This is a genomic window from Streptomyces oryzae (genome assembly GCF_017676365.1).
Classification (GTDB): Bacteria; Actinomycetota; Actinomycetes; order Streptomycetales; family Streptomycetaceae; genus Streptomyces; species Streptomyces oryzae.
Genome location: NZ_JADKMA010000013.1, coordinates 1 through 57,671, shown reverse-complemented (window position 1 = coordinate 57,671; position 57,671 = coordinate 1). Strand labels below are relative to the sequence as shown.

Genomic DNA, 57,671 nt, shown 5'->3' with positions numbered 1-57,671 from the left:
CAGGTCCTCCTCGGAGGTGTACGGCACGGCTGTCGGGCAGCTGGCGGGGGTGCCGGTGGCCTCGGCGCTCGGTGACCAGCAGGCGGCCGTCTTCGGGCAGACCTGCTACGGCGTCGGCGAGGCCAAGAACACCTACGGCACCGGCTCCTTCCTGCTGCTGAACACCGGCGGCCGTCCGGTGCCCAGCAAGCACGGGCTGGTCACGACGGTGGGCTACCGGCTGGGCGACGAGGCGCCCGTCTACTGCCTGGAGGGGTCCATCGCCATCACCGGGGCGCTGGTGCAGTGGTTCCGCGACCAGCTGGGCATCATCAACGACGCCTCGGAGATCGAAGCGCTGGCCGCCAGCGTCGAGGACAACGGCGGCGCCTATATCGTGCCCGCGTTCTCCGGCCTGTTCGCTCCGTACTGGCGCTCGGACGCGCGGGGGGTCATCGCCGGGCTGACCCGGTATGTGACCAAGGCGCATCTGGCGCGGGCCGTGCTGGAGGCGACGAGCTGGCAGACCCGCGAGGTCGTCGACGCGATGTACCAGGACAGCGGGGTGGAGATCACCACGCTGAAGGTGGACGGCGGGATGACGGCGAACAGCCTGCTGATGCAGCACCAGGCCGATGTGCTCGGCGTACCGGTGATCCGGCCCGTGGTGGCCGAGACGACCTGCCTGGGCGCCGCCTACGCCGCAGGTCTGGCGACCGGCGTCTGGTCGGGGCTGGACGAGCTGCGCGCCCACTGGAAGCGGGACGCGGAGTGGACGCCGTCGATGAGCGCGGAGGAGCGCGACCGCGAGTTCGCCAACTGGCACAAGGCCGTGGAGCGCAGCTTCGGCTGGGAGAAGTCGGAGTAGCGGCGTAGCCGGGAGCACCGCGAGAGTCCGGCGGAGCGCGGCGCAGGGCCCCCTCACATGTCGGCGGGTGCCCGCGCAGCGCTCCGCATGGCGTGCTCGACCACCGATATGAGCACATCCCGCGCGGACTCCCGCTGCCGCGCGTCGCACAGCAGCACAGGCACGGCCCCGTCGAGATCGAGGGCTTCGCGCACGGTCTCGGCGGGGTACCGCTCGGCGTCGTCGAAGCAGTTGACGGCCACCGTGAAGGGGATGCTGCGGCGCTCGAAGTAGTCGATCGCCGCGAAGCTGTTCTCCAGCCGCCGGGTGTCGGCCAGCACCACGGCGCCGAGCGCGCCGGTGGCCAGCTCGTCCCACAGGAACCAGAACCGGTCCTGGCCCGGCGTGCCGAACAGATACAGCACGAGTGCTTCGTTGATGGTGATGCGGCCGAAGTCCATGGCGACCGTCGTGGTGGCCTTCGCCTCCACCCCTCTGGTGCTGTCCACGGGGCGGCTGGCCTCGGTCAGCAGCTCCTCGGTGCGCAGCGGTTTGATCTCGCTGACCGCGCCCACCAGTGTGGTCTTGCCGACGCCGAAGCCCCCGGCCACCAGGATCTTCAGCGTGACCGGTTCGGCCGGGGCCGTCCTGCCGCCCCGCTCAGAGCGCCCGAAGCCCATTGATCACCTCTCTGAGGATGCTCTCGTCCGGCAGCTCCGCCGGAGGGACGGGGCGGGTGACGCGTACCAGTCCGGCCTCCACCAGGTCGCCGATCAGGACGCGTACCACCCCCACGGGAAGGTCGAGTTCCGCCGCCAGCTCCGCCACCGAGAGGGGGGAGCGGCGGCAGAGCGCGAGAATGTCGAAGTGTTCGGGCACGAAGGAGTGGTCGGCGAGGAGCTTGTCCTCCTCCTCCGGAAGAAGGTCGCCCGCCGCGGCGGATCCGTCGTCCGGCTCCGCCGCGTCCGGGCTGTCGGCGATGACGAGGGCGATGAGGTCGAGCTGCGCGTCCTTCGCGCTGCTGCGGGTACGGCCCCGGGTCATCGCGTACGGGCGCACCACGGGTCCTGCGTCGTCGAACCAGCGGTTCGTCATGGCCGGCCCCGTCCTCTCGCTGCCTCGTCCCGTCGCCCTGTGGTCACTGGTCGTACGGTCAGTTGGCTCCAGCGGGGTCGCCGTCGGCGGGCGTGCTGCGCGGCGCGGTGCCCAGATGCGCGCCGACCCGCTTGACCAGGAGCGTCATCTCGTAGGCAACCTGGCCGACATCGGCGTCGGCGTCGGCCAGTACGGCCAGGCAACTGCCGTCACCTGCTGCCGTGACGAAGAGGAACGCCTCCTCCAGCTCGATCACGGTCTGCCGTACGCCGCCGGCCGCGAAGTGCCGGCCGACTCCCTTGGCGAGGCTGTGGAACCCGGAGGCAACGGCTGCCAGATGCTCGCTGTCCTCCCGGGTGAGTCCCTCCGAGGCGCCCTTGGCGAGGCCGTCCCCGGAGAGCACGAGCGCCTTGCGTATGCTGCCGACGCGCTGGACCAGCTCGTCGAGGAGCCAGTTGAGCTCACCACTTCCAGCGTTGTGCGAAGCGGCGTTCGGTGCGGTCATCGACCGTCCCCTCCCGGTGTTGTTCCTGGTGCTGACTCCCCCGCGTCCTGCGGCGGTTCGCTCTCGCGTCTGCCGCGTTCCCAGCCGCGCTGGAGGGAGGCCATTCTGCTGCGCACTTCGTCGGCGTCGCGATCGTCGACCTCCGACGAGCTGGATCCTTGGGTGCCCGTACGCGCCTGCTGCATCGGGGTGTCGGCGGTCGGCGTGTCCGCCTTGAGCTGCGGCGCGAGGCTGGCCTGGCGGACGCGGCGCGGCAGGCCGCCGACCCGGCCACCGGCCGCCTCGGACTGCGCCGACGGCTGCTCGGCCTCCCCGGCGGTCCCGGAGGAGCCCCCGGTACGCGCTGAGCCCTCGGCCTCGGTCCGGGCCTCGGCGGTGGGCCGGTCCTCGGCTGCTCCCTCGTCGGGTGCGGTGCCGGACCCGGGCCGGGAGGCGGCGTCCTGCCGGGAACCCGGTCCGGTGCGGCCGTTCGTGCCGGGCTTGCGGCGGGGCAGTGGCGCGCGGCCGCTCTCGCTCGCACCCTCGTCGGTCGGACGGCGGTCCGGGTCGACAGTGCGCCCGTTGTCGGAGACCAGCACCGGTGCGCCGGGACGGCGGCGGGGCAGCGGCGCCGGTCCCCCGGTGCCGGACCCGCCGCTGTCACCCGGCCCGGTGCCCGCGCCCGATGGGGCTCCGGAAGCGGTGCCGGGTTCGGTTCCGGGCCCGGCGGCGGTCTCGGCGCGGGCGTTCGCGCGGGCGGCGGGCGGGGCCTCGTCCCGCGTCTGCTGGTGCTGCTCCCCGGCAGCCGAGGCAGGTGCCGTGTCGGGCCGGCGCCTGCGGGGTCCGCCACGGCTCTCCCGGGGGGCGCCGGTCTTACGGGAGGCGCTGGTCTTTCGGGAGGCGCGAGGCTCCTCCTCCAAGGGGGCCTCCAGCTCGACGGGGCCGTTCAGCGGGTGGGTGGACTTCCCGGCTTCGATGGCGGTAGCGCCCGGTCCGCGCTGGTCCTCGTCGCGGCCGGAGGTCTCGGTCAGTACGGTGCCGGGGATGAGGACGACAGCGGTGGTGCCGCCGTAGGGCGAGGGCTGGAGCGAGACCCGTACGCCCTGGCGCTGGGCGAGCCGGGAGACCACGAACAGGCCGAGCCGGTCGGTGTCGGACAGCTCGAACTCGGGCGTCTCGGCCAGCCGCAGGTTGGCATCCAGCATCGCGTCGGCCGTCATACCGAGGCCGCGGTCGTGGATCTCCAGGGTGAAGCCGTTGGCCACCCGCTCCCCCAGCACCTGCACGGCGGTGTGCGGCGGGGAGAACACCGTGGCGTTCTCAAGCAGTTCGGCGATCAGATGGGTCAGGTCGGCGACCGCGCTGCCGTCCACCGCGAGCCGGGGCAGTCTGCGCACCTCGATCCGCTCGTAGTCCTCCACCTCGGCGACGGCGGCCCGGACGACGTCCATCAGCTGGACGGGCTTGCGCCACTGCCGGGAGGGCGCAGCCCCGGAGAGGATGACCAGGCCCTCGGCGTGGCGGCGCATGCGGGTGGTGAGGTGGTCGAGTTTGAAGAGGTCGGCGAGTTCGTCCGCGTCCTCGGTGCGGCGCTCCATGGCGTCGAGGAGGGTGAGCTGGCGGTGCAGCAGCACCTGGTTGCGGCGGGCGAGGTTGACGAAGACCTCGGAGACGCCGCGCCGCATGTCGGCCTGTTTGACGGCGGCTTCGACCGCGGCCCGCTGCAAGGTGTTGAGGGCCTGTCCGACCTGGCCCATCTCGTCGGCGGGGTACTCCAGGCTGGGGGACTCGGTCTCGACGTCCACCTTGTCACCCGCCGCGAGACGGCGCATCACGCTGGGCAGCCGTTGGCCCGCCGCCTCGTTGGCCTCCTTGCGGAGGGTGTTCAGATCCCGGACCAGGCTGCGGGCGACGCGGATGGAGATGACGAGAGAGGCCAGTACGGCGAGGAAGCCGAGCACACCGGCGGCCGCCGCCTGGACGAGGACCCGGGTGGCGACGGGGTCGACGCGCTTCTGGAACCGCTTCCGTGCCTGCTCGCCCATCCGCTGGAGGTCGTCGAGCACCGTGGTGTTGCCCAGGTGCCAGCGCTCCTCGTCGATCGGCCCCTCACTGGTGCGCGGCCCGGCGGCGATGACGGCGTCCTCGTAACTGCGCAGGGTGCGGCCGTCGCTGCCGTTCCAGTAGTTCTCGAACAGCTGCCGGTCCTCGGCGGGCAGCGAGGGGAGGTTGCTCTCGTAGGCGATGTTGCGCTCGGCGACGCGGTCGGAGAGGGCGCGCTGGTCGCCCCGGGTGAACTGGCCCGCCGCATAGGCGGCCGCCATCAGCGCGTCCTCGCGGGAGAGGTACTCGCGGGCGCGGGAGAGGCCGACCAGGGCGCGGCCCTGCTTCTCCAGATCGACGTCGTCGACGGCGCTGAGCGAGTCGACCAGCGCGTAGGCGGGGTCGATGAGTTCGTTGTACGCCTGGAAGACGCCGCCGCGAGTGACGGTGTTGTGCTCGACGCGGGACCGCAGGCTCTTCAGCCCGTCCAGCGCCTCCAGGAAGTCGCCCAGCCGGGCCTTGGATTCGGGGCCCAGATCGGAACGGAGGCCGCTGTCGGACGCGTTGCGGCGGACGACGGAGATCTTCCGGTCCGTCGTGCCCTGAACCTGCTGCAGGAGCCTCTTCTCCTGGCTGTTGCCGGGGTCGGCGACGTGGACCATGATCTGGCGGCGTTCGCGCTGGATGGCCCGTACGGCGTCCTCGGTCGGGTTGCCGATCTTGTGGGTGATCTCGTCCAGCCGCAGCAGACTGTTCGCCTCGGCAGCCGTGATGTAGGTCGCGAAGCCCCAGATGGACAGCAGGGAGACCAGCGGCACCAGCAGCAGTACCACGATCTTCCGGCGGATGGACTTCCCGCGAAAGCGCATGGCCTCCCCTACGTCTTCCCCAGCGCACAGGGGCGTTGTACCGACAGCAAACGGCGTGAGCTTACTACTGACGCGCCGGCAACTCGTAGGTCCGTATGAGCGTCCGAACAGGCAGTCCAGGGTGCCTCATCCTGAGTTGTCCGTCGATGCCCTGCCGCAGGTTCGAAGTCTGTGGCACAGCGCACGCTTACGGAACCGTGGGAGGATCGGGGGTAGTGAAGGGGGAGTGAAAAAGATGTATGCGAAGCCCCGGCTGCCGGACCCGGTGCGGGCTGCGGCAGTACGGGCGGTGATCATCGCGGCACTGACGCTGGTGCAGCTCATGGTCGCGTTCTTCTGCTCGCTGGCCGCCGTCTGGCTGGCGTTCCCGATGGTGCTGGCCACCATCGGGAGCACGGTCGTGGCGACGTGGGCGGTGCTGGACGTATGGATCACCCGGCAGGTGTGGGTGCAGCGGCACGGCGTCGTCTCGGAACCCAGCAGCGTGGCCAGACGGCGCGCTGCGGCCGGGCGGCGCCGGCAGGCGGGCGCCGGTGCGGAGCAGGGTGCCCCGGCACCGGGCGGCGCGGCACCGGGCACCCCCGCACCGGGCGCCGCGCACGACGTCAGGAGCGCGGCGAGTGTGCCGCGTCCGGCGCGTCACCCGGCGGATGAGGGGCGGGAACGTCCGGCCGGGCATCCGGCTCCGGCTGCTGCGCCCCCGGCTCGCCGTGCGTCCCGGGCGGATTCTGCTCGGGGCGGCGGAACATCCGTGTCGCGGTGATCTCCCCGTGCACGGCGGCCTCGCCGTCCCCGTCCTCCGGCTGGGGCAGGCCGGGCCGCAGATGCTCCTCCACGCTGATGTACTTCAGCCCGGCCCGCAGGTCCGCGTCGTTGCGCAGCCGGATCACCAGCGGGAACTCCGCCAGGGCCGTGGTGTCGAACAGGCCGGTGGTGTAGAGGAGCTGGACGCCCAGTGCGTCGGCCACGGCCCGCTGGAGCTCCAGCAGATAGGTGGCGTTGGCCCGGCCGATGGGGTTGTCCAGGAAGAGGGTGCCGGCGTGCCGGTGCTTGTCGTGGCCCCGGTCGTTGCTGCGCAGCGCCGCCATCGTGCAGTACAGGGCGATGGCCGCGGTCAGCAGCTGGCCGCCGGAGAAGACGTCGCCCATCTGTCCGACCGGCACCCGCTCGGCACGCAGCACGGCGTCCGGCTTGAGGATCTCCACGGAGACGCCGCGCGGCTGGAGCGCGGCGTGCACCCCGCGCAGCAGCAGCGTCATTCCGTCGCGGCGCAGATCGGAGTTCTTGCGGACGGCCGCGCGGGTGGCCTCGTCGATGACCTCCCCCAACCGCTCGGTGAGGGTGGCCTGGTCGGGATCGTCGAAGCGGATACGCAGGAACTCCTGACCCGACCACTCCCCCAGCCCCTCCGGCAGCCGGGAGAGCCGCTGCGCCGAACGCAGCGTCGTCAGCGAGGACTCCACCAGCCCGCGCAGCCGGTCCACGATGCTGTCCCGGTTGCGCTCCAACTGGGCCAGCTCGTCCGTCAGCACGCGCAGCCGGGGCGCGAACGCCGCCGCCCAGGCAGCCGCGTGGTCGGGCAGCGCGGAGGCCGGCAGCTCGCGCACCTGCTGCCGTGCGGGGGTGCGGACCTGCTCGTAGCGGCTGGAGTTGGCGTGCCGTACGAGGACGTCGCACGCCTCACGCACGGACTGCTCGGCGGCGCTCAGATCGGCGGCGCAGCCGCGCAGTGAGCGCCGTGCCTCGGCCGCCGCCTGCCGGGCCTCGGCCGGGCTGCCCGCGTACGGCTCGGGGGACTCCTCGCCGTCCTGCTCCCCCGGCACGTGCGCCGCGGGGTCGCGGAGCAGGTCGCGGAGCGTGGCCGCGGTCTCGTCGAAGCCGCTCGCGGCTTCCTCGGCGGCGGCGTGTGAGCGCTGGAGCGCGGTGTGCGCCGCACGTGCCGCTTCCAGTTCGTCGCCGCGTGCCGCCAGTTCGGCGTTGGCGGTCCGCAGCAGGGTCTGGGCCTGCGCGGCGTCGGCGGGGACCAGTTCGTCCGGGAGTTCGGTGTGGTGGTCGCCGTCGCCGGGTGCCAGCCGCTCGGCCTCGCCGCGGAGCCTGCCGAGCTGTTCGCTGGCGTCGGAGTTGCGGGCCTCCAGCCGCTGGACCAGGGCTTCGGCGCGGGCTGCCGCGGCCTGCCTGGAGGGGCCGTCGGCGCCGTCTGGGCCTTCCAGCAGCTGGGCAGCGCGGGTGCGCACCTTGTTGCTGAGCCGGTCGAGCGCCGCCTTGGCCGCCGACTCGTCGCCCTCGGCGCGGGCCTGTTCGGCGCGCAGGTCGGCACCGACGCCGACCTTCTCGTACAGCTGGGACGCCGAACGGTACGCCTCGCGCAGGTCGGGCAGCGAGGCGGTGCGCTCGGGCTGCGTGTCGCGCCTGTCGCCAGGGGTCGGGGCCGCCGGATCGCCGTTGGCCGCCTCCGCCGCCTCCGCCGGGTCTTCGGGGTCGTCCTGTACGCCCGCGATCTCGGCGCGTTCGGCGCGCAGGGTGCGGGCCGTGCGGTGTGCGTCGTCGGCCGCGCGCTGGGCCGCGCGCCGGTCCTCGTCGGCCGAACGTGCCCGCTCCAGGCACTGTTCGGCCCGCTCCTGCGCTGTGGCGACGTCGTCGGCCAGCTCGCGCAGCCGCCCCTGCCATGTGGCGCGCTGCCGCAGCCGGAAGGCGAGCCCAGCGAGCGCGTCGGCGCTGCGGCGGGCGCGCTGGGCCGCTTCCTGACGCTCGTCCCTGACCCTGGCGGTCTCGGCGGCCTGTTCATCGGCCTCGGCGCGCGCCTCGCGGACCTCGGCGAGCTGCTGCTGTGCCGCCTGGGCGGCCTCGCGGGCCTGCGCCGCCGCCTCGGCGAGCTCGTCCAGCCGGCCTTCGGGGCAGCCGCTGCGCCACGAGGCGAGGCGCGCCGCCAGCGCCCGGTCGGCGGAAAGCCGGGCCGCCAGCGCCCGGATCTCCTCGTCGCGGGCCGCTGCGCGCTCGCGCAGTTGGCGGCGCTCGTCGTCGGCCGCGTGTTCGTCGTGCATCGCTGGGTTCGGCGGTACGAGGAAGACCTCGGAGCCGGCGGAACCGCCGCCGCTGTCCGGCGCGGGCGCCGGGGCCAGCAGCGCGGCTGACGTACCGACGGCGACGGCCGAACGGGGCAGCAGCGCCGCGCCCGCCAGCACCTCGCGGGCGCGCGCGTGGCTGTCGGGGTCGGTGATGATGACGCCGTCGACCAGCTCGGGCCGCGCCGCGAGGACGGCAGCGTGGTCGGCCGGGTCCACGGCCTGGGCGAGGTAGCGCCAGCCGGGCAGCGCGGGCACACCGTGCTCGCCCAGATACTCCACGGTGGCGGTCACATCGGGGCCCGGCGGGAGCAGCCCCCCGTCGCCGAGCGCGCCCAGCATCCGGGAGTCGTCCGCTGCGGCCGTACGCAGCTCGAACAGCTGCCGCTCTGCGGCGGCCACGCCCTCGTCCAGCAGTTCCTGGAGCGCCTCGGCGTTGCGGTCCAACTCCTCGGCGGTGAGCGGGCCTTGTGGCAAGGCGGCTGCCCGGTCGGGGCGCGTACGGTCGCCTGCTGGACGGTCGGCGGCCGTACCGCCCGAGTCCGTACGGGGAGCGGAGCCCGCGCCGGACCCGGCCCCGGCCTCCGGGGCGCCGCCCTGGCCCGGTACGGCACCGGTGCGCCGGCCCGGATCGGCGGTGGCCTCCGCGCCGGAGTCCCGTGCATCGGAAGGGCCGCCCGCGTTGCGCTGGCCGGGGAGCGTCGCCCGTGCCTGTGCAGCCTGGCCCGCGTCGGCGCTCCGGGGAGCGGGGCCGGCGGGCAGCCCGAGCAGTTCGGCCAGGCGTTCCTCGGCGCCGAGCGCTTCCGCAGTGGCGCGCTCGCCTGTGTACGCGCCCTCCGCGGCCTCGGCGGCGTCCGCGGCGCGCGCTGCGGCGAGCTCCGCGCTCGCGTGGCGGCCGGCCAGCTCGCGGGCCCGCTCGGCGCTGCGGGCTGCCGCGTCGCGGGCGGACTCGAAGGCGGCGACAGCGCTCTTCTCGGCGTCGCTTGCGGCCAGCGCGGCGCGGGCCGGGTCGGCGTCCGGGCCGCTGTCGTCCAGCCAGCCCGCGCGTACGGCCTGCTCCATCTCCTGCTCCACCTCGGTGAGGCGCTGGCGCAGGTGCTCGGTCTCGCTGCGGGCGCGCTGTGCCTCGGTGGCGGCTGCCGTGGCGTCCCGGTGGGCGCTCTCGCTCTCGGTCTGGAGGGCGGCGGAGCGCTCTTCCTGTTCACCGGCGATACGTTCGCTGTCCTCGGCTGCGACGTTGAGGGCGCGTACCAGCGCGGTTGCCGCCTGGGCGCGCGCGGCCAGCGCGGGGGCCGCGTCGCGCTCGGCCTCGCGGATGGCGGCGGCGACGCGGGCCGAGCGGTCGGCGGCCGTACGGTGCGCGAGCACGGTCTCGGCGGCCTGCCAGGCGGAGTGCAGCGTGCGGGCCTCGCTCAGTTCGCGCTTCTGCGCCGCAGCGGATTTCTCTGCTGCGGCCAGCGCCAGCGAGGCGTGCCGGTAGGCCAGTTCTGCGGCGATGCGGGAGGCGCGGGTGCGGGCCTCCTCGGCCGCGGTGACCGACTCCCGTGCCTGCTCCAGCTGTTCGGCCAGCTCGGCGGCGCGTCCGCGCTCCTGGGTGCCCCGCGCGGTCAGCCGGTGGGCGAGGTGGCGGGTGCGGCGCTCGGCTCCGGCGTGGATCTCCCGGGCCCGGGCGCGCGCCTCGGCGGCCTCGGTGATGCGGTGCAGATGGTCGAGGGAGCCCGCGGTGAAGTCGCGCTCGGCGGTCAGCTCGGCGCGGCGGCCGAGCTTGTGCGCGAAGCCGTGCACGAGGTCGGCGAGGCCGTCGGTGTCCCGGGTGTCGGTGACGGCGCGCAGCAGCAGGTCGGTGAAGTCCGAGTCGTTCTTGACCGCGAACAGGCCCGCCGCCTCGCCTTCGTCGGCGTTCATCTCCCGCTGGTAGCGGAAGAGTTCGGGGTCCAGGCCGAGCGTGGTCAGATGTTCGTTCCAGCGCTCGTGGATCTCCTCCCAGGCGACGTCCAGGTTGGGATACGCCTTGCCCGTCTCGGTCAGTACGTCACGGAAGCCCTTCATGGTGCGCCGTCGGCCGCGCGCCGAGGACGTGCCCTCGGCCCTGGGCCGCAGCGCCGCCGACTCGGCGACGGGGAGGGAGTCCAGGGACAGGCCGGGGCCCGGCCGGAAGGAATACCACGCCTCGGCGAACTTGCGCGGGTCGCCGGAGACCTGGCGGCCCCGCCACTCGCTGACCTTGCCGACGACGATCGTCTCGCCCGTCCTGGTGTGCTGCCATTCCAGGGCGACATGGCCGCAGTCGTCCGCGAGCAGGAACTTGCGGAGCACACCCGAGCTGGCGCCGCCCAGGGTGTTGCGGTGCCCTGGCAGCATCACGGAGAAGATCAGCTTGAGCAGTACCGACTTGCCGCCGCCGTTCTCCAGGAAGAGCACGCCGGCGGGCGCCGGGCGGCGGGGCGGGCCCTGCGGCTCCTCCTCGAAGAAGTCCGCCTGCGCGGGCGCCGGGCTGGGCACGGGCTCGCCGACTCCGCGCAGGTCCAGCACGGTGTCGGCATAGCGCGCACCGGCGGGCCCGATGGAGTAGAGGCGGATCCGGGACAGCTCGTACATGGCGGCGGGGCTCTCGTTGAAGATCGGCGGAGATCGGTGGTGGAAGCCGGCGGGTGCCGGCGGTGCGGATCGGCGGGATCGGGACGGGGTCGGTCAGGAGTGGAAGGGCAGTCCGGCGTCCGGCGCCGGCTCCAGGTCGTCGCCGTCCGGCGGCGGCAGCAGGCTGGCCGTGCCGTCCGAAACCGGGACGACGCCCAGCTCCAGCAGCTCGGCCATGGCGGCGCTGCCCGCCATGTCGCGGACCTGCAACTGATAGCGGGCTGTGGTGCGGTAGGTGCCGCCCGCTTCGTCCCCGGTGCGCTGGAGGAATCCGGAGTCGGCGAGGAAGGCGACGGCCTTGGCGATGATGCCGGTGGTGGAGCCGGCGAGCCTGCGGGCGTCCTTGGTGGCGCCGGTGGAGCTGCGCCGTGCGTAGACCCGCCAGGCGGCCTCCAGGCCCGGCGCTTCGGTGGCCGGGTCGGTGTTCTCGCCCGCGGCCTCGGCCCGCTCCTCCAGCTTGCGGCACGCCTGGCGGACGAAGGAGTCCACGCCGTTGACGGTGATACGGCCGATGTAGCCGTCGTCGGCCAGGTCCTCGGGGCGGGGGAAGGCCATGGCTGCGCAGGCCAGATGGGCCAGGCCGTGCAGAAAGCGGTCCGTGGAGTCGGCGCCGGCCCGCCTTGCGTAGTCGCCCATGCGGACCGCGAAGACGGAGTCCTCGGCGGCGGCCAGTGCCATGCCCGTACGGGTGGAGACCTCGAGCACGACGAGGCCGAGGCCGGTGGCCACCGCGTCGGCCAGCCGCGCGAAGGCGGGCTCCTCGCGGTAGCGGCGCAGCAGTTCGGTGTACTCGGCGTCCCTGGCGGGCGCCAGCTTCGGGTGCAGTCCGAACGAGACGAGACGGGCAGCGTCGGCCGCGTCCGCTGGGGTCACCTGTGGTGCGGAGGGTGCGGAGCTCTCGTTGCCGAACCCGTCGTCCGGGTCGGGCTCCGGTGCGAAGTCAGTCATGGTCGCTCGTCCGGTTCATGCGGCCTCCGTTCGGTCCGCGGCCATCCCGGCCGCGTCCAGCAGTGCCGTGCCCACGATCAGGTCGGCACCGCCGAACTCCTCGTCGTCCAAGGGGGTGCCGTCGTCCACGGCGAACAACAGCCGCTCCTCTCCCTGGCGATACGCCGTGCCGACCGGTGGACTGGCGGCGTGCACGGCCAGCAGGGCGATGAGGTACGGCAGGTCCGGGTCGCGGCGCCGGGCTTCGGCCAGCAGGCCTGAGAGGCGGCGCGGCGCGTCGGGCGGCAGCTCCAGCAGCTCCATGGCGACGGCGAGCTGCTCCTCGCTGAAGCGGCTGTCGTCCGGCGTGGCGACCAGATCGGGCTCGGGCATCTCGGCGCCCAGGTGCTCCCGGGGCGCGGGTGGTGTCAGCAGCATGTCCGTGAGGTCGCCCAGCCGTAGGGCGCCCGGCGTCCGCAGCCCGGTGCCCCGCGCGAAGAAGGCGTCGGTCACCCGCGCGGCCTGCTCGAGCGGCAGTGGCAGTACCGGCGCGAGGAGCTGGCCGTACAGGTCGAGCCCGGCGCGGGCCGCGGGCGGTGCGAAGGACTGCCGGTCCTGTTCAGCGCGGAAGAGCGGTCCGGCCTCCAGCAGCCGGGACTGGAGCTGGGTGTGGCGGCGGATGCAGTCCTTGACGATGTCGACCAGCTCGGCGGCGCGCCGCTTGTGGTCGGGGCCCCGTTCGGAAGCAGCCTCGTCGCGCGCCTTGCGGATGTTGGTGAGGATGGCGTTCTCGTGGCGGTAGCGGTCGGCGACGTGGTCGAGCGCTTCGTTGATCATGTCCGGGACGGCGCTGAGCCAGTCGACGGCACGGACGTCCCGCCGGGTGGCCTCCAGGGTGCGGCGCAGCGTCTCCGCGTACTGGACCGTGCGGTAGCGGGCCTGTTCGGCGGCGAGCTGCGCGTCGGCGAGCCGGCCGCGGCTGATGAGGACCTCCAGCTTGACCTCGGCGGCGATCTGGGCGCTGGTGACGTCCGTGTCGAGCGCGCCGACCAGGACGTTGACCGCCTCGTCCGTGGTGCGCAGATAGACGCTGCCGCCGGGGCCCGGCACCTCCTCGATGAGCTTGAAGTCGTAGTCCCGCCGTACGTAGCTGCCGTCGGGCCCGAAGGTGCCGTAGACGGCGCGGAAGCCGCGGTCCACGCTGCCCACGTTGATCATGTTCTCCAGGACCCAGCGGGCCACCCGTTCGTGCTCGGCGGCATCGCGTGCGGGAGCCTGGGCCGCGACGCGGGGCAGCAGCTTGGCGACGATCTGGTCGTGGTCGGCACCGGTGTCGAAGTCCATCTGGAGCGTGACCAGGTCGATGGCGGCCAGCGCCAGCTCGGCCATCTCATAGGTGCTGTACTCCCCGGCGAGGTTGGCCTTGCGGGTGTCCAGGTCGTGCAGCGGCGCCGTGCAGGCGAGCGCGCGCAGTCGGCGGGCCAGGCCCTCGTCGGCCGCCGGTCCCGGGGCAGGAGAGGGCACGGACACACCTGTCCTCGCCGGGCTGCTCGTCGTGGTGGCGCTCTCAGTCACGACGGACACATTAAGCGGTCACACTGACAAGATCCGAAACGGCACGGTTGTCACGGTCCGGACGGTTCCCGGGCGGTTCCCGGCTCGTTCCCCGGCGTTCCCCGGCCGACCCGTCAGCTTAGCTGGCGCGCGTACTCCTCGGCGAGCTGGCGCCGGGAGTCGTCGAGGTAGACGGCAAGCAGCCGCTCGGCACCTGAGGCGTCGCCGCGGCGGAGGGCGTCCAGGATCTCCTCGTTGCGCGGCAGATACGGCTCGTGGAACCGGCGGGGGTTCTCCATCACCTGGAAGACGAGCCGGAGTTCGGCCAGCACCCCGCGCATCATCTCGTCGGTGCGCGGACTTTCGGCCAGCTCGACCAGTCCCTGATGGAAGTGCATGTTGGCCGTTCCCAGGTCGCGCCAGCGCTGTTCGGCCGCCGCCCGCCGCCCCGCGGCCACCGCCGACTCCATGGCCGACATGGCCGCCGCCGGGTAGGGCGGCGCCGCCAGCTGATGCAGGGTGGCGCACTCGACCAGGCGGCGGACGCGGTAGAGGTCCTCCAGGTCCTCGACGGTGAGCTTGCGGACGAACATACCGCGGTTGAGCTCGTGCACCAGCAGCCGCTCGTGGGTGAGCAGCCGGAACGCCTCGCGCAGGGTATTGCGGGAGATGCCCAGCGCGTTGCCGATCCCCTCCTCCGCCAGCCGCATGCCCGGCTGGAAACCGCCCTCGATGATCCGGGTGCGCAGGATGCCCGCGACCCGCTCCGCCGTGCTGGTACGCCCCAACAGCTTCCGGTCGTCGCCGAGTTCGTCCAGCACGTTGTCGCTCATGACCGAAGTCAACCCCAGTTTCCGAAACGGGACAACACGGGATCGCAGAATCGTTCAACGATCCGTTGACGGTGGCGGCGGCGACGGTGGCGATGCCGATGGCGATACCGACGGCGGGGTGCCGTAGCCGCCACCGCCCGGGGTGTACAGCACGAGGGCATCACCGGCGCCGAGTTCGGCCACGTCACGTCCGGCCAGCTCCGTACGCGTGCCGTCCGCGCGCTCCACCACATTGGCGCCCAGCGCGCCGGAGTGGCCGCCCGCCATGCCGTAGGGGGCGATACGCCGGTGTCCCGTCAACAGCGCGATTGTGACCGGCTCCAGGAACCGCAGCCGCCGCACCACCCCGTCCCCGCCCCGCCAGCGGCCCGCTCCCCCGCTGCCGCGGCGCACATGGAAGTCCTCCACCCGCACCGGGTAGCGGAACTCCAGCACTTCGGGGTCGGTCAGCCGCGAGTTGGTCATATGGGTCTGCACCGCGTCGGCGCCGTCGAAGCCGTCGCCGGCCCCGGAGCCGCTGGCAACCGTCTCGTAGTACTGGACGCGGTTGTTGCCGAACGTGACGTTGTTCATCGTGCCCGAGCCCTCGGCCTGCACGCCGAGTGCCGCGTAGAGCGCGCCGGTGACCGCCTGTGACGTCTCCACATTGCCCGCGACCGTTGCGGCGGGGTACACGGGCGACAGCATCGAGCCCTCCGGGATGCGTACCTCCAGCGGCGTCAGACAGCCGCTGTTCAGAGGGATGTCGTCGGCCACCAGTGTCCGGAAGACGTACAGCACCGCTGCCGTCACCACGGAGCTCGGCGCGTTGAGGTTGTCGTCCCGCTGCGGCGACGTCCCGGTGAAATCGAGCACTGCAGTGCGGTTGGCGCGGTCCACCGTGACGGCCAGCCGGATGACGGCCCCACTGTCGGTCTCGTAGGCGCAACTGCCGTCGCTCAGCCGGGTGATGAGACGGCGTACGGACTCCTCGGCGTTGTCCCGCACGTGCCGCATATAAGCCTGTACGACATCGAGGCCGAACTGCTCGGTCATCTTGCGCAGCTCCGCGATGCCCTTCTCGTTGGCGGCGATCTGGGCGCGCAGGTCGGCCAGGTTGGTGTCCGGATCGCGCGAGGGATGACGGGCTCCGGTGAGCAGGGCGCGGGTCTCCTCCTCGCGCAGCCGCCCGTCGCGCACCAGCAGCCACGCGTCGAACAGCACGCCCTCCTCCTCGACAGTGCGGCTGAAGGCGGGCATCGAACCGGGGGTCAGCCCGCCGATCTCGGCATGGTGGCCGCGTGAGGCGACCAGAAACAGCAGCCGGTCCCGCACCGCGCCGTCGCCTCCCTGGCCGAAAACCGGCGTCACCACGGTGATGTCCGGCAGGTGGGTGCCGCCGTGGTACGGGTCGTTGACCGCGTAGACGTCGCCCGGGCGCAGCTGCCCGGCGGTGCGCCGCAGTACCTCCTTGATGGAGTCGCCCATCGAGCCCAGGTGCACGGGGATGTGCGGTGCGTTGGCGATGAGGTTGCCCTCGGGGTCGAAGAGCGCACAGGAGAAGTCGAGGCGCTCCTTGATGTTGACGGAGTGCGCCGTCTTCTCCAGCCGGACGCCCATCTGCTCGGCGATCGCCATGAAGAGGTTGTTGAAGACCTCCAGCCGCACCGGATCGGCCTCGGTGCCGACAGCGGGCGCCGCCTCCCGTGCCCGCACCCGGGTCAGCACCAGATGTCCGTGCGGATCTGCCGCGGCTGCCCAGCCCTGGTCCACCACCGTGGTGGCGTCCGGCTCCACGACGACGGCCGGACCGGTCACGAGCTGCCCCGGCCGCAGCTCAGCGCGCCGGTACAGCGGCGTTTCCCACCACCTCCCGCCCGTGAACATCTGCACCACGTCGTGGGGTTCCGGGCTGCCCTCGCCCGGTTCCGGAGTGACCGGGTGTGCGGTCACGGGGCCGGCGGTGCCGGTCGCCTCGGCCACGGCTGTGGCGATCACCAGCGGCTTGTCCATGGTGAAGCCGTAGCGCGCCCGGTGCTCGGCCGCGAAATCCTCCGCCATCCGGGCCGCACCGCCCAGCGGCACCGTCAGCACGGCATCCGTCCCGGCGTACCGCAGCTGAAGCCTGGCGGCCGTGCCGATCGCCGCGTCGGGGATGCCGTCGGCCCGCAACTCCTCGCGGGTCCGCCGCTCCAGCCGGGCGCACAACTCGCGTACCCCGGCCAGCCGTTCCTCGGTCAGCTCACCCTCGACGGACTGTTCCCGCAGCGCGGTGGCGTCGGCCACGCCGATCCCGTACGCGGACAGCACACCGGCGAGCGGGGGTACGACCACGGTGCCGACACCCAGCTCGTCGGCGACCGCGCAGGCGTGCTGCCCGCCGGCGCCGCCGAAGCTCGCCAGCGCGTAACGGGTCACGTCGTGGCCGCGCTGTACGGAGATCTTCTTGACGGCGTTCGCCATGTTGAGCACGGCGATCTCCAGGAACCCGGCCGCGACCTGCTCGGCGGTGCGCCCGTCGCCGGTCTCCTCGGCGATCCGCGTGAAGCCCGCCCGGACCGCCTCCGTGTCCAGCGGCTGGTCACCTCGGGGGCCGAAGACGGCGGGGAAGTGCGCGGGCTGTACCCGGCCCAGCATCACGTTGGCATCGGTGACCGTCAGCGGGCCGCCGCGCCGGTAGCAGGCGGGCCCCGGGACCGCGCCCGCCGAGTCCGGGCCCACCCGGAAGCGGGCGCCGTCGAAGTGCAGCACCGAACCGCCGCCCGCCGCCACGGTGTGGATGTCCATCATGGGAGCCCGCATCCGCACCCCGGCCACCTGCGTGCCGAACACCCGCTCCAGCGCGCCCGCATAGTGCGAGACATCGGTGGACGTACCACCCATGTCGAACCCGATGACCCGCTCGTGCCCCACCTCGGCGCAGCTGCGGGCCATCCCGACGACCCCGCCGGCCGGTCCGGAGAGCACCGCGTCCTTGCCCCTGAAGTGCCCGGCCTCGCGCAACCCTCCGTTGGACTGCATGAACATCAGCCGGACCCCGCTCAGTTCGCGGGCCACCTCCTCGACGTAGCGGCGCAGCACGGGCGACAGATAGGCGTCCACGACGGTGGTGTCCCCACGCGGGACCAGCTTGATCAGCGGACTGACCTCGTGTGAGCAGCTCACCTGCGCAAACCCCGCCTCGCGGGCGAGCCGGGCGACCTCGCGCTCGTGCGCGGGGTGCCGGTAGGCGTGCAGCAGGACGACGGCGGCGCTGCGGAACCCCGCGCGGTATGCCTCCTGGAGCTCGGCTGCCGCGGCCTCCCGGTCGAGCGGCTGTAGGACGGTGCCGTCCACTCCCGTCCGCTCCGGGAGTTCCACGACACGGTCGTACAGCGCCTCGGGCAGCACGATGTGCCGGTCGAAGATGCGCGGCCGGTTCTGGTACGCGATCGTGAGGGCGTCCCGGAAGCCGCGGGTGGTGAACAGGACGGTCGGCTCGCCCTTGCGCTCCAGGAGGGCGTTGGTGGCGACGGTGGTGCCCATCTTGACGGCATCGATCCGGTCGGCCGGTACGGGGGCCTCGGGCGGCAGCTCCAGCAGTCTGCGGATTCCGGCGACCGCGGCGTCCCGGCCGGGCCGCCCCGGATCGTGGGAGAGCACCTTCTCACTGACGAGCGTGCCGTCCGGCCGCCGCCCGACCACATCGGTGAACGTCCCGCCCCGGTCGACCCAGAACTCCCAACGACCACCCACCCCACCCATGGTGGGCCCGACCCATATCCGCCGCAACGGCGCACCCGCACAGGCGGAAAGCCGAAGCAGAATCGCCCGGGCAAGCCGCCAGGCCGGAAGCCTAAGCGGGCGGGGCGAGCCGCCCGCGAACCGCGGTCTGGACTCCCGCCTCCTCCGCGGGATCGGCGGCGAGCCGCCGAAGGCGCTCCACCACGCGGGCGTCACCGGTCGCGGCGCACTCCGCGGCGACCTGGCGGGTGGACTCCTCGCAGTCCCACAGGCACTCGATGGCGAACCCGGCGGGGAAGGACGGATCGGTGGCGGCGAGCGAGCGCGCGGTGCGGCCTCTGAGCTGGGAGGAGGCGGTCTCGCGGTAGATGTGCCGGAGCACGGGCGCGGCGCAGCTGATGGACAGCCGCCCGGCGCCGTCCACGAGCGGCCACAGTGCGGCACTGTCGGGGCCCTCCAGGCGGATGGTGCGGCGCAGGGCCGCGAGCACGGCGTCGGCGTCCTGCTCGCCGCCCCGGCAGGCGAGCATCTCGGCGGCGACAGCGGCCAGCCCGGGCGGCAGGGCGCCCTCGGGGGCCGCCGCCCAGCGCCTGGCCCGCTCCAGCGCGGTCAGGGACCGCATACGGGCGAAGGCGGAGAGGGCGGCGCGGCCGACGGTCTCGGCCGGATCGGCGGCGGCCTCCTCGATGAGGTCCAGCACGTCGGCGTCGTCGTGGTCGGCGAGGTGCCGCAGGGCCGCGGCCCGCGCGGCCTCCTGCGGGCCGCGTGCGGCGGCCAGCAGCAGCGGCCGGTCCTCGGGCCCGGCGACGGCGGCCAGGCAGCGGGCGGCGGGCGCCTCGCGGTGCTGGCGCGGGTGCTGCTCGTACCCGTCCTGCGCCCATTCGAGGATCTCGCGCACGCTCCACCCGGGGCGCGGGCCCGGGGTCCGCAGCTGGCGTTGCCATCGGTCGAAGGAGCGGCACTCCTGGACCCGCCGCAGCCGGTCGGCCTGCTCGGGGTGGGTGGAATCCTCCGCCCACAGCCGCCAGGGGCGGGGCTCGAAGGCGTCCCGCGCGGCTTCGGCCAGCTCGGCGTCGCCCTCGGGGGTTCTGGGGAAGCGGGCCAGGATGGCGGGGCCCAGCGGGCGCAGCCCGGCGTCGTCGTCGCGGACGGCGAGCTCGTCCAGGGCCCACTGCCAGTTGGTGCCGGTGGTGGCATAGCGGCGCAGCAGCCGCAGCGGAGCGTTCTCCCGCCAGCTGTCGCCCTGCGCCGCCGCGTAGGAGGCGAGGTGCCCCAGGACGGAGAGCGCCAGCCCGGTGCGGACCTCGGCCTCCTCGGGGGTGCACAGCAGGTCGGCGGGGTCGAAGAGGTGTGCGGCGATGTCGTCGGGACCGGCGTCCAGCTCCCTGTGCAGACGCGCGTAGTACAGGGAGCGGTGTTCGACCTGCCAGTCGCGCCTGGGGTCGTGCAGGACGCACTGCCGAAGCGCGGCGAGCGCTTCGGAGCGCGGCGCCGCGAGGGCGTGCAGCGTCCCGTCGCCGCGGCCCCTCTGGAGGAGGCCGAGCAGCGTGCCACTGGGCGCTATGTCTGAATCGACGGAATCGACGAACATAAGAGTCAGCATCCGGTGCGGGGTATTCGGCTGGCAACGGGATTTCCGTTGCCCGGCATTCTTGCCGGTGACCGCGGTTCTACTCCTGCGTTTTACCTTGCGGAGCGAGTGCCCGGTCAAGAGCTGGAGCCTACCCGGAACCAAACATTCCGCCGACCCGGCGGTCCCCCGGGGACGTATGCCGTCTACCCGTATCGACAGAAGCGACCGCCCGTACCGACATATGACAGCAGCACCACCGCATCGAGTGTGGCCGAATCCCTTACGGGCAGTCGCGGGCTGTGCCACAGTCGTAACCGACTCTCCCCCGTATCGGAGTTCTCCATGGCTTCCCACCTCCATGCGGACCACTCAGCACCGCAGCCGCCGGACCGCGGCACTCTGGACGCGTTGATCAGCCAGGCGCGCACCCTGCGCGGCGGCCTCGACGCGGTACGTCGGGGCGCGGGAGGAAGCGCGAGGGAAACGTTCGAACCGGACCCGGGGGTCTCCGGTGCGGACCCGCGCACGCGGTGGCAGCGCGCGCTGTGCGAACTGGCCGTGCACCAACTCGACGACCTGGGCAGCCAGCTCGACCAATTACGCGAGGGCATGCCCCCGCAGGCCCCCCGGTCCTGGCCGTCCGCCGACCAGCCGCCCGATAGCACGGCGGACGAGGCGTCCGGCGCTGCCTACGGCCCTGCGGCGGCGCCCGGCCACCGACCCGCCTCCGAGCTGGTGGGCCGGGTCGGCAGCGCCGAGTGGAACCTGCTGACGGACGCGGTCTCCTGGTCACCGGAGCTGTACCGGATCTTCGGCAGGACCGAGCAGGACGGCCCCCTCTCCCTGGACGAGCTGCCCTCCTGGGTCGTCCCCGAGGACCAGAGCGCGCTCGCGACCGCGTTCACCGACTGCCTGGTGGACGGCAGGGCGATCGACCGGGAGTTCCGTCTGGTACGGCCCGACGGCGCGCTGCGCACCGTCCACATGGTCGGCGAGCCGGTGCTCGACGACGAGGGGGGCACCGCCTCGATGTGGGCCGTGCTGCGGGACGTCAGCGAACTGCGGCGCAGTGAACACGCGGTGCGCGAGACACGGGACACGCTGCAGCGCGAACGGCACCTCGCACAGACCGAACGCCGGCTGGCTGTCGAGCTCCAGGAGGCCGTGCTGCCGCCCTGGCGCGGCTCGCTCCGGTTCCCGCACGGCGACGAGCGGACGACCGGTGCGCTGGATCTGGCGGCGCACTATCTGCCGTCCGCGTCCAGCGCACTGATCGGCGGCGACTGGTACGACGCGATGGAACTCCCGGGCGGAGCCACGCTGCTGACGGCCGGCGATCTGACCGGGCACGGTGTCACCGCGACCTCCGGCATGGCCATGCTGCTCGGCGCCGTCCGGGGCATGGCGCTGGCAGGTGTGGAGCCCGGCGCGCTGATGGGACATCTGAACCAGCTGCTCGACTCCTCGCCGCAGCCTTCCCTCGGCAGCGCGCTCTGCTGCCGCTACGAACCACGCTCGTGCACCCTCACCTGGGCACAGGCGGGCCACCCGCCGCCACTGCTCTTCCGGGGCGGCGCCGGCAGGGTGCTGCGGCGCCCGGAGGGTGTGCTGTTGGGCGTCACCTCCGGAGCGACGTATGGGCAGCGCACCGAGCAACTGGAGCCCGGTGACCTGTTGGTGCTGCACACCGATGGTCTGGCGCCCGACGACGCACCGCACGCGCCACCGGGAACGGCCACGGGCCGCAGCCCCGGACAGGGCACGCCCCACCAGCCGGCGCTCCACGCGGGCAGCGCCCGCCTGCTGGGCCTGGCCCCTCGGCTGTGCGGCGCCGACTCCGCACAGGAGTGCGTCCGAACCGTCGCCGAGGAGTTCGCCGACCGGGAGCGCGAGGACGACGCCTGCGTCCTGGTCGCCCGCGTGACCCGGTGACCGGTCTCCCTGTGACCAGGCCCCCGACGAGGGGCCCGGAAAGACGGTGAGCCGGAGCGGGCCTTCGGGCCCTTCCGGCTCACTCCATCCAGCTGCTGCCTCAGCCGGGCCTCATACGGACCTCGCCCTCGCCCCTTTGGAGCCCCGCGCGCCGCGGATGTCCCGGATGTCGCCGGGTGCCCGCTTCAGCTCGTCGGCGTCCTTGAGTCCCGGGCCGCCCCTGGAGGGCTTCGGTGCCCGGGGCAGGGCTTCCTGGATCTCGGCGCGGAGTTCCTCGATCTTTCCGTACTTGGCGTATTTGCCGGTGAGCCGGTACATCTCCCGCAGCCGGTCCCAGGTGCGGTGCGAGGAGTTCTCGTTGATGGACAGCAGGGCGAGCCGGGCGTAGCGGTCGGCCTGTTCCGGGTCGTCGGAGATGAAGCAGGCCGAGGCCATCGAGATGTAGTCGAAGATCTGGGAGCGCTGCCTGCCCTCCTCGCGGAGCGCCAGCGCGCGTTTGGCGTGGTGCTCGGCGGTCCGCGCCGCGACGGGCTCGTGGTCGGCGAGCGTACGGAAGGCCAGCGCCTCCATCCCGTGCAGGTCCGCCTCGTCGAACATCTGCATCCAACTCGGCGGCGCGACATCGCCCTTGTCCGAGGCGAACAGCTCTTCGGCCCGGCCCAGGGTGCGGCGCATCTCCTGACCCCGGCCCATGGACGCCTGCGCCCACGCCTCGATGGTGCTGAACATGGCGCGGGTGCGCGGCAGCGCCTCCTCGCCGGAGCCCGACTGGGCGAGCTGCACCAGGTCGAGGGCGTCGTCGGGGCGGCCCAGATGCACCATCTGCCGGGCGGCGCGGGAGAGGGCTTCACCCGCACGTGGCCGGTCGCCGCCCTCGCGTGCGGCGTGCGCGGCGATGATGAAGTACTTCTGGGCCGTGGGCTCCAGACCCACGTCGTGCGACATCCACCCCGCGAGCACCGCGAGGTTGGCGGCGACACCCCACAGGCGGCGTTGCAGATTTTCGGGGTGGTGGTAGGAGAGCATCCCCCCCACCTCGTTCAGCTGGCCCACCACGGCCTTGCGCTGGAGTCCGCCACCCCGTGCGGCGTCCCAGGCGCGGAAGACCTCCACGGAGTGCTCCAGCGCCTCGATCTCCTGAAGCCCCACCGGGGCCGCTTCGTAACGGTCGTAGGACGGGTGGCCGGCCGGGACGGCGCCGGCCGCTTCTGTGGCACGCTGCGCCGCGGACCCGGCCGGGTCCGCGCTGAGCCAGTTGTGCATGGCACTGGTGAGTGCCGATCCTGCGGTGAGCGCGGCGCCCGCGCCCACCAAGCCGCGTCGGTTGAGCATGAGGTCCATTCCCGTGAATTCGGTGAGGACCGCGGCGACCTGCCCGGACGGCAGGGGCAACCCTTCGACGGGCTCCCCCGCAGCTGTCTGTCCCGGTCTGGTGAACCCGAGGTCCTCGATGGTCACGACACGGCCGAGTCGCTCGGTGAACAGGGACGCCAGCACTTTGGGCACCGGGTCACGCGGAGTCTCCCCCGTATCGATCCAACGCCGCACCCTCGAGGTGTCCGTCGCCAGTTGCGCGTACCCCATGGCCGCCGCGTGCCGGTTGACCAGCCGGGCGAGCTCGCCCTTCGACCAGCCGGCGAGGGCGAAGAGGTCCGCGAGGCGTGCGTTGGGTCCCTTTGTCACGTCAAGCCCCCAGGTTCTCGGCTGTGTTGACAGTAGCCTCCGTACGACCCGGTACGGCGGTCCCGAGAGCATTCGCCAGGGTTCGCCAGGGTCCGCCAGATGGTGGGCCACCCGGGCGCCGGTGTCCTGTAGGAACGCGCCACCCCGGTCGCTCTGTCCGGCCCGCATTCCCCAGGGTGCTCGGTCCGGGCGGGCAACCGGGGAGGCGCGGTAAACCGTCGGCACACGAAGGGATCCCGCGCGCTCATGTATTCAGCACCATCCCCCGTGTCCGTGCCGCGCCGGCCGCGTGCGGCCCCCGCGCCGCAGCCGTACGGAAGGGGAGCGGCAGTGCTGGCTCCCGATCCGTCGCGCGGTCCAGCGCGCGTGCCAGGCCCGCCCGGCCCGCACACCGGCGCCCGCAAGGACTTCCGCGCGCCCAGCACCGTGTCCCAACCCGTCAGCGGGAGGCTGGACTTGTCCGGCCCGCAAGGCGCGCAGCTCCGTGCCGCCATCGCCTCGATCCACCGGATCTGCCCGGAGTTCACTCCAGTCCAGCTGCTCCGCAGGCGGGGACGCTCGGTGCTGCTGGCAGGCACGGCCGGCCGCAACACCGTGATCGCCAAGTGCCTGCTGGACCACTCCCCCGCCTGGGCCGAGCGCTTCGAGCGCGAAATAGCGGCCTACCGGGCCTTCGTCCGGCACCGTCCGCCCGTGCGCACCCCGCGGCTGATCGCGGCCGACCCGGACACCTGCACGCTGGTGATCGAGCGGGTGCCCGGCAGGGTGGCGGCGGCGCAGCGGCATCCGTTCGAGGCACCGGCCCGCGCGGATCTGCGGGCGGTGATCGGCTGCTTCCGGCGGCTCAACGAGTGGGAACCGCCGTCTGCGATGTTCCAGCGGCCCCTGGACTATCCGGCGCGGCTGAACCGCTTCCACGAGCAGGGGCTGCTCACCGACCGCGACCTGGGCGACCTGCAGAAGCTGCTGCACGGGCTGGTGCAGGCCGGCCGCCCCCGTGGCCGGCGCGGTGTGTCCTGGCAGTTCTGCCACGGGGACGCCCTGCTGACCAACGTCATGCTGGGCCCGACAGGCCCCTCGCTCGTCGACTGGGAGCACGTGGGCTGGTATCTGCCCGGGTACGACCTGGCGTCGCTGTGGGCGGTGCTGGGGGACGCTCCGCTGGCGCGCCGTCAGATCAGCCAGCTCGCACAGGCGGCCGGGCCCGCCGCGCGGGACGCCTTCCTGGTGAACCTGATGCTGATCCTCACCCGGGAGATCCGCACCTACGAGATGGCGGTGCAGCGCACCATGCGGGAGTCGTCGCCGCAGGTGGTGGCGGAGGCCGCCGCCGCGGTGCGGGCCGGGGGCATGCCGACCGGCGAGGAGCAGCGGCTGCTGCTGCGCAGGCTGCACGACGACTGTGCGACTGCGCGAAAGGCGGTACGCGCGGCAGTCGGCACCCGGTGAACCGGACCGCTCACCCGATCGGGTTCGTCATCGGCGGCGTCACCGGTCTGCACCGGTGACGCCACGGGTGCCCGCCACCCGGTGCGACCAGGGCGACGTGCGCTGTTGCGCCGGGCGCTCACCCGGGAAAGTGCCCACCGCGCGGAATGATTGACGGATCGTCGGCCAGTGGGTACGTCTGAGGACTGCTCGCGCACGTGACCCCACGGCGCCCAGTCCGAGGAGGCGGCATTGCCACGACCCTTCCGTGACCCCGACAGCACCCCGTCCGACGACGGCCGCAGCGACAGACGTGACCACCCACGTGGCCGCAGAGGCGGCGACAGACGCAGCACCGCGCGGACCGCCCGGCGTTCCGTCCGCTGTGCTGCGGTCGGTGCGGCGGCAGCGGCTCTTGTCGTTCCGCTGCTCGCGGCAAGTACGCAGGCGACAGCGGACCAGGTCGGCCGCGACGCGCTCCAGCAGCAGTTCTCGGCTGCCGCCGACCGCTACCACGTGCCGGAGAAGGTGCTGCTCGGCGTCTCGTACCTCCAGTCGCGCTGGGACGCGCACCAGGGGGCACCCAGCGTCTCCGGCGGCTACGGCCCGATGCACCTGACAGACGCCCGCACCGCACTGGCCTCCTCCCGGCAGCAGGGGCACGCCGGTGGACAGGACGCCAGGGGCGACAGCGCGCGTCCGGCCCGCGTCGCCCAGGAGGCCGCAGCGCCCAAGCCGACCGGGAAGCCGCCGGCCCGGCTGCGGACGCTGAAGCGCGCCGCGCAGCTGACCGGGCTCCCCGCCGCCCGGCTGCGCTCCTCGACGGAGGCGAACGTGCAGGGCGGCGCCGCCCTGCTGGCGGACGCTCAGCGGCGGCTGGGGCACCCGCTGAGCGCAGACCCCGCCGACTGGTACGAGGCTGTGGCCGCGTTCCCCGGCGGCGGCCAGGACAGCCCGAGCGCCACCGCGTTCGCCGACGACGTCTTCGGCGTACTGCGCACCGGCGAGCGGCGCACCACCGACACCGGCGAGACGGTCACCCTCGGCGCCACCCCGGCGCTGCGCAGTCCGCGGACCTCCGAGCGGACCCGCCCCGCCGACGGTGGAGCCGAGTGCCCGCGGACGGTGGACTGCGAGTGGTATCCGGCGCCGTACGAGAAGTGGACCGACGAGAACGGCGAGGAGGACTACGGCAACCACGACAAGGCGCGGCGCCCCCAGTCGCAGAAGATCGACTACATCGTCGTCCACGACACCGAGGGGACGTACGAGACGACGCTCGATCTGGTGAAGAACCCCAAGTACGTGTCGTGGAACTACACGCTCCGGTCGTCCGACGGACATGTGGCGCAGCACGTGCGCAACAAGGACGCCGCCTGGCACGCGGGCAACTGGTACGTCAACTCCAAGTCGGTCGGCCTGGAGCACGAGGGCTTCCTGACCGACCCGGACGCCTGGTACACGGAGGCGATGTACCGCAGTTCGGCGCGGCTGGTGAAGTACCTCGCCGAGCGGTACGACATCCCGCTGGACCGGCAGCACATCCTGGGCCACGACAATGTGCCGGGGCCCACGGCCTCCAGCATCAGGGGCATGCACACCGACCCCGGCCCTTACTGGGACTGGCAGCACTACTTCACGCTGATGGGCAAGTCCTTCGCCCCGGAGGCGGCGCACGGGTCGGGCGTGGTGACGATCCGGCCCGGCTACGAGAAGAACAAGCCGGTGTACACCGGGTGCGAGTCCGCTGACAAGCCCTGCCCCGCGCACGGCTCTTCAGCCGTACGGCTGTACCAGGCGCCGGACGCCTCAGCGCCGCTGGTCGAGGACGTCGGGCTGCGGCCCGACGGCTCGCCCTCGACCACGGGCGTGAACGACACCGGTGCCCGGGCGACCACCGGCCAGAAGTACGCGGTCGCGGACCGGAAGGGCGACTGGACGGCGATCTGGTACCTCGGCCAGAAGGCGTGGTTCCACAATCCCTCCGCCCGGCCGACGGCCGTTCCCGGCAAGGGCACCGTGATCACTCCCCGCTCGGGGCGTGACGAGATCCCGGTCTACGGGCGCGCGTATCCGGAGGAGTCCGCCTACCCCAAGGACGTGCCGGTGCAGTCGCTCTCACCGCTGCCGTACAAGGTCACCGCCGGGCAGCGCTATGTGGCGGGCCTGCAGACACCGGGCGAGTATCTGTACGCCGTCACCTACGACCCCGACGCGGAGAAGTTCCAGGTCGTTCGGGGGAAGGAGCGGTACTACCAGATCCAGCTCGGGCATCGGGTGGCGTTCGTGAAGGCGGAGGACGTGCGCGTGCTCCGCTGAGCGCGTGAGGGCGGTCGGCAGTGGATATGCCGACCGCCCGCACGGAACTTGTCCCTCACGGCACCGGGATGCCGTTGATCACTGCTGGAACATCTCGGCCGGCAGCGGCTTGAGGAGCGCGTACAGGTCGTTGGTGATGGGCCGGTCCCAGCTCGCGATGGTGACCAGCACACCGTCGCTGCGGTCGAACTGGACGCAGGAGATCCGGTCTTCGGACAGCTTGATACGGCGCACGATCAGCAGGTTGTCCTCGTGCATCACCGGGTCGTCCTCGGTGCCGACGACCTCGACGTGCTCGTCGTTCTCCAGCGCGGAGAGCAGCTGTGCCACCTCGAACGGCACCTCTCCCTCGGCGACCTCCCGCGCCGGGGAGCCCTCCGGGAGATTGCCGATGATCATCGCGGGGCCGCGTCCGCCGAACAGGTCATAGCGCAGGAAGACGCCCTGGCAGCTCCCGTCCGGCGCGGGCAGCAGCCCGGCGCCGAGATTCCCCGGCCAGTCGGACGGGTCCATGGCCAGGACATCGAAGTCCGGGCCTGCGGGCACGGCGGCGCTGCGGCGGCGGAGGAACGACATGCCGCAATAGTACGTGGCCGCCGGTGATCGCCCCCAGTCAGTGCCCGGTTACCGCGGGACCGCCCGCTTCCCCGGCTCTCCCGGTCGTTCCGGCAGCAGGGCGCGGGCCAGGCCCAGGTAACGGTCGCTGTGCAGTCCCGCGCGCTCGCAGGCCGCGATCCCCTCCCGTAACAGCTCCTCGGCCCGTTCGAGGTGGCCGCAGTGGACGAACGTGCGGGCGACGAGAGCCGGGACCTCGCAGCCCCAGGGGTCGTCCGTCCAGGACAGACCGGCGACGGCTTCCTCGGCGTGGCGCAGCACCGTTGCGGCCGGTTCGCCGCGCCGCAGGGCATGCCAGGCGCGCAGGGCGGGGAGGGATGGGTCCTCGTCGCCGGCCCCGCCACCGTCCACCGAGTGCAGCGCCCGCCACAGGCTCAGCTCGGCGCGCAGCGCGTCCCGCTCGGCGGGGGCACGCGCTCGCCGTACCTCCGATTCGAGGGTGCGCAGGGCCTCCCCGGGGTGCCCGGTGCGGCCCAGCGCCCGTACCAGGAGGCGGACCGCCCGCACGCGCGGCTCCCCCTCGCAGGCGGGCTCCGCGAGGGCGGCGCGCAGCGGGTGGACGGCTGCCGCCGGGGCGTCGGACCGGAAGGCAGCGGCGGCCAGCTCGTACAGCACAGCGGGCCGGTCACCCGGTGCGGGCGGCTCCCGCAGAGCACGGCCCAGGCAGCGGTACGCGGCATCGGGTGCCCCCGCAGCCGTGTACGCGTGCGCGGCCCGGCGCAGCTCGCCGACGAGTGCGGGGTCGCCGTCGGGGTGGACCTCCAGCAGGTGACGGACGGCGGAGCCGCGGGTGCTCCGGTCAGCGGCGAGGGCCGCGGCCGTCTGGCCGTGCAGGGCCGTGCGGATGCTGGCCGGGATGGCGCGGTAGACCTCGCCCGCGAGGGAGGGGTGGGTGAAGCGCACCGGCGCGTCCGCACCGCCGGGCTCCCCCTCCAGGATCCGCGCGCCGCGCAGCCGGTCCGCCGCCGAGCGGGCCGCTTCCCCGCGGAGGCCGGCGACCCGGGCGGCGAACGGAAGTGTGGCGTCGGCGCCGAGCACGGCGACGGCCCAGCAGAGCCGTACGCAGTCCGGGCCGAGGTTCTCCAGCCGGTGGAGGACGTCAGCCGCGGGTGCCGCGGGGCCGAGTTCGGCGAGCCGGGCACGGCTGTCCCGGTGCGGCTTCAGTCCGGCCTCGTGTGCCCGGTGCAGCAGCTCGGTCATGGCGCGGGGGTTGCCGCCGGTGAGCTTCCGGCACTCCTCGGTGAAAGCGGCGTCGGCTTCGTCGGCGGCCGCGTGGGCGTCAGAGCCGGGGCCGGCTTCGGCTTCGGCTTCGGCGAAGAACTCCCCGACGAGCTCGCCCACCGCCTCGGTGCTCAACTCGGCCAGCGGGAAAGGCAGTCGGGCCGGGCCGTCAACGGCAGCGCGGAAGCCCGCAGCGTCCGGGCGCAGTTCCCGCGGGTCGTAGCCGAGCACACACAGCAGCGGCAGCCGCGGGGCGAGCGACGCGAACCCGGCCAGCCAGCCGAGGGAGGCGGGATCGGCCCAGTGGACGTCGTCGACGAGGACGGCGAGCGGTGCATGGCGCACCGCGAGGTGGGCGAACAGCCGGTCCAGGGCCGCCCGTACACCGTGCGGGTGCGGCACCACGGCGCCGCCTGGTGCCGGGAGGCCCGCTGCGGGCGCGGCGAGGTCGTACCAACTGCCGAGCTCGGCGCGGAGTTCACGTTCGTCAAGGGCGGGCAGCAGCGGTCGCAGCAGGCGGCGGACGACATGGAAGCCGACCTCCTGCTCCTGTTCGCCTCCGCACGCGTACAGGACGGTGCCCGAGCGCGCGGCGACGCGCGCCGCGGTCTCGCGCAGGAGCGTGGTCTTGCCGATACCGGCCGGGCCGGTGAAGGCGAGGAGGCCGCCGGTCCGCGTCCGCGGAGGGCCTGCGTCCGTTACGGGCGCACCGAAGCCCGCTGCGGGCGTGCCGGAATCGGTTGCCGGTACACCGAAGTCCCTCGACGGCACCACGGCGTCCGTTGGGCACGCGCCGGGCCTGCCGCTGTCGCACAGCTGGTCAACGCCGCGCTCGACAGCGGCGAGTTCGGCCTCCCGCTCCAGCAGCGCCACTGTCGCAGCCTCTCGGTCCTCGCCGTTTCCGCCGTTCCCCCGCTTCGCTCCGCCGTTCTCCCCGTGCTCGCTCCGGGCAGATGCGCAGAGCTTACGCCCGCGGAGGCGGTGAGTAGGCGGGAAGGCAGAAAAGCCGCAAAGCCGCAAAGCAGGAAACCAGGAGACGGGAGGGCAGGCGGGCGCGTTGCGCGTGGCGCCGGGCAGGGCGCACTACGTCAGGTCGAATTCGCCTTCGCGCGCCCCGCGTACGAAGGCGCGCCACTCCCCCGGATCGAAGATGAGCGCGGGCTTGTCGGGCTGGCGGCCGTGCCGCATCGCCACGAACCCTTCCACGAAAGCGATCTCGACATCGCCGGTGCCCCGGCTGCTCGACTGCCACTGTGCCCGGCTGAGGTCTAGTTCTGGCTGCCCGATGGTGCTGTCGGCCACGCTGGTACTCCTCCCGGTCATCGTCGTCCCGGCCGCCACCCTAACCACGGCCCGGGCCGCTCGGACAGGGCGCGGCACGGGGAAAACGCACGGGCGGAACGAGGGGCTCCGACGGCTAGGAGACGGGCGGCTCGGCGGCGACCAGCCACATCGCGAAGAACTGCGAGCCGCCCCCGTAGGCGTGCCCGAGCGCTCTGCGCGCCCCCGGCACCTGGTGTGCGCCTGCCGCACCCCGCACTTGGAGCGCTGCCTCGGCGAAGCGGATCATGCCGGAGGCCCCGATGGGGTTGGTGGACAGTACGCCGCCGGAAGGGTTGACGGGCAGATCGCCGTCGAGCTCGGTCGCGCCGGACTCGGTCATCTTCCAGCCCTCGCCCTCCTTGGCGAAGCCGAGGTTCTCCAGCCACATCGGCTCGTACCAGGAGAAGGGCACATACATCTCCACGGCGTCGATCTCCCGGCGCGGCTCCGTGATGCCCGCCTGGCGGTAGACGTCGGCGGCGCAGTCGCTGCCCGCGCGCGGTGAGACGGCGTCCTTGCCGGCGAAGAGGGTGGGTTCGCTGCGCATGGCTCCGCCGTGCACCCAGGCGGGCGGCCGCGGGGCGCGCGCCGCCCCCGCGCGGTCGGTCAGCACCATGGCGCACGCCCCGTCGGAGGAGGGGCAGGTCTCCGAGTAGCGGATGGGGTCCCACAGCATCGGCGAGGAGCGGACCTTCTCCAGGGTGATGTCCTCCTCGTGGAGGTGCGCGTACGGGTTCTTCAGGGCGTTGCGGCGGTCCTTGTAGGCGACGAGTGCGCCGATGTGGCCGGGAGCCGAGGTGCGGTGCAGGTAGGCGCGGACGTACGGCGCGAAAAATCCGCCTGCGCCCGCCAGCAGCGGCTGCTGGAACGGTACGGGCAGCGACAGCCCCCACATCGCGTTGGACTCGGACTGCTTCTCGAACGCGAGGGTCAGCACGGTGCGGTGCACACGGGCCGCGACCAGATTGGCGGCGACCAGCGCGGTACTGCCGCCGACGGACCCGGCGGTGTGCACCCGCAGCATGGGCTTGCCTGCCGCGCCGAGCGCGTCGGCCAGATAGAGCTCGGGCATCATGACGCCCTCGAAGAAGTCGGGGGCTTTCCCGATCACTACGGCGTCGATGTCGGCCCAGCCCAACTCGGCGTCCTCCAGCGCCCGCAGCGCCGCTTCCCTTACCAGGCCCGCCAAGGAGACGTCGCGGCGTGCCGAGACGTGCTTGGTCTGACCGATTCCGATGACGCCGACGGGCTCTTTGCCGCTCATGCCTGCCCTCCTCCTTCGTCTTCGCCACCGTCCGCCTCCAGGACCGCGACGAGGTTCTGCTGGAGGCATGGCCCCGAGGTGGCGTGCGCGACCGCGCGGCGGGCCTCGCCGCGGGAGACGCGCGCTGCTGCTTCGCCGATCCGGATGAGCCCGGCCGCCATGACGGGGTTGGCCGCCAGTGGGCCGCCCGAGGGGTTGACGACGGTGTCCTCGCCGAGCCGCAGGGCCTTGCGCAGGACGACTTCCTGGGAGGTGAACGGGGCGTGCAGTTCGGCGACGTCCGGTGGTGGTGCCCCCGGAGCGAACAGTCCGGCACGTTCGGCGGCCAGCCGGGTGGAGGGCGAGTCGGTGAGGTCGCGTACGCCCAGGCCATGCGGGTCGATCCGGTGGTCCATGCCGCTGATCCACGCGGGGCGCCGGCTCAGCCGACGAGCTGTGTCCCCCGCGGCGAGCAGCACGGCGGCGGCGCCGTCGGTGACGGGCGGAACGTCGTGCAGCCGCAGGGGCTGCGCGAGATAGTCGTCCTCCAGCAGGGTGCCGGCGGCGGGCGAGCCGGCCAGTTGTGCATACGGGTTGTCCTGTGCGGCGTTCCTGCTGCGCGCCGCGATCCCGGCCAGCTCCCGTTCGTCGGTCTCGCCCGCGTCGATCAGGGCGCGGGCCTGAAGTGCGGCCAGCGAGGGGGAGTCGGGCCACAGCGGCGCGACGTAGTACGGGTCGAGCTGCCGGGTGAGGACCTCGGGCAGATCGCCCGCTGAGGACTTGCCGTAGGAGTAGACGAGCGCGGTCTCGGCCTCGCCGGTGAGGATCTTGACCCATGCCTCGTAGAGCGCCCAGGCACCGTCCATCTCCACATGCGACTCGGAGATCGGCGGCCAGGCACCCACTCCGTCCAGCGCCATGGTGAAGGAGAACGGTCGGCCGGCCAGATAGTCGCAGGAGCCGGAGCAGGTGAAGTCGATCTCCCCCGCCGACAGCCCCGTTCCGTCGAGGACTTCGCGCAGCACCGGCAGCAGCATCTCGACCTCGGAGAGGCTGTCGGCCGCGCGTACGTGCGCCGTCTGCGCGAAGGCCACCACGGCGACGTCTCTGCGGCCCTCCTCGCGGTACCCCGCCCGGCTGTGCCCCGCTCGGCTCGTCACAGCAGCTCCTTGTACGTCTCGTAGTCGGCGTCGGGCTCGCCGGTTGGCCGGTAGTGGTCCGGATGGCGTCCGCCCTCGGTCCAGACGGGCTCGACGCGCAGGCCCATACGCACCTGGTCGTAGGGGATGCCGGCGATACGTCCGTGCAGTGCGAGCCCGGCGCCGTCGAGGGCGATGTGCGCGTAGACGTACGGCACCTCGATGTCGAGCCCTTTGGCCTTGATGTTGACGACGCAGAACGTGGTGACCGTCCCGCGCGGGCCGACCTCGACCTGCTCGCCGGTCGGCACTCCGCAGGTGGGGCAGGCGCCGCGGGGCGGGACGTACACCTTGCGGCAGCGCGGACAGCGCTCGCCGAGCGTGCGATGGCCGGCCAGCGCGTCGAGGTAGCGGGTCTGGGCGCGCCCCGGCGTGTAGGTGTAGTCGAGGCGGGCCTCGGCGACGATGCCGGTGACCGGGTCGGCGAACGCGCCGGTGTGCGGCTCGGCGCGGTGGGTGGGTGCGCTGGTGCCGACGGGCTCGAAGCAGGCGATGTCCGTGATGGCGCCGCTGCGCTGCTCGGACCAGCGGATGCCCACGCGCATGCCAGTGCGGACCGATGCGGGCCCCTCCGGCGCGTCCAGCGCGTGCAGCAGGGCGGTGTCGGCGCCGTCGAGGCGGACCAGCACCCAGGCGAAGGGGCGCCGCAGCGGCTGCCCTCTGCGCGGGGCGGCGTTCCACGACCAGGTGGTGACGGTGCCGGTGCTGCCCACCTCCACCAGGTCGCGGATCTCCTCTGCGGTGACGGGGTCGTACTCGGTGGGCGGTACGAGGACGCGGCCGTCCGATGCCATGACACCGAGGACCGTGCGTTCGCGCAGGCCGGTGAGGAAGGCGCTCTGGACAGGGCCGAGGGAGCGGGTGAAGGGGAACTCGACGACGAGGGGTGCGCTGAGCACTTTCTGTGCCGGGGCCGCATTCAAGGGTGGGTACCTCTCCGTCTCTGGCAGGGGGCGACGGGCGGGCGTTCTCACGCGCGGCGGAACCGGGGCTCTCGCTTCTCCGCGAACGCACGGGCGCCCTCCTTGGCGTCCGCCGTGTCGAAGACGGGCCAGCCGCGCTCCAACTCCGCGGCCAGCGCGTCAGGTTCGGGCATGGCGGCCGTCTCGTAGACGGAAGCCTTCACCGCCTCGACCGCCAACGGGCCGCAGGCGTTGACGCGTTCCGCGATCTCCAGGGCCGCCTCCAGCGCCGTGCCGTCGGGTACGACGCGCCCGATCAGCCCGATGCGTGCTGCCTCCTCGGCGCTGTACGGGCGCCCGGTCAGCAGCATCTCCAGCGCGTGCGTACGCGGGATCTGCCGCGGCAGCCGTACCGTCGAGCCGCCGATGGGGAACAGTCCGCGGCGCACTTCGTAGAGTCCGAAGACGGCGCTCTGGCCTGCGACGCGGATGTCCGTGCCCTGGAGCATCTCGGTGCCGCCCGCCACGCAGTGGCCCTCGACGGCCGCGACGACGGGCTTGCGCGGGCGATGGTGCCGCAGCATCGCCTTCCAGTGCAGGTCCGGGTCCTCGCGCAGCCGCTCGCGGTAGTGCTCGCCGGTCATGCCGTCACCGGCGAGGGACTTCAGGTCCATGCCGGCGCAGAAGGTGCCGCCCGCGCCGGTGAGGACGACGGAGCGGATCGCGTCGTCCGCGTCGGCCGCCAGCCAGCCGTCGTACAGGCCGACGAGCAGCGGCAGCGAGAGGGCGTTCCTGGCTTCGGGACGGTTCAGGGTGAGCACGAGGGTGGCACCCACGCGCTCCACGGTCAGATGTTCGGTGCCGCCCATCGCGGATCCTCCCGTCTGCGGGCCGCCTCAGGACCTGGAACAGGTTGCAGTAATGCCGCGCGGAGTTCAAGAGGTTTCTGACGCAGCGTCATATTTCTGGTGCGGAAGCCCTTCCCGTCTTCGCGCGCCGGTGCTCTGATGACGCCGGACGACACCGCTGCTGGGCACGCACGGGCGGGGGACGCGCGAGTGCGGGATACGCACGGGGGCGGGGCACGCACGGGGGCGCATCGCGACAGCCACGGGGGCGCACGCGGACGAGCACGTACACGAACGAGCACGCCGGGCCGGGTATGGAGGAGCGCGCCGTGGAGTACAACCTTGCCGATCTGTTCGAGTCGATCGTCGACACCGTCCCTGACCGCGAAGCACTGGTCCATCTGGACCACCCCGGTACCGGCGCCGAACGCAGGCTGACCTACGCCGAGCTGGACCGCGCGGCCAACCGCTTCGCGCACCACCTCACCTACGCCGGCGTCGGCCCGGGCGACCATGTCGGACTGCATCTGTACAACGGCGTCGAGTACGTACAGGCCCTGCTCGCCTGCCTGAAGATCCGTGCCGTCCCCGTGAACGTCAACTACCGCTATGTGGCGGACGAGCTGGTCCATCTGTACCGGGACGCCGATCTGACCGCGCTCGTCTTCGACGGCGAGTTCACGGCGCGGGTGGCTGCCGCGGCGCCGCTCGCCCCGAAGCTGCGCCACCTCGTGCGGGTGGGCGGCCGGCCGCGGGAGAGGCAGTACGGGCCGGACATCGCGCTCACCGTGGCCCCCGTCGGCGTCGCCGAGTTCGCCGAGGCGGAGGCGGCCCAGCCGTCGGACCGCGACTTCGGCCCGCGCTCGCCCGACGATCTGTTCCTGATCTACACCGGCGGCACCACCGGAATGCCCAAAGGAGTGATGTGGCGGTCCGAGGACCTGTTCTTCTCCGGGCTCGGCGGCGGCGCTCCCACCGGTGAGCCCGTCGCCCGGCCCGAGGAGCTGGCCGAGCGCGTCGCGGCCGGCGGTGCGGGGCTGGTGTTCTTCCCCACTCCCCCGCTGATGCACGGCACCTCGACGCTGACCCTCTTCATCGGGTTCAACTACGGCCAGAAGGTGGTGCTGCACCGCAAGTTCGTGCCCGAGGAGGTGCTGCGCACCATCGAACACGAGAAGGTCACAGCGGTCTCGCTGGTGGGCGACGCGATGCTGCGCCCGCTGGTGGACGCGCTCGCCGGTCCGCTGCGCGGCACCGACTGCTCGTCGCTGCTCGCGGTCTCCAGCTCGGGCGCTGTCCTCTCCGAGACGGTGCGGGAGCAGTTCGCCGGACTGGTGCCGCACGCCACGCTCATCAACAACTTCGGCTCCTCGGAGTCCGGGTTCAACGGCACGGCGACGGCCGACTCAGGACCGGCGAAGGGCTTCCGGATCACCGTCAACGACGGTACGGCCGTGGTCGATCCGGCCACCCACCGGCCGGTGCCGCCCGGCGAGGTCGGCCGCCTGGCGCTGCGCGGGCACGTACCCCTCGGCTACTACAACGACCCGGCCAAGAGCGCCGAGACGTTCTTCGAGGCCGACGGCGCCCGCTGGGTGCTGCTCGGCGACATGGCCACCGTGGACGCGGAGGGCGTCGTCACCGTGCTGGGCCGGGGCTCGCAGTGCATCAACACCGGTGGCGAGAAGGTCTTTCCTGAAGAGGTCGAGGAAGCCCTCAAGTCCCACCCCGACATCTACGACGCGCTCGTCGCGGGCGTCCCCGACGAGAAGTGGGGCCACCGCGTCGCTGCCGTCGTCCAACCGCGCCACGGGGCACCGCCGTTGACCGCCGAGGGGGTGCGGGACCACGCCCGCACCCGGCTCGCGGGGTACAAGGTGCCGCGCACCGTCGTACTGACGGAGCACATCCAGCGGTCGCCCAGCGGCAAGGCCGACTACCGCTGGGCCCGCCGGACCTTGGCCGAGAGGGCGGGGTGAGGCAGCGCGCCTCCCCCGGCTCCCCTCGCGCCCTCAGCTCTCCGTGAGGAAGTCCAGGACCGCCCTGGTGAACTCCATGGGGCGGGCCTCGTGCACCAGATGCCCCGCGCCGTCGATGGTGATGACGCGCGCTTGGGGCATCCGCTCGGCCATCAGCTCCAGGTCCTCCTGGGGGAGGTGGCTGCGGTCGCCGCCGCCGACCAGCAGGGTGGGGGCCGTGATGTCCTGGAGCCGGTCCCACCACCGCGGGTCGGGGTCATTGCGCTGCCGGGTCCACTGGGCCTTGACCTCCCAGTCGAAGAGCGGGGTGCCCGGCGGCGGTTCCGGCACCTCCTGCGGCGGACGCACCGGCCGCATGGCTCCCGTCTCCTCCAGCACCAGACGCTCCACCCGCTGCGGGTGCTCCTGCGCGAACAGGTAGGCGACGACGGAGCCGAAGGAGTGGCCGACGAGGATCGCCTTGCCGATGCCGAGTTCGTCCAGGAATCCCCGCAGATCGGCGACGAAGTCGTCCATGCCGTAGCTGCCCGGCCAGTCGCTCTCGCCGTGGCCCCGCAGGTCGAGGGCGTATACGGGATGCGTGCCGGCGAGCGCCGAGATGAGGGGGCCGCGCCAGTCCTCGCCGTCCTCACCGAGGCAGTGCAGCAGGACGACGGGAACTCCCTCCTCGGCGCCCCAGGAGCGATAGCTGAGCCGGATGCCGCCCGTACGAACCGTCTGCGTTCCGTTTTCGCTCATACGGGGGACCGTACCCCGCTAGGGGTCCCGCTTCCCGAAGGAGGGCGGGAGGGTGTCGCCGGGCCGCCTGGCCAGCTCGGAGCTGCGGTAGGAGTAGCTGAAGTACACGGCCAGGCCGACGACGAACCACACGGCGAAGCGCAGCCAGGTCTGCCACGCGAGGTAGGTGGTCAGCCAGATCGAGAAGACGACGCCGAGCGCCGGGGTGACCGGCATGCCGGGGACCTTGAAGGTGCGCGGCAGATCGGGCCGCCGGTAGCGCAGGACGATGACCGCGACGCAGACCACGACGAACGCCAGCAGGATGCCGATGTTCGTCAGCTCGGCCGCTTCCTGGATGGGCAGCAGCCCCGCGATGACGGCGGAGACGACGCCCACGATCCAGGTGACGCGGACGGGCACATGGTGGACGGGGTCGGTCTTGGCGAACCACTTGGGCAGCAGCCCGTCCCGGCTCATCGAGAACCAGACCCGGGTGACGCCGAGCATGAAGGTGAACATCACGGTGAGGATGCCGATGATGGCGCCGACAGCGATGACATCGGCGATACCGCCGAGCCCGACGGACTTGAACGCGGTGGAGAACCCGCTGTCGGGGTCGATGTCCTTGTAGTTCTGCATGCCGGTCAGCACCAGCGAGGCGGCCACATACAGGACCATCGAGATGGCCAGGGAGTAGATGATCGCCTTGGGCATGTGCTTCTGGGCGTCCACGGACTCCTCGGCCGCCGTGCTCATCGCGTCGTAGCCGAAGACGGCGAAGAAGACCGTGGCGGCACCGGTGAAGGCTCCCGAGATGCCGAACGGGAAGAACGGGTGCCAGTTGCCGGTCTTGACGTGGAAGACGCCGACGCCGATCACCAGCAGCACGACCAGGACCTTGAGGCCGACGACGATCAGCTCGAAGCGCGCGGCGTTCTTGATGCCCCGGGTGAGCAGATAGGCGATCAGCAGACACAGCACGGCCGCGAACAGGTCGACGCGGTGCCCGTCCCCGGTGCCGGGCGCGCCCAGCATCCAGGCGGGCAGTTCGATGCCCGTCTCGCCCAGCAGGAAGGAGAAGTAGCCGGAGATGCCGATGGCCACCACCGCGACGATGGCGGTGTACTCCAGCAGCAGGTCCCAGCCGATGAACCAGCCGCCGAGCTCGCCGAGGACGGCGTAGCCGTAGGTGTAGGCGGAGCCCGCCTTCGGGATGAGCCCGGCGAACTCGGCGTAGGAGAGCGCCGCGCAGGCGCTGGCCAGCCCGGCGACGAGGAACGAGATCAGCACGGCGGGGCCTGCCTTGCCGTTGGCGACCGTGCCCGCGAGGCTGAAGATCCCCGCCCCGATGATGCCGCCGACGCCGATCGCGGTCAGGTGCCGCAGACCGAGGGTGCGGGAGAGCTGCGGTCCGGTGCCGCCCTCGGTCTCTTCGATGTGCTCGATGGGTTTGCGGCGCAGTACGCCCTCGCCGCTCCAGAGCCCGGCCATGGGGTCCTCCTGACGTTGGTGCGTATGACGGCGCCGCCGTGGGCGGCCCCCACGACGCCGCTTGATCATCATGACCGCGCCAGGAAGGGGGGGGAAAAGTGGCCACCAGGTCTGGTTTGGGCAAAGCTCCCGGACGTGCCCGTCCGGTCTCACCGGGTGACCCCCGTCACTGCGGTCGTTCCCGTTCCTCCCAGTACGGTGCCCGCAGTCTGCGCTTGTAGAGCTTGCCGTTGGGGTCACGCGGCATTTCCTCGGTGAAATCCACCGTTTTGGGGCATTTGTAGCCCGCGAGTCGGCCCGCACAGTGGGCCAGGATCTCCGCGGCCAGTTCCGGCCCCGGGCGGTGGTCCGGGGCGGGCTCGACAACGGCCTTGACCTCCTCGCCCCAGTCGTCGTGCGGCACACCGAAGGCTGCGGCGTCCGCCACCGCCGGGTGGGTGAGCAGGGCGGCTTCTATCTCGGCGGGATAGATGTTCACCCCACCGGAGATGATCATGTCGATCTTCCGGTCGCGCAGGAAGAGATAGCCGTCCTCGTCCAGATACCCCAGGTCACCGACGGTGAAGAAGTCCCCGATCCGGTTCTTGCGGGTTTTCCCCTCGTCCTTGTGGTACGAGAAACCGCCGGTGCTCATCTTCATGTAGACAGTGCCCAGCTCACCCGCGCCGAGCCGGTTGCCGTCGTCGTCGAAGACGGCCAGCTCGCTGATCGGCCACGCCTTGCCGACCGTGCCCGGCTTCTTCAGCCAGTCCTCGGCCGTCGCGAACGCTCCCCCGCCCTCGCTCGCGGCGTAGTACTCCTCCACACAGCTGCCCCACCACTCGATCATCGCCCGCTTCACATGGTCGGGGCAGGGCGCGGCGCCGTGGATGGCGTGCCGCATGGAGGAGACGTCGTAGCGGGCCCGCGTCGTGGCGGGCAGCGCCAGCAGCCGGTGGAACTGCGTCGGCACCATATGTGTGTGCGTACAGCGGTGGAGGTCGATCAGCCGCAGCATCTCCTCCGGGTCCCACTTGTCCATCACCACCAGCTGGTGCCCGATGTGCAGCGCGGCGGCGGCGAACTGGAGCACGGCGGTGTGGTAGAGCGGCGAACAGACCAGATGGACGTTGTCGTCGAACGGCCGGATGCCGAAGATGCCGAGAAAGCCGCCGAGTGGCATCTCCTCAGGACGCCTGCCGGTGAGGGGCCGCCGGATGCCGCGGGGGCGGCCGGTGGTGCCGGACGTGTAGTTCATGACCCAGCCGCTGGTGCGGTCCCGCTCGGCCGGGGGCTCGCCCGACTGGCCGTGCAGCAACTCCGCGTACGGGCGGAAGCCGTCGATCTCCCCCAGGCAGTAGCGCCGGGCCGGTGGCAGCTCCGCCTCGTCGGCGGCAGCCCGCGCGGTGTCCGCGAAGCGGGAGTGGGCCAGGAGGATCTTCGCGCCGGAGTCGGAGAGTATCCAGGCGATCTCCGGGCCGACCAGGTGGTGGTTGACCGGGACCAGGTAGAGGCCGGACTGCGCGGCGGCGAGGTAGGCGGCGATGAACTCCGGGCCGTTGGGCAGCACTGTCGCGAACGCGTCGCCCGCTGTCAGGCCGGCGGCGCGGAGGGCGTGCGTGAGCTTGTTGCACTCCGCGTGCAGCCTGGCCGCCGACCACTCCTCGCCGTCCGGCGCGACAAGGACCGTACGCCCGGGATCCTGCTGGGCCTGTGCCCAGAAGCCGTTGGGTGCGTCCACCTTGCTCTCCTTTCGGGTGGAGTGGAGTCCGGAGGAACTTGCCGGTGGAGTGGAGTCCGGCGGAAGCGCCGCAGCGCCGCCGCCCTTCAGCACCGCCGCCCCTCAGCTACGTTCCGCGATCGCGTTGAGGCGGGCGAGGGCGCGGTCGAAGCCGCGGGTGAGGTCGTCGACGACAGCCTGCACGGACCGTTCGCTGGTCATGGAGCCGACGATCTGCCCCACGGGAGTGCCCAGCAGCGGCTCCACCTCGTGCCGCTGGATCCGCGAGTTGGCCTCCGCCACCAGCAGCCCCTGCAACGGCATCGGCAGGGTGCCGGGCCGCCCCTCCCCCGCCTCCCAGGCGTCCGTCCAGGCGGTACGCAGCAGCCGCGCGGGCTTTCCGGTGAGGGCGCGCGAGCGGACCGTGTCGCCGGGCCCGGCCGCCAGCAGTTTGCGGGTCAGCGCGCGGGAGCCGAGGTCGGCCTCGGTCGTGGTCAGCCACACCGAGCCGAGCCAGGCACCCTGCGCGCCCAACGCCAGGGCGGCAGCGAGCTGTTCGCCGCTGCCGATACCGCCCGCGCACAGCACGGGCAGCGGGTCTACGGCGCGCACCACCTCGGGCGTGAGCACCATGGAGGCGATCTCCCCGGTGTGACCGCCGGCCTCGTACCCCTGGGCCACCACGATGTCGATGCCCGCCTCCTTGTGCCGCCGCGCGTGCCGGGGGCTCCCGGCGAGCGCTGCCACCGGGATGCCCTGCTGGTGGGCGCGTTCGACCACATCGGGCGGCGGCGAACCCAGGGCGTTGGCGAGGAGTTTGACGGGATAGTCGAAGGCCACATCCAGCTGGCTGCGGGCCACGCTCTCCATCCAGCCGGTGATCCGCCAGCCGCTCCGCTCGCCCTCCGGGAGCTGGGGTACGTCGTACTCGGCGAGGATGTCGCGCACGTACTGCCGGTGCTCCTCGGGGATCATCGCTTCGATCTCGTCCTCGGTGACCCCCTCGACCTTCTTCGCGGGCATCACCACATCGAGGCCGTACGGCAGTCCGTCGGTGTGCGCCTCCAGCCAGTCGAGGTCGCGTTTGAGGTCGTCGGCGGCGCCGTAGCGCACGGCGCCGAGCACCCCGAAGCCGCCCGCGCGGGTGAGCGCCGCGGCGACGGCGGGGAAGGGCGTGAAGCCGAAGATGGCGTGCTCTGCTCCCAGCTGTCTGCTCAGCTCCGTCTGCATGCGCCGCAGGATGCCGCAGCGGCGCCGCGGAGGGAAGACATTTTCTGATGCAGCGTCAGGTAATTCGGCGAGGCCGGCTGCCGGGCTGCCGAGGCCGGCTCCGTCGGGACTCCCGGGGCTGATTCTCAGCGCCCGCGGGACAGTTCGCGGTAGACCTCTGCGGCCTCCCCCGAGCGGCCCAGCCGCTCCAGGCAGTGGGCCTCGTCGTTTCTGCTGGCCACCGTCGCGGGGTCGGCGGAGCCCAGGGCGCGTTCGCGGACGGCGGTCACCTGCCGGTGCACCTCCAGCGCCTCCTCCCAGCGGCCGAGCCGCCCCAGCGCGTGGCCGAGTTCGTGACGGACCGCGAGCGTGTCGGGGTGGTCGGGGCCCAGTACGGTGGTCCGCCCTGCTGCGGTGCGCAGATAGCTCTCCAGCGCCTCCGCGTGCCGCCCGAGCCGGGCCAGCGCCGCTCCTGTCTCATAGCGGCTGGCGAGGGTGTCCGGATGGTACGGACCGAGCAGCCGTTCGCGTTCGGCGGCGACCGCGCGGTGCACCTCGTACGCCTCCTGCCAGCGGCCGAGCCTGCCCAGCCGCAGCCCCGCGTTGTGCCGGCTCGCCAGGACCCCGAGCCGTTCCCGCGACTCCGGGCGCCCTGCGGAGTCGGCCGGCGGCATGGCCCGCGCCGACTGGTGCGGTATACGCGGCGGAGCGTGCCGGGAAGCCACATGGGTCAGCTCCCCGGGAGTCCCGGCCGGCTCGCCCGGGGCCGCGGCGGCACCCCTGGTCCACCGCCCGGTGAGACCGCTCAGCCCTGCCGCGCGCCCCTCGGGCGGGGTCCGCAGTGCGAGGGTGCCGCCCGCGGGCAGGCCGCCGTCCATGCCGTGCGTCCACGGCGGCATCCACAGCGGCGCGGCGTGCGGGCCCATCGCGAGGCCCGCCCCGGCGGTGGCACCCCGGCCCACCGCCGCGCCGGCCCGCTGTGCCGCACCGGCGCCGGACAGCTGTGCCCGAGCCGCGGCGAACTCGTCCGCCAGCACGGCGGCGTCGGCTGGACGTTCGTCCGGATCCTTGGCCAGCAGCCGCAGCACGGCGGCCTCCAGCGGGGGCGGCAGCTCGGCACGGTGCGTACGCGGCGGTACGGGAGGGGTGTCGCGGTGGCCGACGAGCACGGACCAGGGGTCGCCGCCCTCGAACGGGGGCGCACCGGTGGCCAGCTCGTAGAGAACGCACCCGAAGGAGTACAGGTCGCTGCGGTGGTCGACGGCCGAGCCGGCGATCTGCTCGGGCGACATGTAGTGAGGGGTGCCCATGGCGACGCCGGTTCCGGAGAGCTTGGCGGTGAAGCCGATGTCGTGGGCCAGCCGCGCGATGCCGAAGTCGCAGATCTTGACGGCGCCGTCCTCGGTCCGCATCACATTGGCGGGTTTCAGATCGCGGTGCACCACGCCTTGGTGGTGGGTGTAGGCCAGTGCTGCCGCGACCTGTTCGCCGATGTCCACCACCTCGGCCACCGGGAGCGGCTGCCGCTTGTTCTCCTCCAGCAGCTGGCTGAGGTTGCGCCCCTCCAGCAGCTCCATGACCAGGTAGAGCAGCCCCTTGTCCTCGCCGAAGTCGTGCACCACCGTCACGCCCCGGTGCTGGAGCGAGGCGGCTACGCGCGCCTCGCGCCGGAAGCGTTCGCGCAGGGCCCGCAGCAGCGCCTCGTCGTCGCGCCGGGCCGGTGGCTTGAGGCATTTGACGGCCACTCTCCTGCCCAGCGACTCGTCGCGGGCCCGCCACACTTCGCCCATGCCGCCGCGCCCCACAAGATCGAGCAGCCGGTACCGGCCATGGATCAGGGTGCTCTGCGCCATCCCTGCTTCTCGCCCCCGTCGTTGCCGCTTTCGTCCCTCCCCTGTCTGCCCAGTATGGCTGCCTCTTTCCCTCATGTGTATGCCAACTGGTGCCGAGGTGTACGCGTTTGACGGGTTCAGTGTGTTACAGGTGAGGGGGTAGGGATTTCTGCGGGTCTGTGTTCCGGTGCGGGGGTACCGAGGCCGGAAGTGGGCGGCCCGGATGCGCTGGGCCTGCGGTGGCTGACGCTCTCCGAACCCGGACAAGCGCGGTCCACACTCGTTCGGGTGGGATTGCGGAAGGCGGACAGGCCGCGTCGGGGCCGGCTGACGAGGGCGGTGGGGCGCTCGTGCGGTGGCCGGTGTCGTGGCGGGTGCGTGCGCGGTCCTGGATGGTTGGCCGCATGAGCCCTGCTGAGTCCGATGCGACCGACGAGACCGACGAGACCGAACTGCATCAGGCCCTCCGCAACTTGGCGGAGGCGCTGGAGACAATGCTCAACCTGATCAAGGCTGATGCCCTTCCCACGACGCCCGAAGCGCACCGGCTGATGGGGAAGGCGATCACCTTTCTCGACGAGTCCGCGGAGCGGGCTTTCGAGACGGAGGGGCCCGGCGAGATCCTCCGGCTGGCCACCGAGGTCAACAAGATGGTCGTGTCGGCGCGGGAACGGATTCTCGACGACGCCGTCGCGACCTCGCCCGTGCCCGACCACCCCGATGTGTGACGCCCTCGGGTTCCGAAGCGGACGCCCCGCAGTCACACTCGTGTCACACGGGCTGCCGGAGACAGCCGGCCGATGTGACCATCGGCCGTCCGTCCCGCAGCCGTTCCCAGGGTGGTCCCGCAGATGAATGGTCTCCGCCGGAGGCTCCTCGCCGTCGCGATCGTGCTCGGCGCCCTCGTGGCCGTGGCCCCGGCCATCCAGGCCCTGGTGCCCTGGCCCGAGAGCGACGCCGACCGGCAGAAGAGACACCGGCAGGTCCTCGACGACAAGACGCCGAGTGCCCAGGACGTCATCGATGTCGCCGGGGCACCGATGGACGTCAACCGTGGCAAGGACGGCTCGACACTGCTCAGTTACTGCGTCACCGAAGTGGACGACGACGAAGGCTACGCCGCCGGCGCATGGCGCCTGTACGACCGCAAGGGGAAGGTCCGGGCCGAGGCGGCCTACCACACGGACCAATGGGAGGCACCGGGCAGCTGCGACGGCAGCAGTTCGTTCATCACCGTGGAGGGCGGCTTTCTCCACGAGAGCGACGATTTCGCGGGCCCGTTCTTCCTGGGGCCGGCAGGAAAACGGCACCTGACACGGTCGAAGAAGCCCCTCGAACACCGGCGTGGTGATGTGCTGCTCGACCGGCCGGACCAGGTCATGCTGTTCCGCCGCTCGAACCTCACCCTGGCGCCCGCCAAGGGCATACGCCGGATCGCTGAACCGGACTTCTCCGCATCCGAGATGGACGGCCAGGGCACCATCTGGGGGTATCCGCAGACGACGGCCCCGGATACCCGGTTGTCATGGGTGACCCGCCGGGGGCACGGCCACCGGGAAACCCGAAGCCTCCCGGGAGAGCTCCGGGGAGGGGACCTGGATGCCCGCGGCGGCACCGTGGCCGTCGTGTTGGAGAAGCGGCTCGGGAGGGAAGTGACCGGCGAGGACAAGAGGAGGTTCGCGGGCCTTTTCCTGTCGGTGGACAACGGCAAGAGCTGGCGGACCCTGCGCAACTCGGCCCGAGCACCGCTGGGCACCCTCGCGACGCCGGGCAAAGAGGTCGACGTCCAGGTTCTCGGCGACGGCCGAGTTCTTCTCGTCCCGTACGACGAAGACGGCCCGACGTACAGCAACCGCAAAACCACCACCCCGCCACTGCTCGCGGACAGCCCTGAGAACCGCTCGTTCCACAAAGTCACCCGGCCAACTCCGCACCTCCATCGGATCTTCGCGCGGGGCAACACGCTGTACGGCATCGTCGACGCCGCAAACAGCTACAACCTCGTCGAAGGCGAGGGCCTGTGGCTCTCCCACGACGGCGGCCGCTCCTGGTCCCGCTTCCCCTGACGGGCGCCGATCCGCAAGCGAAGGAGGAGCGCCCGGCTCTCTCTCCTAGTCGGCCGGACTCTCGATCGGCCGAACTAATGAAAACGACAATCAATAAAGCTTAGGCTTCCACCAGCCCCTCGCCACCCACAGAGAGGACGCCGGAGCCATGACCCGACAAGCCGTACATCTGGGCGCCACCCAAGAGACGCTGCTGATACCCCTCTACGGCCGCGCCGTGGAGAGCCGTAAGCCCGAGGGCGAAGCGGTGCTGCGCGACCCGGCCGCCGAGGCCATGGTGGAGGCGATCGACTACGACTTCTCACGCTTCGACGGCGGGCCGAGTCTGACCGGCGCCGTGCTGCGGACGAACCTCTTCGACCACTGGGTACGCGCCTTCCTGGCCGAGCACCCCGGCGGGACGATCGTGGAGATCGGTGCCGGACTCAACACCCGCTACGAGCGCGTCGACAACGGGCGCGCCCACTGGTTCGAACTCGACCTGCCCGACGTCATCGAGCTGCGCCGCACCTTCGTGACCGACTCCGCGCGCCGTCGCATGCTCGCCGCTTCGGTGCTGGACGCCGACTGGACGGCCGCCCCGCAGGCCCAGGGCGGCCCCTACTTCCTCGCTGCGGAAGCAGTGCTCGGCTTTCTGCCCGAGGACGGTGTCCGGCGCGCTCTCGACATGCTCGCGGAGCGCTTCCCCGGCGCACTGCTCGCCCTCGACACCACGGGCCCCGGCATGGTCGACACCCAGGACAGCCACGACGCCCTCAGCAAGGTGTCGGCCCGGCTCCGCTGGAACTGCCCGGACCCGAAGCTGCTGGAGGAGTGGCGGCCGGGCAACCGCCTGCTCGCCTCGCACATCTTCACCACCATGCCGGCGGAGGTGCACGACGCCCTGCCACCCCGTCACCAGGAGATGATCGCCGCCATGAAGCAGCAAGATCTCCCCCAGGTACGGGACTACCGCCTGAACCTGCTCCAACTGGGCTGACCGCAGGCCGCCCTGCGCCAAGGGCCCGCTCCGATCGACCGAGCCTGGCAGGGCACTGCCGCGGAGTGCCGTCCTAGCGCCGTACGCGCGGCATGCCCAGGCCGAGCCAGGAGATGATCTCGCGCTGGATCTCGTTGTTGCCGCCGCCGAAGGTGAAGATGACGGCGCTGCGGTAACCGCGCTCCAGCTCGCCGCTCAGCACCGCGCCCGCCGAACCCTCCTTGAGCGGGCCGGCGGCGCCGACCACCTCCATCAGCCAGGCGAAGGCGTCGCGGCGTGCCTCGCTGCCGTAGACCTTGACCGCGGAGGCGTCGTGCGGGGTCAGCGTGCCCTTGTCGAGGGCGTCGACCATCTGCCAGTTGAGCAGCTTCATGGCGTCCAGCCTGGCGTACGCGCGGGCCAGCCGGGTGCGGACCCAGTCCAGGTCGATGACGCGCCGCCCGTCGGACAGCTTGGTCTGCCGCGCCCATTTCCTGGTGTCCTCCAGGGCGCGGATGGCCATCGTGCCGTGCGCGGCGAGCGTGACCCGTTCGTGGTTGAGCTGCGTGGTGATCAGCCGCCAGCCGTCGTTCTCCGCACCGACCCTGCGGGTCGCGGGCACGCGCACGTTCTCGTAGTAGCCGGCCGTGGTGTCGTGGGAGGCGAGGGTGGTGATGAGGGTGCACGAGTAGCCGGGGTCGCTGGTCGGTACGAGCAGCAGCGTGATGCCCTTGTGCGGCTTGGCGTCCGGGTCGGTGCGCACCGCGAGCCAGACCCAGTCGGCGGTGTCCCCGTTGGTGGTCCAGATCTTCTGCCCGTTGACGGTGTAGTGGCCGGTCTCGGTGTCTCCCTCGCGGACGGCGCGGGTGGCGAGGGAGGCCAGATCGGTGCCCGCGTCCGGCTCGCTGTAGCCGATGGCGAAGTCCAGTTCGCCGGAGAGGATGCGGGGCAGGAAGTACTCCTTCTGCTCCGCCGTCCCGAAGCGCATGAGGGTGGGCCCGACGGTGTTCAGTGCCATCAGCGGCAGCGGCACGCCCGCCTGCGCGGCCTCGTCGAAGAAGATGAACTGCTCGACGGCGCTCATCCCGCGCCCGCCGTACTCGCGCGGCCATCCCACACCGAGCCATCCGTCCCGGCCGAGTTGCCTTATGGTCTCGCGGTAGAACCGCTTCTGCGCCGCGGGTTCGGCGTACCCGGTGCGCGCGTCCTCGGGTACGAGCCGGGCGAAGTACTCCCGCAACTCCGTGCGCAGCTCCTGCTGTTCGGCGGTGTATTCGAGGTACACGGTCCCCTCCGCTCCACGACGGTGTGCCCGCTGGCGGCGCCAGGGTAGAACGTGTTTCACAACAAGGGAATGGCCGGACCCGGCCGGGTCGCGTCCGCCCCGTCACTCACCCTTCGGGCGCGGGGCCAGCCAGGCGAGCGAGGCGGTGACCAGGGCGCGTACACCGGTGTCCAGGGTGGGCTGGAGCACCGGGGCGAAGCGCGGACTGTGGTTGCCGGGGATGTCCCGGTGCACGGTGCCGGCCCGCTCGGCCTTCCGGTAGGTGTCCGGATCGGTGCCGCCCAGGCCCCAGTAGGTGCTGGGACAGCCGAGCCCGACGGGCAGCTCGCCGAAGTCCTCGCTGGCCGGGACGGGTTGCGTGGTGCGCGCCTGGTCCTGGCCGAAGTAGGCGGCGAAGGCGGCCGCGACCCGGTCGGTGGCGTCCGGATCGTTCTCGGTCACCGCGAACTCGCTGAGCGTCTCGAACTCCGGTTCGCTGTCGGCTCCGGAGGCGGCGCACTCCGCTGCGACGATCCGGCGGACCGCGGCCAGCACCCGGGAGCGGGTCTCCTCGTCGAAGGCGCGGATGTTGAGCTGGATCTCGGCGGTGTCAGGGATGATGTTCGGCTTGCTGCCCGCGTGGATCGCTCCGACGGTCACCACTGCGGGGGTGGTCGCCGCGGTCTCCCGGGCCACGACCGTCTGCAGCCGTACGACGGTCGCCGCGGCCAGCACCACCGGATCCAGGGTCCGTTCCGGCATGGAGCCGTGCCCACCGCGCCCGTGGAAGGTGACCCGCAGGCTGTCGGAGGCCGCCATCATGACGCCCGAGCGGGTCAGCAGCGTTCCCGCGGGAGCCGGCAGCACGTGCTGACCCAGCGCCACGTCCGGACGCGGGATCCGCCGGGCGAGCCCGTCGTCGACCATGGCACGGGCGCCGGAGCCGTTCTCCTCGTTCGGCTGGAACAGCACGACGAGGGTGCCCCGCCAGGAGTCGGTCTCCGCCGCCATCAGCCGCGCGGCACCCAACAGACAGGTGACATGGACGTCATGGCCGCAGGCGTGCATCACCGGGTGCTCGACACCGTCCGCGTCGGTGCCGGTCTCGGCCGACGCGTAGGGCAGCTCGGTCTCCTCGCGTACGGGCAGCGCGTCCATGTCGGCGCGGAGCAGCACGGTGGGCCCGTCACCGTTGTGCAGCACGCCGACGACCCCCGTCCCGCCGACCTCCTCTGTCACCTCGTAGTCCCACTCGTTGAGTGCCTGGGCGACATGGCCTGCGGTGCGCCGCTCCTGGAAGCCGAGTTCGGGGTGCTGGTGGAGGTCCTTGTAGAGGGATTCGAGGCTGTCGCGGATGCCCGCAAGCCCGGCCAGCACCGCGTCCGCGGCAACGGTCATGGGGTCCTTGGCGTTCATGAGCGGGCCTTTCCTCGGCGGCGGGCTGCCTGCGGCGGTTCGAGGTGGGGCTTCCACCCGGAGCGCGACAGCGACACGACCCGTTCAGGGGCGTTAGCCGAGGAATCACCCAGATGCCAGTTTCATACGATCCGTCCGATCTGTGAAGCTGGTGAAACTCATGGTGACCGTCCCCTACATCAGGAGTGACTGGTGATTCTCTCGATCTCGGGCGTCGTACTGCTGGGCTTGATCGTCTTCCTCTTCTTCCGCAAGGACAACCTCAAGGTCTCCCACGCGCTGGTGTGCGCCCTCTTCGGCTTCTACCTGGCGGGCACCGCCATGGCACCCAGCATCAAGGCGGGAGGCGAGAGCCTGGCGAGCCTGCTCGGCGGGCTCAAGCTCTAGCCGCGCCCCGCGGGTAACGAGCGGGCCGACAGGCCGGGCAGCAGTCAGCAGTCAGCGGGCCGGGAGGAGCTGGGCGTGGGGCGGTGGCCGATGCCGTCGCGGTGGAACGCGCGGAAAGCCGCGCGGGCCGGGACCGAGACCTTGCTCGACGTACTGCATCCGCTGCTCGTGCTCGGCAAGGGTGCGCGCTGTCTGGCCGGGAGGGGGATGGCCTGGTGGACGCGTACGCCCAGGGAACGGCGGGGTCCCACGCTGTTCGCCGTCGGAGCCTGCGGGGTGCTGCTGTGGCTGCTGCCCTACGGCCCGCCCCTCGCGGTGCTCGGCACACTGGGCGTCACCGCCTGGTACGGGAGGCAGCACACGGCCGGGCGGCTCGCCCTGCGGACGGGCCCGACGGAAGTGGAACGGGCGCGCCTGCAAGCGCTCTACGAGGCGCTGGTGCCGTGCTTCGCGCTGGACGGCGACCCGCGCCCCGAGCCGCTGTACGCGTACGACGGCCGGTGGGAACGCGCCTTCGAGGAGTTCGGCTTCCGGGACGGGCGGATCAGCGAGCTGCTGCTGCGCTATCCGGCCTCCTTCCGCGACGGCGAACTCGCCGAGCGGCTGCGGGTCGAGCAGCTGCTGGCCGCCAAGACCGGCCGCGGGCGCGAGTACCGGTTCTGCTGGGACGAGGAGTGCAATCTGCTGGAGATGACGGCGCTGGAGCCGCTGCCCACCGGCATCCACGCCCAGCCCTTCCTGACCGGGCCCGGAGAGACACTGCTCGGCTTCACGGACGGCTGCGAGGTCCACCGCACGGTGCCCGTCCGCTTCACCGGTGAGGCAGCGTCGCGCGATGTACCGCCGGTGATGTGGCGTACCGGGTCCCGCTCCACCGAGCACCATCTGCTGGCCGTCGGCACTCCGGGCTCGGGCACCAGTTCGCTGCTGCGCTCGCTCGCCCTCCAGGCGCTGTGCCACGGCGAGGTGCTGATCGTGGACGGCGACGGAGGCGGCGAGTTCGCGTCCTTCGCCGCCCGATGCGGGGTGCTCGGCGTGGAGTCGACGCTGCCGGGCGCGCTGGCCGCACTGGAGTGGGCGGCGCGGGAGACGGAGCGACGGCTGCTGGAGGCGAGCCGGGCCAGGCAGCGCGGCGAGGGCCTCCCGGACGACGTACGCCGGCCGCTGTGGGTACTGGTGGACCGGCCCGCAGCGCTCAGCTGTCTCGCGCGGGCCGAGGGCTGCGCCGATCCGCAGGAACTGCTGCGGTTCCCGCTGCGGCACGGCCGGGCCGCCGGGGTGACCGTGGCGGTGGCCGAGCAGTTCGACGGCGCCGGGGAACTGGCGGAAGCGGTGCTCGCACACACCAGGGCCCGGGTGGTGCTGGGGGCCGTCCCTCCCGAGCAGGCGGGCGCCGTGCTGGGCGAGGCACCGCAGACCGGCCCGGCGCCCGGCGTGCCCCCGGGCCGCGGTTTCGCACGGCTCGGCGACGGACCCGTGCTGCGCCTGCAGGTGCCCGCCACCCCGGATCCGCTGGACGAGACGGCGGGCGAGGCCGAGCGGAGCGCCGTCCGCGAGCTGCTGCCCGAGCCGGTGCGCGCCCCCGCGCACGCCCCCGCGCCCACGCCGTCCCCAGGAACGGCGGACGTCCCGGTTCCGGCGCCGCCCGCCGGTCAGGCCACGTAGGAGCGCGGCACGTCGGAGGGGGTGGGCGCCCCGGACCGCACCAGGTCGGCCGCGGCCGCCAGCCGCGATGCCGCCTCCCGTGCCAGCGGCTCGCCGATGGTGAACGGGAGCCGTACGAACCCCTCGAAGGCACCGTCCACCCCGAACCGCGGCCCGGAGGGCACCCGCACGCCGAGCCGTTCGCCGGCCTCCGCGATCCGGGACCCGGAGAGTCCTCCGGTGCGTACCCACAGGGTGAGGCCGCCGTGCGGGACGTCGAACTCCCAGTCGGGCAGGTGGTCGCGGACCGCCGCCGTGAGCGCCTCGCGGTTCTCCCGCGCCCTGGCACGGCGCTCGGTGACGGCCTGCTCCCAGCCCTTCCCGTTGAACAGCTCGGCGACGGCGAGCTGTTCGAGCACAGGGCTGCCCAGGTCGACGTGGGCGCGGGCCACCGTGAGGCTCCGGATGATCTCGGGCGCCGCCCTGATCCAGCCGATCCGCATCCCGGCCCAGACCGACTTGCTGACCGAGCCGACAGTGATAACGGCCGAACCGCCCGGATCGAAGGAGGCCATCGGCGGCGGCATCTCCAGCCCCGGAGAGCCGGTGCTCGGCGTCCCGGTGGCGCCGGGCGGGCCCAGCGGCAGATCGGCCATGGTCTCGTCGGCGACCAGCACCGTCCCCGAGGCGCGCGCCGCCGCGACCAGTTCGCGGCGCTGCTCGGCGTCGGCGAGCGCGCCGGTCGGGTTGTGGAAGTCGGCGACGACATACCCGAGCCGGGGCGCGGACTCGCGCAGGGTGCGGTGCCAGGCGGGCAGGTCCCAGCCGGCGAGGTGGTCCGCCATCGGGACGGGAACGAGCCGGCCGCCCGTCTCGCGCAGCAGCTGCAGGACGTTCGCGTAGGAGGGGTGTTCGACGGCGATCCGCTCGCCGCGCGGCACCAGCATCCGCGCCAGGGCACCGACGCCGCCCAGCGCACCGGTGGTGACCATGATCTGCTGCGGCATGGTGGGGACGCCGAGCGCGGTGTAGCGGTCGGCGAGCGCCTCCCGGAGCACGGGCAGGCCCGCCGGGTAGTCGCCGTGGGTGTGCGCGTAGGGCGGGAGGGCTGCCAGCGCGCTCTGGAACGCCTCGTTCAACAGCGGCTGAGCGGGCAGCGCGGCGCAGCCCAGATCGATGACGGTGCCCTCGTTCTCGGGCGGGAGGGGGAGGATGCCACGGCTGGGCAGCGGCTGGCCCGCCGGTACGGTGGTCCAGCTGCCGGAGCCGCGGCGGGACTCCAGGAATCCGTCGGAGCGCAGCGACTCGAAGGCGGCGGCCACCGTGGTGCGGCTCACCGACAGGGCAGCGGCCAGCTCCCGCTCGGCGGGCAGCCGGGTCGCGACGGGGATCCGGCCCTCCAGTACCAGCAGCCGCAGACCCTCGGCCAGTGAGCGATACGCGGGCACCTTCCTGGCGGCCTGCGCCGTGCCGTTGCCGCCCACGCCGCTGACCGGCGCTTCGGCAGTGCCGACCGCGCTTGCCACGCCTGCCACGGTTGCGCTCTCCCGTGCCGTCCCCGCGCCCTGCCGCCGCACGCTGTGCTGCGAGCCGAGGAGCCGCGCGAGCTGAGCGGCCCCCACGGCGGAGTTCCAGTGCGCCATGATCCGGTCCACCTCTCCTGGATTGGCCGTTGAAATGGCCTGCTTCCATGCCACAGGGTGCCACGAGACAGTCCATTGGCACGAGAAGGGGTAGGTCGTTGTCCATATCGAGGGGTTCTGGCAGGCATCTCGTCCGGCGGCTCGCCCAGCTGTACGTAGGACTGCTGCTGTACGGAGCGAGCGCGGCGCTGATGGTGCGTGCGGGGCTGGGGCTGGACCCCTGGGACGTCTTCCACCAGGGAGTCTCCGAGCACACCGGGCTGTCCATCGGCACGGTTTCGATCATCGTCGGTGCCGTGGTGCTGCTGCTGTGGTGGCCGATGCGCGAGCGTCCCGGCCTGGGCACCGTCTCCAACGTCTTCCTGGTGGGCCTGTCCATGGACGCGACGCTGTGGCTGCTGCCCCCGGTGGACTCGCTGGCCTACCGCGTACCGCTGCTGCTCGGCGGGGTGCTGCTGAACGGCGCGGCGACGGGGCTCTACATCTCGGCCCGCTTCGGCCCCGGCCCCCGCGACGGGCTGATGACCGGGCTGCACCGGGTCACGGGCCGTTCGATCCGGCTGGTGCGGACGGGGATCGAGGTCGTCGTCCTGATCACCGGCATCCTGCTGGGCGGCTCGGCCGGTGTCGGCACCGTGCTGTACGCGCTGGCCATCGGCCCCCTCGCCCAGTTCTTCCTCCGCCTCTTCGCACTGCCGGGCAGCACCGAGGCGGGCGAGGGCTCACGTGTGGTGGCGCGGGGCGACGGCCGGACGGGGAACACGACACTGCGGCAGTGACCCGGGGGCGAGGCGGTGACCGGATGGGCTGTGCGGTGGCCCTTGCGGCGATACAGCCACCCGGCGGCCCTGCGATCCGGCCACCCGGCCCCTGCGGCCCGGCGGCCCGGCGATCCTGCGGCACGGCCCGGCGATCCGGGGCCACGCGACCGCGAGGGTGAACCGGTGCACGGGGCAGCGATACTGCCGCAGTGACGAACGTACGCACGCCCCAGGGCCGCCCCTCCCCCACCGCCGGCCATCCGTTCCTGGCCTCCACCGTGCCGCTGGCCTTCGCGCACCGGGGCGGCACGGCCTCGGGGCTGGAGAACACCCATGCGGCCTTCGCCCGCGCCGTCGGACTCGGTTACCGGTATCTGGAGACCGACGTGCACACCACGGCGGACGGCGCGCTGGTGGCCTTCCACGACGCCACTTTGGACCGCACAACCGACGGCAGCGGCCCCATCGCCGCGCTCAGCTGGGCCGAGGTGAGCCGGGCGCGCGTCGGCGGCCGCGAGCCTGTACCGCTCTTCGCCGACCTGCTGCGTGCCTTTCCGGGCGTGCGCTGGAACATCGACGTGAAGACCGAGAGCGCGCTCGTCCCGCTGCTGGAACTGCTGGAGCGCGAATCGGCCTGGGACCGGGTGTGCGTGGGCTCCTTCGCCGAGGCGCGGGTGGCCAGGGCGCGCGCCCTGGCCGGCCCCCGGCTGCTGACCTCGCTGGGCACCGGCGGGGTGCTCGCCCTGCGGATGCGCTCCTACCGGCTGCCGTGGCGGCTGCCCGCGGGAGCGGGGTGCGCACAGGTACCCGAACGGCACGGCAGGCTCCGCGTGGTGGACCGCGCCTTCATAGCTGCCGCACACGCTCGGGGGCTGCGGGTGCACGTGTGGACGGTGAACGACCCGGATCGCGCCGCCGCGCTGCTGGAGCTGGGCGTGGACGGCATCATGACCGACCGGCTGGAGATGCTGCGCGACGTGTTCGCCGCGCACGGCGCCTGGCCCCCGGAGTAACGCGCCCGGAGGCCGCGCTTCAGCCGAGCGTCCGGTCCAGGAAGCCGCCGACAGCACGGGCGAAGCCGTCCGGGTCGTCCTCGTACAGCCAGTGTCCGCAGCCGGGGAAGGTGACCAGTTCGGTGTTCGGGCGCTCGGCCACCATCCGCTGCGCCAGGTGCGCCGAGAGCATGAAGCTGTGCTCGGCGCGCAGCAGCAGCGCGGGCCCGCCGGAGGCGCGCCAGTGGGCGCTCAGGTCGCCCGCGAAGGCGTGCTGCGACGCCAGCATGTCACCGGTGTCGAACAGCAGGCCCCAGCCGTCCTCGAACTGCGCCGCGCTCTGCAGGAAGTAGCCCGCGTCCGGTATGCCGTGCGCCTCGATCGCGGCGCCGAGCGCCTCCCTGGTGGGGGCGCGGCGCGGCCAGGACGAGCAGTCGAGCACCGGATGCGCCTCGGGCTCCTGGTTGAGCACGGTCATATCGGCGACGATCAGCGCACCGACCCGCGCCGGTGACCGCGCCGCCAGCACGAAGGCGACGGCACCGCCCATGGAGTGGCCCAGTACGGCGGCGGTTTCGATGCCGAGCGCGTCCAGCAGGGCCACGGCGTCGTGCGCGTACGCCTCGGGCGAGAACTCCGCCGCGCGGTCGGAGCGCCCGTGCGCACGCTGGTCGGGCGCGATGACGCGGTAGCGGCCCGCCAGCGCGCCGGCCAGCGGCGCCCAGATCCGGCCCCGCCCGAAGTGGCCGTGCAGGGCGAGCAGAACGGGCCCCGGCCCTCCGGAGTCAAGGTAGGCGAGGCGCAGTCCGCCGACGCCGGCGTAGCGCTCGGCCAACTCCGCGCCGTGACCGGCGGGTTGATCGTGTGCTGCGGGCACGGTGCGTCGGCTCCTTGCTTTCCTGCGGCTCGGGGGCGGGGCCAGGATGTCAGGCCGCAGAGCGGATTGCGCGTGACTTTCCGGGCCGCGGCAGCCGGGCTGTAGTCTCCCGGCACCGGTTTCGAAGACCGTTCGAGTTCCGGGAGAAGACCGTTCGGGTTCCGGGATTGACGGGAGGCCGCCGGCGCCGGACGGCAGGGGAAGTCCAACGGGGAGGAACGGGGATGGGAACGGCCGCACCTGATGCGCCGGATGCACCACAGGCGCCGGAAGAGGGCGCTGATTCAGGAGAGTTGGCGGGGATACGGGAGCGCCGCCGTGAGCAGCGCGGCTGGTATTTCTACGACTGGGCGAACTCCGTCTTCTCCACCAGTGTGCTCACCGTCTTCCTCGGCCCGTATCTGACCGAGGTCACCAAGGCCGCCGCCGACGCGGACGGCTACGTACACCCACTGGGCGTTCCGGTGCGGGCCGGCTCGTTCTTCCCGTACGCCGTCTCGGCCTCCGTGCTGCTGTCGGTGCTGGTGATGCCGCTGGCCGCGGCGTTCGCCGACCGTACGGGACGCAAGAAGCCGCTGCTGGGCACCGCCGCCTACCTGGGGGCCGGGGCGACGACAGGGATGTTCTTCCTGGACGGCGACCGCTATCTGCTGGGCGGTGTGCTGCTGGTGGTGGCGAACGTCAGCTTCGCCGTCTCCATCGTGCTCTACCACGCCTTCCTGCCGCAGATTGCCCCGCCCGAGGAGCGCGACGCGGTCTCCTCACGCGGCTGGGCCTTCGGCTACGGCTCGGGCGCACTGGTGCTGGTGGCGAACCTGGGGCTGTTCCTGGGGCACGACGCACTGGGCGTCACCGAGTCGACAGCCGTACGCATCTGTCTGGCCTCGGCAGGGCTGTGGTGGGCGGTCTTCACCGTCGTCCCGCTGCTGCGGCTGCGGGAGCGTCCGGCGGCGCACATCCCGGACGGGACCGGGCGGGCCGCGTTCGGCCAAGGGTTCCGCCAGCTGGCGGGAACGTTGCGCCAGTTGCGCCGCTATCCGCTCACGCTGCTGTTCCTGCTGGCGTACCTGCTCTACAACGACGGCATCCAGACTGTGATCACCCAGGCGTCGGTCTTCGGCTCCGAAGGGCTGGGCCTGGACCAGACGACGCTGATCGGGGCGATCCTGCTGGTGCAGATCCTGGCCGTGGTGGGCGCCCTGCTGCTGGGCAGGCTCGCGGCCCGCTACGGCGCCAAGCGGACGATCCTCGGCTCTCTGGTGGCGTGGACGGCGACAGTGGGCGCCGGGTACTTCCTGCCGCGCGAGAACCCCTTCTGGTTCTACGCGCTGGCGGTGGGCATCGGCCTGGTGCTGGGCGGCACCCAGGCGCTGTCCCGCTCGCTCTTCTCGCATCTGGTGCCGGCCGGCAAGGAGGCGGAGTACTTCGCGCTGTACGAGATCAGCGACCGCGGGACCAGCTGGCTGGGGCCGCTGGTGTTCGGCCTGGCGTACCAGCTGACGGGCGACTACCGGAATGCGATTCTGTCGCTGGTGATCTTCTTCGCGGTCGGTTTCGCGCTGCTGCTGCGGGTACCCGTACAGCGTGCGGCAGCGGCCGTGGGCAATGTCGCACCAGAACGGATTTAGACCTGCGGGTGCTGGCCCGGTAGTGTACGCCTTTGGCCCACCGGGATGGACCGTTACTGCACGCCGAAGAGATGCGAACAGTGGGTGACATCTTCTGTCAGTTGTGACAAACCGGTCACCGGGGGGTACCGCAGATCAACGAAGCGGCGGCACGAAGGAGCAGCGGCGCGCAGCCTTCCGGTCACGGTTGGAAGTGCGTGACGGTGGGCGATCTCCCGATTGCGGGAATCTTCACCGGCGGCCGGACGTTGACCGGATGACGACGACAGCGACACCTGTCCTGTGGGCGACCAGCCCGGGAGGCACGAATTCATGAGTGAGCGAGCTCTTCGCGGCACGCGACTCGTGGTGACCAGCTACGAGACCGACCGCGGCATCGACCTGGCCCCGCGCCAGGCCGTGGAGTACGCATGCCAGAACGGCCATCGTTTCGAGATGCCGTTCTCGGTAGAGGCCGAAATTCCATCCGAGTGGGAGTGCAAGGTGTGCGGTGCACAGGCGCTCCTGGTGGACGGCGAGGGTCCGGAGGAGAAAAAGGGCAAGCCCGCGCGCACGCACTGGGACATGCTGATGGAGCGGCGTACCCGCGAGGAGCTCGAGGAAGTCCTCGCCGAGCGGCTCGCCGTACTGCGCTCCGGCACCATGAACCTCGCGGTGCACCCCCGCGACGACAACAGCGGCAGCAAGCGCAAGTCCGCCTGAATCAACTGAGCGCCTGAGTCCCCGAGCGGGGCGGCGTACCGAGCAGTGCGGCGAGAGGGCCCGGGGTCACATGAGAATGTGACCC

41 protein-coding genes (1 of these 41 running past the window's edge) are annotated in these 57,671 nt (G+C 72.4%); 14 read left to right on the top strand and 27 right to left on the bottom strand.

The annotated features are described in order from the left end of the window. On the top strand, positions 1 to 847 hold the 3' portion of the coding sequence (gene glpK, locus ITI46_RS04635; protein WP_209238078.1) for a glycerol kinase GlpK. Its footprint begins 659 nt before the window's first position; only the last 847 of its 1,506 coding nucleotides appear in the window; its start codon lies beyond the left edge, outside the window; the stop codon is at positions 845 to 847. 53 nt (positions 848 to 900) lie between these two features. Here glpK and ITI46_RS04630 read toward each other — a convergent pair whose 3' ends face one another. The 10 genes from ITI46_RS04630 to ITI46_RS04585 all read right to left on the bottom strand — a co-directional run bounded on the left by ITI46_RS04630 (position 901) and on the right by ITI46_RS04585 (position 19,623). After that, positions 901 to 1,506, bottom strand: a complete 606-nt coding sequence (locus ITI46_RS04630; protein WP_209238077.1) for a GTP-binding protein — start codon at positions 1,504 to 1,506, stop codon at positions 901 to 903. Continuing rightward, positions 1,487 to 1,921, bottom strand: coding sequence for a DUF742 domain-containing protein (locus ITI46_RS04625; protein WP_209238076.1), 435 nt, complete (start codon positions 1,919 to 1,921; stop codon positions 1,487 to 1,489). Before ITI46_RS04625 ends, ITI46_RS04630 begins: the two co-directional genes overlap by 20 nt. Positions 1,922 to 1,979: 58 nt before the next feature. Continuing rightward, complete coding sequence (locus ITI46_RS04620; RefSeq protein ID WP_209238075.1) at positions 1,980 to 2,426, bottom strand: roadblock/LC7 domain-containing protein; 447 nt, start codon at positions 2,424 to 2,426, stop codon at positions 1,980 to 1,982. Next, on the bottom strand, positions 2,423 to 5,317 hold the full coding sequence (locus tag ITI46_RS04615; protein ID WP_209238074.1) for a nitrate- and nitrite sensing domain-containing protein: 2,895 nt from the start codon (positions 5,315 to 5,317) through the stop codon (positions 2,423 to 2,425). Before ITI46_RS04615 ends, ITI46_RS04620 begins: the two co-directional genes overlap by 4 nt. Before the next feature lie 605 nt (positions 5,318 to 5,922). Continuing rightward, positions 5,923 to 10,977, bottom strand: a complete 5,055-nt coding sequence (locus tag ITI46_RS04610; RefSeq protein WP_209238073.1) for a coiled-coil domain-containing protein — start codon at positions 10,975 to 10,977, stop codon at positions 5,923 to 5,925. 93 nt (positions 10,978 to 11,070) lie between these two features. After that, complete coding sequence (locus ITI46_RS04605) at positions 11,071 to 11,964, bottom strand: hypothetical protein (RefSeq protein WP_209238072.1); 894 nt, start codon at positions 11,962 to 11,964, stop codon at positions 11,071 to 11,073. A 15-nt stretch (positions 11,965 to 11,979) separates the two neighbouring features. Beyond that, positions 11,980 to 13,518: a hypothetical protein gene (locus tag ITI46_RS04600; protein ID WP_209238071.1), complete on the bottom strand. Its 1,539-nt coding sequence runs from the start codon at positions 13,516 to 13,518 to the stop codon at positions 11,980 to 11,982. 113 nt (positions 13,519 to 13,631) lie between these two features. Next, positions 13,632 to 14,330, bottom strand: coding sequence for a GntR family transcriptional regulator (locus tag ITI46_RS04595; protein WP_209238070.1), 699 nt, complete (start codon positions 14,328 to 14,330; stop codon positions 13,632 to 13,634). A gap of 54 nt (positions 14,331 to 14,384) precedes the next feature. Continuing rightward, on the bottom strand, positions 14,385 to 18,044 hold the full coding sequence (locus ITI46_RS04590) for a hydantoinase B/oxoprolinase family protein (RefSeq protein ID WP_209238069.1): 3,660 nt from the start codon (positions 18,042 to 18,044) through the stop codon (positions 14,385 to 14,387). A 100-nt stretch (positions 18,045 to 18,144) separates the two neighbouring features. Then, positions 18,145 to 19,623: a HEAT repeat domain-containing protein gene (locus tag ITI46_RS04585; protein ID WP_209238089.1), complete on the bottom strand. Its 1,479-nt coding sequence runs from the start codon at positions 19,621 to 19,623 to the stop codon at positions 18,145 to 18,147. Between the two features lie 324 nt (positions 19,624 to 19,947). Here ITI46_RS04585 and ITI46_RS04580 point away from each other — a divergent pair, with 324 nt between their 5' ends. Then, positions 19,948 to 21,537, top strand: coding sequence for a PP2C family protein-serine/threonine phosphatase (locus ITI46_RS04580; RefSeq protein ID WP_209238068.1), 1,590 nt, complete (start codon positions 19,948 to 19,950; stop codon positions 21,535 to 21,537). A gap of 111 nt (positions 21,538 to 21,648) precedes the next feature. On the opposite strand, the gene ITI46_RS04575 is transcribed toward ITI46_RS04580, so the two are convergent. Then, on the bottom strand, positions 21,649 to 23,220 hold the full coding sequence (locus ITI46_RS04575; RefSeq protein WP_209238067.1) for a DNA-binding protein NsdB: 1,572 nt from the start codon (positions 23,218 to 23,220) through the stop codon (positions 21,649 to 21,651). 246 nt (positions 23,221 to 23,466) lie between these two features. On the opposite strand from ITI46_RS04575, the gene ITI46_RS04570 reads away from it, so the two are divergent. Together ITI46_RS04570 and ITI46_RS04565 are read left to right on the top strand one after the other, a co-directional pair. Further along, positions 23,467 to 24,669: an aminoglycoside phosphotransferase family protein gene (locus tag ITI46_RS04570; RefSeq protein ID WP_209238066.1), complete on the top strand. Its 1,203-nt coding sequence runs from the start codon at positions 23,467 to 23,469 to the stop codon at positions 24,667 to 24,669. A gap of 231 nt (positions 24,670 to 24,900) precedes the next feature. Beyond that, positions 24,901 to 26,967 carry an N-acetylmuramoyl-L-alanine amidase gene (locus tag ITI46_RS04565; protein WP_209238065.1) on the top strand — a complete coding sequence of 689 codons (2,067 nt, stop codon included), beginning with the start codon at positions 24,901 to 24,903 and terminating at the stop codon, positions 26,965 to 26,967. Positions 26,968 to 27,045: 78 nt separating this feature from the next. On the opposite strand, the gene ITI46_RS04560 is transcribed toward ITI46_RS04565, so the two are convergent. The 7 genes from ITI46_RS04560 to ITI46_RS04530 form a co-directional block, all read right to left on the bottom strand. Then, the gene (locus ITI46_RS04560) at positions 27,046 to 27,543 is read right to left on the bottom strand and encodes a hypothetical protein (RefSeq protein WP_209238064.1); all 498 of its coding nucleotides are present in this window, start codon (positions 27,541 to 27,543) and stop codon (positions 27,046 to 27,048) included. 48 nt (positions 27,544 to 27,591) lie between these two features. Continuing rightward, positions 27,592 to 29,676 (bottom strand): AAA family ATPase, encoded by a 2,085-nt coding sequence (locus ITI46_RS04555; protein WP_209238063.1) that lies wholly within the window; start codon positions 29,674 to 29,676, stop codon positions 27,592 to 27,594. A 210-nt stretch (positions 29,677 to 29,886) separates the two neighbouring features. After that, positions 29,887 to 30,126, bottom strand: coding sequence for a DUF397 domain-containing protein (locus ITI46_RS04550; protein ID WP_209238062.1), 240 nt, complete (start codon positions 30,124 to 30,126; stop codon positions 29,887 to 29,889). Positions 30,127 to 30,220: 94 nt separating this feature from the next. Then, the gene (locus ITI46_RS04545; RefSeq protein WP_209238061.1) at positions 30,221 to 31,390 is read right to left on the bottom strand and encodes a thiolase family protein; all 1,170 of its coding nucleotides are present in this window, start codon (positions 31,388 to 31,390) and stop codon (positions 30,221 to 30,223) included. Next, complete coding sequence (locus tag ITI46_RS04540; protein WP_209238060.1) at positions 31,387 to 32,529, bottom strand: thiolase family protein; 1,143 nt, start codon at positions 32,527 to 32,529, stop codon at positions 31,387 to 31,389. Before ITI46_RS04540 ends, ITI46_RS04545 begins: the two co-directional genes overlap by 4 nt. Next, positions 32,526 to 33,467 (bottom strand): Zn-ribbon domain-containing OB-fold protein, encoded by a 942-nt coding sequence (locus ITI46_RS04535; protein WP_307808057.1) that lies wholly within the window; start codon positions 33,465 to 33,467, stop codon positions 32,526 to 32,528. The genes ITI46_RS04540 and ITI46_RS04535 overlap by 4 nt, the downstream gene beginning before the upstream one ends. A 71-nt stretch (positions 33,468 to 33,538) precedes the next feature. Beyond that, positions 33,539 to 34,339, bottom strand: a complete 801-nt coding sequence (locus tag ITI46_RS04530; protein WP_209238058.1) for a crotonase/enoyl-CoA hydratase family protein — start codon at positions 34,337 to 34,339, stop codon at positions 33,539 to 33,541. Positions 34,340 to 34,647: 308 nt separating this feature from the next. Between ITI46_RS04530 and ITI46_RS04525 the strand changes: the two genes are divergently transcribed. Beyond that, the gene (locus ITI46_RS04525) at positions 34,648 to 36,297 is read left to right on the top strand and encodes an acyl-CoA synthetase (protein WP_209238057.1); all 1,650 of its coding nucleotides are present in this window, start codon (positions 34,648 to 34,650) and stop codon (positions 36,295 to 36,297) included. A 33-nt stretch (positions 36,298 to 36,330) separates the two neighbouring features. On the opposite strand, the gene ITI46_RS04520 is transcribed toward ITI46_RS04525, so the two are convergent. The 5 genes from ITI46_RS04520 to ITI46_RS04500 form a co-directional block, all read right to left on the bottom strand. Continuing rightward, a complete protein-coding gene (locus ITI46_RS04520; protein ID WP_209238056.1) occupies positions 36,331 to 37,035 on the bottom strand; it encodes an alpha/beta fold hydrolase in 705 nt (234 codons plus the stop codon). An 18-nt stretch (positions 37,036 to 37,053) separates the two neighbouring features. Further along, on the bottom strand, positions 37,054 to 38,508 hold the full coding sequence (locus ITI46_RS04515; RefSeq protein WP_209238055.1) for an amino acid permease: 1,455 nt from the start codon (positions 38,506 to 38,508) through the stop codon (positions 37,054 to 37,056). Positions 38,509 to 38,674: 166 nt separating this feature from the next. Beyond that, positions 38,675 to 40,228, bottom strand: coding sequence for an acyl-CoA synthetase (locus ITI46_RS04510; protein WP_209238054.1), 1,554 nt, complete (start codon positions 40,226 to 40,228; stop codon positions 38,675 to 38,677). A gap of 102 nt (positions 40,229 to 40,330) precedes the next feature. Then, positions 40,331 to 41,437: an NAD(P)H-dependent flavin oxidoreductase gene (locus ITI46_RS04505; protein ID WP_209238053.1), complete on the bottom strand. Its 1,107-nt coding sequence runs from the start codon at positions 41,435 to 41,437 to the stop codon at positions 40,331 to 40,333. Between the two features lie 125 nt (positions 41,438 to 41,562). Further along, positions 41,563 to 43,269 carry a serine/threonine-protein kinase gene (locus tag ITI46_RS04500; protein ID WP_209238052.1) on the bottom strand — a complete coding sequence of 569 codons (1,707 nt, stop codon included), beginning with the start codon at positions 43,267 to 43,269 and terminating at the stop codon, positions 41,563 to 41,565. Positions 43,270 to 43,652: 383 nt separating this feature from the next. Here ITI46_RS04500 and ITI46_RS04495 point away from each other — a divergent pair, with 383 nt between their 5' ends. From ITI46_RS04495 to ITI46_RS04485, 3 genes are all read left to right on the top strand, one after another. Then, a complete protein-coding gene (locus tag ITI46_RS04495; RefSeq protein ID WP_209238051.1) occupies positions 43,653 to 43,976 on the top strand; it encodes a hypothetical protein in 324 nt (107 codons plus the stop codon). Between the two features lie 123 nt (positions 43,977 to 44,099). Beyond that, the gene (locus ITI46_RS04490; RefSeq protein ID WP_209238050.1) at positions 44,100 to 45,314 is read left to right on the top strand and encodes a hypothetical protein; all 1,215 of its coding nucleotides are present in this window, start codon (positions 44,100 to 44,102) and stop codon (positions 45,312 to 45,314) included. A 148-nt stretch (positions 45,315 to 45,462) separates the two neighbouring features. Then, positions 45,463 to 46,293: a class I SAM-dependent methyltransferase gene (locus tag ITI46_RS04485; protein ID WP_209238049.1), complete on the top strand. Its 831-nt coding sequence runs from the start codon at positions 45,463 to 45,465 to the stop codon at positions 46,291 to 46,293. 73 nt (positions 46,294 to 46,366) lie between these two features. On the opposite strand, the gene ITI46_RS04480 is transcribed toward ITI46_RS04485, so the two are convergent. Both ITI46_RS04480 and ITI46_RS04475 read right to left on the bottom strand, forming a co-directional pair. Then, on the bottom strand, positions 46,367 to 47,557 hold the full coding sequence (locus ITI46_RS04480) for an acyl-CoA dehydrogenase family protein (protein ID WP_209238048.1): 1,191 nt from the start codon (positions 47,555 to 47,557) through the stop codon (positions 46,367 to 46,369). Between the two features lie 102 nt (positions 47,558 to 47,659). Then, positions 47,660 to 48,952 (bottom strand): amidohydrolase, encoded by a 1,293-nt coding sequence (locus ITI46_RS04475; RefSeq protein WP_247745471.1) that lies wholly within the window; start codon positions 48,950 to 48,952, stop codon positions 47,660 to 47,662. A gap of 192 nt (positions 48,953 to 49,144) precedes the next feature. Between ITI46_RS04475 and ITI46_RS04470 the strand changes: the two genes are divergently transcribed. Together ITI46_RS04470 and ITI46_RS04465 are read left to right on the top strand one after the other, a co-directional pair. Then, entirely contained in the window at positions 49,145 to 49,339 is a 195-nt protein-coding gene (locus ITI46_RS04470) for a hypothetical protein (RefSeq protein WP_173868609.1), read from the top strand. Positions 49,340 to 49,414: 75 nt separating this feature from the next. Beyond that, complete coding sequence (locus ITI46_RS04465; protein ID WP_372451844.1) at positions 49,415 to 51,004, top strand: DnaA/Hda family protein; 1,590 nt, start codon at positions 49,415 to 49,417, stop codon at positions 51,002 to 51,004. On the opposite strand, the gene yczR is transcribed toward ITI46_RS04465, so the two are convergent. Further along, complete coding sequence (gene yczR, locus ITI46_RS04460; RefSeq protein WP_209238086.1) at positions 50,992 to 52,626, bottom strand: MocR-like transcription factor YczR; 1,635 nt, start codon at positions 52,624 to 52,626, stop codon at positions 50,992 to 50,994. The genes ITI46_RS04465 and yczR overlap by 13 nt on opposite strands. 98 nt (positions 52,627 to 52,724) lie before the next feature. On the opposite strand from yczR, the gene yczE reads away from it, so the two are divergent. Continuing rightward, complete coding sequence (yczE, locus tag ITI46_RS04455) at positions 52,725 to 53,405, top strand: membrane protein YczE (protein WP_247745470.1); 681 nt, start codon at positions 52,725 to 52,727, stop codon at positions 53,403 to 53,405. Positions 53,406 to 53,596: 191 nt separating this feature from the next. Continuing rightward, positions 53,597 to 54,400, top strand: a complete 804-nt coding sequence (locus ITI46_RS04450) for a glycerophosphodiester phosphodiesterase family protein (protein ID WP_209238046.1) — start codon at positions 53,597 to 53,599, stop codon at positions 54,398 to 54,400. Between the two features lie 19 nt (positions 54,401 to 54,419). On the opposite strand, the gene ITI46_RS04445 is transcribed toward ITI46_RS04450, so the two are convergent. Further along, entirely contained in the window at positions 54,420 to 55,256 is an 837-nt protein-coding gene (locus ITI46_RS04445) for an alpha/beta fold hydrolase (RefSeq protein ID WP_209238045.1), read from the bottom strand. 224 nt (positions 55,257 to 55,480) lie between these two features. Here ITI46_RS04445 and ITI46_RS04440 point away from each other — a divergent pair, with 224 nt between their 5' ends. Together ITI46_RS04440 and ITI46_RS04435 are read left to right on the top strand one after the other, a co-directional pair. After that, positions 55,481 to 56,884 carry an MFS transporter gene (locus ITI46_RS04440; RefSeq protein ID WP_247745469.1) on the top strand — a complete coding sequence of 468 codons (1,404 nt, stop codon included), beginning with the start codon at positions 55,481 to 55,483 and terminating at the stop codon, positions 56,882 to 56,884. A 312-nt stretch (positions 56,885 to 57,196) separates the two neighbouring features. After that, positions 57,197 to 57,586, top strand: coding sequence for an RNA polymerase-binding protein RbpA (locus ITI46_RS04435; RefSeq protein ID WP_209238044.1), 390 nt, complete (start codon positions 57,197 to 57,199; stop codon positions 57,584 to 57,586). The last annotated feature ends 85 nt before the right edge of the window (positions 57,587 to 57,671 follow it).

What these genes read in the sequence shown, in the direction of transcription:
- ITI46_RS04570 (WP_209238066.1), top strand. Translation starts at nt 23,467, where the DNA reads ATGTATTCAGCACCATCCCCCGTGTCCGTGCCGCGCCGGCCGCGTGCG.
- ITI46_RS04505 (WP_209238053.1), bottom strand. Translation starts at nt 41,437, where the DNA reads ATGCAGACGGAGCTGAGCAGACAGCTGGGAGCAGAGCACGCCATCTTC.
- ITI46_RS04585 (WP_209238089.1), bottom strand. Translation starts at nt 19,623, where the DNA reads ATGTTCGTCGATTCCGTCGATTCAGACATAGCGCCCAGTGGCACGCTG.
- ITI46_RS04580 (WP_209238068.1), top strand. Translation starts at nt 19,948, where the DNA reads ATGGCTTCCCACCTCCATGCGGACCACTCAGCACCGCAGCCGCCGGAC.
- ITI46_RS04500 (WP_209238052.1), bottom strand. Translation starts at nt 43,269, where the DNA reads ATGGCGCAGAGCACCCTGATCCATGGCCGGTACCGGCTGCTCGATCTT.
- ITI46_RS04440 (WP_247745469.1), top strand. Translation starts at nt 55,481, where the DNA reads ATGGGAACGGCCGCACCTGATGCGCCGGATGCACCACAGGCGCCGGAA.
- ITI46_RS04520 (WP_209238056.1), bottom strand. Translation starts at nt 37,035, where the DNA reads ATGAGCGAAAACGGAACGCAGACGGTTCGTACGGGCGGCATCCGGCTC.
- ITI46_RS04485 (WP_209238049.1), top strand. Translation starts at nt 45,463, where the DNA reads ATGACCCGACAAGCCGTACATCTGGGCGCCACCCAAGAGACGCTGCTG.
- ITI46_RS04475 (WP_247745471.1), bottom strand. Translation starts at nt 48,952, where the DNA reads ATGAACGCCAAGGACCCCATGACCGTTGCCGCGGACGCGGTGCTGGCC.
- ITI46_RS04620 (WP_209238075.1), bottom strand. Translation starts at nt 2,426, where the DNA reads ATGACCGCACCGAACGCCGCTTCGCACAACGCTGGAAGTGGTGAGCTC.
- ITI46_RS04630 (WP_209238077.1), bottom strand. Translation starts at nt 1,506, where the DNA reads ATGGGCTTCGGGCGCTCTGAGCGGGGCGGCAGGACGGCCCCGGCCGAA.
- ITI46_RS04530 (WP_209238058.1), bottom strand. Translation starts at nt 34,339, where the DNA reads ATGGGCGGCACCGAACATCTGACCGTGGAGCGCGTGGGTGCCACCCTC.
- ITI46_RS04560 (WP_209238064.1), bottom strand. Translation starts at nt 27,543, where the DNA reads ATGTCGTTCCTCCGCCGCCGCAGCGCCGCCGTGCCCGCAGGCCCGGAC.
- ITI46_RS04550 (WP_209238062.1), bottom strand. Translation starts at nt 30,126, where the DNA reads ATGACCGGGAGGAGTACCAGCGTGGCCGACAGCACCATCGGGCAGCCA.
- ITI46_RS04545 (WP_209238061.1), bottom strand. Translation starts at nt 31,390, where the DNA reads ATGAGCGGCAAAGAGCCCGTCGGCGTCATCGGAATCGGTCAGACCAAG.
- ITI46_RS04610 (WP_209238073.1), bottom strand. Translation starts at nt 10,977, where the DNA reads ATGTACGAGCTGTCCCGGATCCGCCTCTACTCCATCGGGCCCGCCGGT.
- ITI46_RS04605 (WP_209238072.1), bottom strand. Translation starts at nt 11,964, where the DNA reads ATGACTGACTTCGCACCGGAGCCCGACCCGGACGACGGGTTCGGCAAC.
- ITI46_RS04495 (WP_209238051.1), top strand. Translation starts at nt 43,653, where the DNA reads ATGAGCCCTGCTGAGTCCGATGCGACCGACGAGACCGACGAGACCGAA.
- ITI46_RS04435 (WP_209238044.1), top strand. Translation starts at nt 57,197, where the DNA reads ATGAGTGAGCGAGCTCTTCGCGGCACGCGACTCGTGGTGACCAGCTAC.
- ITI46_RS04625 (WP_209238076.1), bottom strand. Translation starts at nt 1,921, where the DNA reads ATGACGAACCGCTGGTTCGACGACGCAGGACCCGTGGTGCGCCCGTAC.
- yczR (WP_209238086.1), bottom strand. Translation starts at nt 52,626, where the DNA reads ATGGCGCACTGGAACTCCGCCGTGGGGGCCGCTCAGCTCGCGCGGCTC.
- ITI46_RS04615 (WP_209238074.1), bottom strand. Translation starts at nt 5,317, where the DNA reads ATGCGCTTTCGCGGGAAGTCCATCCGCCGGAAGATCGTGGTACTGCTG.
- ITI46_RS04595 (WP_209238070.1), bottom strand. Translation starts at nt 14,330, where the DNA reads ATGAGCGACAACGTGCTGGACGAACTCGGCGACGACCGGAAGCTGTTG.
- ITI46_RS04515 (WP_209238055.1), bottom strand. Translation starts at nt 38,508, where the DNA reads ATGGCCGGGCTCTGGAGCGGCGAGGGCGTACTGCGCCGCAAACCCATC.
- ITI46_RS04490 (WP_209238050.1), top strand. Translation starts at nt 44,100, where the DNA reads ATGAATGGTCTCCGCCGGAGGCTCCTCGCCGTCGCGATCGTGCTCGGC.